Origin of the sequence: Thioclava sp. F1Mire-8, from assembly GCF_002213165.1 — a bacterium.
GTDB classification, from domain to species: domain Bacteria; phylum Pseudomonadota; class Alphaproteobacteria; order Rhodobacterales; family Rhodobacteraceae; genus Thioclava; species Thioclava nitratireducens.
Genome location: NZ_NBNY01000001.1, coordinates 113950 through 170522, shown reverse-complemented (window position 1 = coordinate 170522; position 56573 = coordinate 113950). Strand labels below are relative to the sequence as shown.

At 64.9% G+C, this 56573-nt stretch carries 49 protein-coding genes, 1 tRNA gene and 1 pseudogene (2 of these 51 only partly in view); 14 read left to right on the top strand and 37 right to left on the bottom strand.

Features of this window, described 5'->3' with window-relative positions:
- From B6V75_RS00800 to B6V75_RS00785, 4 genes and pseudogenes are all read right to left on the bottom strand, one after another.
- A protein-coding gene (locus tag B6V75_RS00800) for a multicopper oxidase family protein (RefSeq protein ID WP_088718423.1) crosses the window boundary here: on the bottom strand, positions 1 to 157 show its 5' portion. It extends 1214 nt beyond the left edge of the window; only the first 157 of its 1371 coding nucleotides appear in the window; its start codon is at positions 155 to 157; its stop codon lies off the left edge, out of view.
- 1 nt (position 158) lies between these two features.
- Positions 159 to 590, bottom strand: a complete 432-nt coding sequence (locus tag B6V75_RS00795; RefSeq protein WP_088719348.1) for a cytochrome c — start codon at positions 588 to 590, stop codon at positions 159 to 161.
- 81 nt (positions 591 to 671) lie between these two features.
- Positions 672 to 1013, bottom strand: a complete 342-nt coding sequence (locus B6V75_RS00790; RefSeq protein WP_088718422.1) for a hypothetical protein — start codon at positions 1011 to 1013, stop codon at positions 672 to 674.
- 120 nt (positions 1014 to 1133) lie between these two features.
- Positions 1134 to 1460: pseudogene (locus B6V75_RS00785) on the bottom strand (MerR family transcriptional regulator); the annotation flags it as partial.
- Between the two features lie 186 nt (positions 1461 to 1646).
- Here B6V75_RS00785 and B6V75_RS00780 point away from each other — a divergent pair.
- Together B6V75_RS00780 and B6V75_RS00775 are read left to right on the top strand one after the other, a co-directional pair.
- Positions 1647 to 4100, top strand: coding sequence for a heavy metal translocating P-type ATPase (locus tag B6V75_RS00780; protein WP_088718420.1), 2454 nt, complete (start codon positions 1647 to 1649; stop codon positions 4098 to 4100).
- A 47-nt stretch (positions 4101 to 4147) separates the two neighbouring features.
- The gene (locus B6V75_RS00775) at positions 4148 to 4861 is read left to right on the top strand and encodes a hypothetical protein (protein ID WP_088718419.1); all 714 of its coding nucleotides are present in this window, start codon (positions 4148 to 4150) and stop codon (positions 4859 to 4861) included.
- A gap of 75 nt (positions 4862 to 4936) precedes the next feature.
- On the opposite strand, the gene B6V75_RS00770 is transcribed toward B6V75_RS00775, so the two are convergent.
- The 3 genes from B6V75_RS00770 to B6V75_RS00760 are packed head-to-tail and all read right to left on the bottom strand — an operon-like array spanning position 4937 to position 8136.
- Positions 4937 to 6328: a peptidoglycan -binding protein gene (locus B6V75_RS00770; protein ID WP_088718418.1), complete on the bottom strand. Its 1392-nt coding sequence runs from the start codon at positions 6326 to 6328 to the stop codon at positions 4937 to 4939.
- Positions 6329 to 6331: 3 nt separating this feature from the next.
- Positions 6332 to 7528, bottom strand: a complete 1197-nt coding sequence (locus tag B6V75_RS00765) for a biopolymer transporter ExbB (RefSeq protein WP_088719347.1) — start codon at positions 7526 to 7528, stop codon at positions 6332 to 6334.
- Between the two features lie 59 nt (positions 7529 to 7587).
- On the bottom strand, positions 7588 to 8136 hold the full coding sequence (locus B6V75_RS00760; RefSeq protein ID WP_206198458.1) for a gamma-glutamylcyclotransferase: 549 nt from the start codon (positions 8134 to 8136) through the stop codon (positions 7588 to 7590).
- A gap of 47 nt (positions 8137 to 8183) precedes the next feature.
- Here B6V75_RS00760 and B6V75_RS00755 point away from each other — a divergent pair, with 47 nt between their 5' ends.
- On the top strand, positions 8184 to 9239 hold the full coding sequence (locus B6V75_RS00755) for a DUF2125 domain-containing protein (protein WP_088718417.1): 1056 nt from the start codon (positions 8184 to 8186) through the stop codon (positions 9237 to 9239).
- A gap of 46 nt (positions 9240 to 9285) precedes the next feature.
- Here B6V75_RS00755 and B6V75_RS00750 read toward each other — a convergent pair whose 3' ends face one another.
- The 3 genes from B6V75_RS00750 to rpsD all read right to left on the bottom strand — a co-directional run bounded on the left by B6V75_RS00750 (position 9286) and on the right by rpsD (position 12316).
- Positions 9286 to 10212 (bottom strand): prephenate/arogenate dehydrogenase family protein, encoded by a 927-nt coding sequence (locus B6V75_RS00750; RefSeq protein WP_088718416.1) that lies wholly within the window; start codon positions 10210 to 10212, stop codon positions 9286 to 9288.
- On the bottom strand, positions 10209 to 11309 hold the full coding sequence (hisC, locus tag B6V75_RS00745) for a histidinol-phosphate transaminase (RefSeq protein WP_075775098.1): 1101 nt from the start codon (positions 11307 to 11309) through the stop codon (positions 10209 to 10211). Before hisC ends, B6V75_RS00750 begins: the two co-directional genes overlap by 4 nt.
- A 386-nt stretch (positions 11310 to 11695) precedes the next feature.
- On the bottom strand, positions 11696 to 12316 hold the full coding sequence (gene rpsD, locus B6V75_RS00740) for a 30S ribosomal protein S4 (RefSeq protein ID WP_075775099.1): 621 nt from the start codon (positions 12314 to 12316) through the stop codon (positions 11696 to 11698).
- A 496-nt stretch (positions 12317 to 12812) separates the two neighbouring features.
- On the opposite strand from rpsD, the gene B6V75_RS00735 reads away from it, so the two are divergent.
- The 4 genes from B6V75_RS00735 to B6V75_RS00720 all read left to right on the top strand — a co-directional run bounded on the left by B6V75_RS00735 (position 12813) and on the right by B6V75_RS00720 (position 17815).
- Positions 12813 to 13994 (top strand): substrate-binding domain-containing protein, encoded by a 1182-nt coding sequence (locus B6V75_RS00735; protein WP_075775100.1) that lies wholly within the window; start codon positions 12813 to 12815, stop codon positions 13992 to 13994.
- A 6-nt stretch (positions 13995 to 14000) separates the two neighbouring features.
- Positions 14001 to 16106 (top strand): ATP-binding cassette domain-containing protein, encoded by a 2106-nt coding sequence (locus tag B6V75_RS00730; RefSeq protein WP_088718414.1) that lies wholly within the window; start codon positions 14001 to 14003, stop codon positions 16104 to 16106.
- Positions 16107 to 16307: 201 nt separating this feature from the next.
- Positions 16308 to 16397: transfer RNA gene (locus B6V75_RS00725), tRNA-Ser, on the top strand.
- Positions 16398 to 16540: 143 nt separating this feature from the next.
- Positions 16541 to 17815, top strand: a complete 1275-nt coding sequence (locus tag B6V75_RS00720) for a DUF6538 domain-containing protein (RefSeq protein ID WP_078540509.1) — start codon at positions 16541 to 16543, stop codon at positions 17813 to 17815.
- On the opposite strand, the gene B6V75_RS00715 is transcribed toward B6V75_RS00720, so the two are convergent.
- The 6 genes from B6V75_RS00715 to B6V75_RS00690 all read right to left on the bottom strand — a co-directional run bounded on the left by B6V75_RS00715 (position 17797) and on the right by B6V75_RS00690 (position 22387).
- Positions 17797 to 17976, bottom strand: coding sequence for a hypothetical protein (locus tag B6V75_RS00715; protein ID WP_088718413.1), 180 nt, complete (start codon positions 17974 to 17976; stop codon positions 17797 to 17799). The genes B6V75_RS00720 and B6V75_RS00715 overlap by 19 nt on opposite strands.
- Positions 17977 to 18091: 115 nt before the next feature.
- The gene (locus B6V75_RS00710; RefSeq protein WP_088718412.1) at positions 18092 to 18421 is read right to left on the bottom strand and encodes a DUF2190 family protein; all 330 of its coding nucleotides are present in this window, start codon (positions 18419 to 18421) and stop codon (positions 18092 to 18094) included.
- A 1-nt stretch (position 18422) separates the two neighbouring features.
- A complete protein-coding gene (locus B6V75_RS00705) occupies positions 18423 to 18644 on the bottom strand; it encodes a hypothetical protein (protein WP_088718411.1) in 222 nt (73 codons plus the stop codon).
- The gene (locus tag B6V75_RS00700; RefSeq protein WP_168174418.1) at positions 18644 to 20407 is read right to left on the bottom strand and encodes a prohead protease/major capsid protein fusion protein; all 1764 of its coding nucleotides are present in this window, start codon (positions 20405 to 20407) and stop codon (positions 18644 to 18646) included. Before B6V75_RS00700 ends, B6V75_RS00705 begins: the two co-directional genes overlap by 1 nt.
- Positions 20394 to 21776: a phage portal protein gene (locus B6V75_RS00695; RefSeq protein ID WP_088718409.1), complete on the bottom strand. Its 1383-nt coding sequence runs from the start codon at positions 21774 to 21776 to the stop codon at positions 20394 to 20396. Before B6V75_RS00695 ends, B6V75_RS00700 begins: the two co-directional genes overlap by 14 nt.
- A complete protein-coding gene (locus tag B6V75_RS00690; protein WP_088718408.1) occupies positions 21776 to 22387 on the bottom strand; it encodes a hypothetical protein in 612 nt (203 codons plus the stop codon). The genes B6V75_RS00695 and B6V75_RS00690 overlap by 1 nt, the downstream gene beginning before the upstream one ends.
- 252 nt (positions 22388 to 22639) lie before the next feature.
- On the opposite strand from B6V75_RS00690, the gene B6V75_RS00685 reads away from it, so the two are divergent.
- Together B6V75_RS00685 and B6V75_RS00680 are read left to right on the top strand one after the other, a co-directional pair.
- Positions 22640 to 22885: a hypothetical protein gene (locus B6V75_RS00685; RefSeq protein WP_088718407.1), complete on the top strand. Its 246-nt coding sequence runs from the start codon at positions 22640 to 22642 to the stop codon at positions 22883 to 22885.
- 31 nt (positions 22886 to 22916) lie between these two features.
- Positions 22917 to 23138 (top strand): hypothetical protein, encoded by a 222-nt coding sequence (locus B6V75_RS00680; RefSeq protein WP_088718406.1) that lies wholly within the window; start codon positions 22917 to 22919, stop codon positions 23136 to 23138.
- Positions 23139 to 23249: 111 nt separating this feature from the next.
- Here B6V75_RS00680 and B6V75_RS00675 read toward each other — a convergent pair whose 3' ends face one another.
- The 11 genes from B6V75_RS00675 to chvE all read right to left on the bottom strand — a co-directional run bounded on the left by B6V75_RS00675 (position 23250) and on the right by chvE (position 38432).
- A complete protein-coding gene (locus B6V75_RS00675) occupies positions 23250 to 24176 on the bottom strand; it encodes a DUF6236 family protein (RefSeq protein WP_146735093.1) in 927 nt (308 codons plus the stop codon).
- Between the two features lie 9 nt (positions 24177 to 24185).
- Positions 24186 to 25955, bottom strand: a complete 1770-nt coding sequence (locus B6V75_RS00670; protein WP_088718404.1) for a phage terminase large subunit family protein — start codon at positions 25953 to 25955, stop codon at positions 24186 to 24188.
- Positions 25948 to 26445 carry a hypothetical protein gene (locus tag B6V75_RS00665; protein ID WP_088718403.1) on the bottom strand — a complete coding sequence of 166 codons (498 nt, stop codon included), beginning with the start codon at positions 26443 to 26445 and terminating at the stop codon, positions 25948 to 25950. The genes B6V75_RS00670 and B6V75_RS00665 overlap by 8 nt, the downstream gene beginning before the upstream one ends.
- 369 nt (positions 26446 to 26814) lie before the next feature.
- Positions 26815 to 28833, bottom strand: coding sequence for an AAA family ATPase (locus B6V75_RS00660; protein ID WP_088718402.1), 2019 nt, complete (start codon positions 28831 to 28833; stop codon positions 26815 to 26817).
- Positions 28834 to 29386: 553 nt separating this feature from the next.
- Positions 29387 to 30904, bottom strand: coding sequence for an aldehyde dehydrogenase (NADP(+)) (locus B6V75_RS00655; RefSeq protein WP_088718401.1), 1518 nt, complete (start codon positions 30902 to 30904; stop codon positions 29387 to 29389).
- An 11-nt stretch (positions 30905 to 30915) separates the two neighbouring features.
- Positions 30916 to 31827, bottom strand: a complete 912-nt coding sequence (locus B6V75_RS00650; protein WP_088718400.1) for a Gfo/Idh/MocA family oxidoreductase — start codon at positions 31825 to 31827, stop codon at positions 30916 to 30918.
- The gene (gene araD / locus B6V75_RS00645; RefSeq protein ID WP_088718399.1) at positions 31827 to 33569 is read right to left on the bottom strand and encodes an L-arabinonate dehydratase; all 1743 of its coding nucleotides are present in this window, start codon (positions 33567 to 33569) and stop codon (positions 31827 to 31829) included. The genes B6V75_RS00650 and araD overlap by 1 nt, the downstream gene beginning before the upstream one ends.
- Before the next feature lie 8 nt (positions 33570 to 33577).
- A complete protein-coding gene (gene araD1, locus B6V75_RS00640) occupies positions 33578 to 34564 on the bottom strand; it encodes an AraD1 family protein (RefSeq protein ID WP_088718398.1) in 987 nt (328 codons plus the stop codon).
- 1 nt (position 34565) lies between these two features.
- Positions 34566 to 35768 carry a multiple monosaccharide ABC transporter permease gene (gene mmsB, locus B6V75_RS00635; RefSeq protein ID WP_075777069.1) on the bottom strand — a complete coding sequence of 401 codons (1203 nt, stop codon included), beginning with the start codon at positions 35766 to 35768 and terminating at the stop codon, positions 34566 to 34568.
- An 8-nt stretch (positions 35769 to 35776) separates the two neighbouring features.
- Entirely contained in the window at positions 35777 to 37297 is a 1521-nt protein-coding gene (gene mmsA, locus B6V75_RS00630; protein WP_088718397.1) for a multiple monosaccharide ABC transporter ATP-binding protein, read from the bottom strand.
- A gap of 79 nt (positions 37298 to 37376) precedes the next feature.
- Positions 37377 to 38432: a multiple monosaccharide ABC transporter substrate-binding protein gene (gene chvE, locus B6V75_RS00625; protein ID WP_075777067.1), complete on the bottom strand. Its 1056-nt coding sequence runs from the start codon at positions 38430 to 38432 to the stop codon at positions 37377 to 37379.
- Between the two features lie 134 nt (positions 38433 to 38566).
- Here chvE and B6V75_RS00620 point away from each other — a divergent pair, with 134 nt between their 5' ends.
- The 5 genes from B6V75_RS00620 to B6V75_RS00600 all read left to right on the top strand — a co-directional run bounded on the left by B6V75_RS00620 (position 38567) and on the right by B6V75_RS00600 (position 44697).
- Positions 38567 to 39493 (top strand): LysR family transcriptional regulator, encoded by a 927-nt coding sequence (locus B6V75_RS00620; RefSeq protein WP_075777066.1) that lies wholly within the window; start codon positions 38567 to 38569, stop codon positions 39491 to 39493.
- A 115-nt stretch (positions 39494 to 39608) separates the two neighbouring features.
- Positions 39609 to 40589 carry a tripartite tricarboxylate transporter substrate binding protein gene (locus B6V75_RS00615; RefSeq protein WP_158275097.1) on the top strand — a complete coding sequence of 327 codons (981 nt, stop codon included), beginning with the start codon at positions 39609 to 39611 and terminating at the stop codon, positions 40587 to 40589.
- A gap of 3 nt (positions 40590 to 40592) precedes the next feature.
- Positions 40593 to 41036: a tripartite tricarboxylate transporter TctB family protein gene (locus tag B6V75_RS00610; protein ID WP_088718395.1), complete on the top strand. Its 444-nt coding sequence runs from the start codon at positions 40593 to 40595 to the stop codon at positions 41034 to 41036.
- A gap of 13 nt (positions 41037 to 41049) precedes the next feature.
- A complete protein-coding gene (locus B6V75_RS00605) occupies positions 41050 to 42549 on the top strand; it encodes a tripartite tricarboxylate transporter permease (RefSeq protein ID WP_088718394.1) in 1500 nt (499 codons plus the stop codon).
- 102 nt (positions 42550 to 42651) lie between these two features.
- Positions 42652 to 44697 carry an ATP-dependent helicase gene (locus tag B6V75_RS00600; protein WP_088718393.1) on the top strand — a complete coding sequence of 682 codons (2046 nt, stop codon included), beginning with the start codon at positions 42652 to 42654 and terminating at the stop codon, positions 44695 to 44697.
- A 67-nt stretch (positions 44698 to 44764) separates the two neighbouring features.
- Here the strand turns inward: B6V75_RS00600 and B6V75_RS00595 are convergent, their stop codons facing one another.
- The 10 genes in view from B6V75_RS00595 to B6V75_RS00550 are tightly spaced (at most 32 nt apart) and all read right to left on the bottom strand, a layout consistent with a single transcriptional unit that may run on beyond the window.
- Positions 44765 to 45787, bottom strand: a complete 1023-nt coding sequence (locus B6V75_RS00595) for an alginate lyase family protein (protein WP_075777061.1) — start codon at positions 45785 to 45787, stop codon at positions 44765 to 44767.
- Between the two features lie 4 nt (positions 45788 to 45791).
- On the bottom strand, positions 45792 to 48503 hold the full coding sequence (locus B6V75_RS00590; RefSeq protein ID WP_088718391.1) for an SEL1-like repeat protein: 2712 nt from the start codon (positions 48501 to 48503) through the stop codon (positions 45792 to 45794).
- 32 nt (positions 48504 to 48535) lie between these two features.
- Positions 48536 to 49153, bottom strand: coding sequence for an alginate O-acetyltransferase AlgF (locus B6V75_RS00585; protein ID WP_168174417.1), 618 nt, complete (start codon positions 49151 to 49153; stop codon positions 48536 to 48538).
- Positions 49150 to 50469 (bottom strand): hypothetical protein, encoded by a 1320-nt coding sequence (locus B6V75_RS00580; RefSeq protein WP_075777058.1) that lies wholly within the window; start codon positions 50467 to 50469, stop codon positions 49150 to 49152. The genes B6V75_RS00585 and B6V75_RS00580 overlap by 4 nt, the downstream gene beginning before the upstream one ends.
- Positions 50466 to 51188 (bottom strand): hypothetical protein, encoded by a 723-nt coding sequence (locus tag B6V75_RS00575; RefSeq protein WP_075777057.1) that lies wholly within the window; start codon positions 51186 to 51188, stop codon positions 50466 to 50468. Before B6V75_RS00575 ends, B6V75_RS00580 begins: the two co-directional genes overlap by 4 nt.
- Positions 51181 to 52248, bottom strand: a complete 1068-nt coding sequence (locus tag B6V75_RS00570; RefSeq protein WP_088718389.1) for a hypothetical protein — start codon at positions 52246 to 52248, stop codon at positions 51181 to 51183. The genes B6V75_RS00575 and B6V75_RS00570 overlap by 8 nt, the downstream gene beginning before the upstream one ends.
- A gap of 12 nt (positions 52249 to 52260) precedes the next feature.
- Positions 52261 to 53682, bottom strand: coding sequence for an MBOAT family protein (locus tag B6V75_RS00565; RefSeq protein WP_088718388.1), 1422 nt, complete (start codon positions 53680 to 53682; stop codon positions 52261 to 52263).
- Positions 53682 to 55064, bottom strand: a complete 1383-nt coding sequence (locus tag B6V75_RS00560) for a right-handed parallel beta-helix repeat-containing protein (protein ID WP_088718387.1) — start codon at positions 55062 to 55064, stop codon at positions 53682 to 53684. Before B6V75_RS00560 ends, B6V75_RS00565 begins: the two co-directional genes overlap by 1 nt.
- Positions 55051 to 56454 (bottom strand): sugar phosphate nucleotidyltransferase, encoded by a 1404-nt coding sequence (locus B6V75_RS00555; protein ID WP_088718386.1) that lies wholly within the window; start codon positions 56452 to 56454, stop codon positions 55051 to 55053. Before B6V75_RS00555 ends, B6V75_RS00560 begins: the two co-directional genes overlap by 14 nt.
- Positions 56451 to 56573 carry the end of an HlyD family efflux transporter periplasmic adaptor subunit gene (locus B6V75_RS00550; protein ID WP_077701258.1) on the bottom strand. The gene runs 984 nt beyond the window's last position, so 123 of the gene's 1107 nt are visible here — the last part of the coding sequence; the start codon falls outside the window, past its right edge; its stop codon occupies positions 56451 to 56453. The genes B6V75_RS00555 and B6V75_RS00550 overlap by 4 nt, the downstream gene beginning before the upstream one ends.

The following is a 56573-nucleotide window of genomic DNA, read 5'->3' as shown; positions in this document are numbered from 1 at the left end:
CCTCGGTCTGCGGATAGCCCTCGGGGGCGATCTGGGCCTTGGCCACCTGTGCGGTGAGCAGCGTCGGGGCGGTGGCCGCCCCTCCTACACGCGCGGTCAGCGCAGACGCACCCATCCCTGCGAGAACCGCACGGCGGGTCAGTTGGAAGTTCCGCATCTCACTCGATCCCGTTGGCACGCTGCAATTCGCGTACGTAAGCGACGATATTCGCGACATCGCCGCGGGTCAGGCCCTCTTGCGGGGGCATGTTGCCGAAGCGCCAATGATGCGCCCGCACCCCGGCCTGAACGGCGGCCTGGAAGGCCATGTCGCCGTGATGGGAGGGTTCGTAGATCTTGTGTACGAGGGGCGGGCCGAAGCCCATCTTGCCCGTGGCATTCGCGCCATGACAGGCGGCGCATGTCGCATCAAATGCGCGTTTGCCCATCTGGGCCTGCTCGGAGAGCGTGTTCGGCAGGGAGACAGAGACAAGCGGTTCGCCCCGTGCGGGCGCAGCCTCCGCCTCGGTCGCGGTGTCGGGCTGCAGAACGAGCCAGCCGCCCGCAACGAGGGCCGCGACGACGACGGCAGAAAGTATGTAGCGTTTCATCAGGGTATCCTGTTCGATCATGCGTCCTTTGCACGGACGCGACAGACGAGCCCCCTCGGGGGCTAGCGACGGTGTGATCGATCAGATACGGGGCGGAGGAAGGTCGAGTTGCGGCTCATGCGCCACGGGTGCGGGCGTCTCCGCAGGACGGAGCGTCATCGACAGGTCGGCGCGGCTCAGAGAGAATTCCGGCGCATGATCGAGCCCGGCAGAGACCATCATCTGGGCATGGGGACAGGACTGGTCCTGCATCGGTCCCGCATCGTGATGGGTGTCGGGACAGGCCGCACAGTCGCTCATGGCGACCGTTTCCACCGCGTCCATCGCGCGTGCATGTGTCATCGCGGCAGCGGGCGCGCCCAACTGCGACAGACCGATCAAGCAGACCAGTGCGATCATCACGATATGCAGCGCTTTGCGCATGGCTCTCCCGGTTTCTCCCTGCCCTCTATCTGGTGGGCTCTGACGCAGCTGTCAATTCCCGCGCAGTCCCATCAGGTCGTCGAGGATCGCGCAATCGGGCGCATCGTCGCCGTGGCATTACGCGATCAAATGTTCGAGCCGCGCCTCCAACGCAGCGAGCGACGCGATCTTCTCGCGCACCGCTTCGAGGTTTTCCTGCGCCAGCGCGCGTACATCGCGGCTGGCCCGTCCCTCATCGGCGCTCAGCGCAAGAAGGCGGCGACATTCCTCGAGCGAGAACCCAAGGTGACGCGCCTGCGCCAGAAGCCGCAGCTGCTCCACGCAGCTTTCCGAGAAATCCCGGTAGCCATTGGCCCGCCGATCCGGCGAAATCAGGCCGATATCCTCGTAATAGCGGATCGTTTTGACCGGCAGCCCGGCCTGCGTCGCGGCGGTTCCGATATTCATGAGCACGTGCCTCCTGCGACACATATAAACCTTCCAGCGGCTGGAGGCAAAAGTCACGCTCGCGTGAGAAATACGGGAACGGCGCCACGCGATCGAAGGTTGGCGTGGAAAGATCAATCAGGCTCTTGACCCTCCAGCTACTGGAAGCCCTATCTGATGGGGCGAAGTTGCCGAAAGGATGAACGGATGACACCGCAGCACGCCCATCATACCAAGGAAACCACCGACGCAATCACGCGCGATCCGGTTTGCGGCATGACGGTCGACCCGAATGCCGACAAACCCAGCGCCGAGCATGACGGGCACCTTTACCATTTCTGCTCGCAGGGCTGCCACGACAAGTTCGTGGCCAAACCGAATGACTACATCAAGGCGACCGACCCTGTCTGCGGCATGTCGGTCGAGCGCGCGACGGCGAAGCACATGGCCAAGCTCGATGGCGAGCGATTTTATTTCTGCTCCGAAGGCTGTCAGCACAAGTTCGAGGCCCGGCCCGAGGATTATCTGGGCGCGCGCCCGGCGGCGAAGCCGATGCCCGAGGGCACGCAATATACCTGCCCGATGCATCCCGAGATCGTGCAGGATCATCCCGGAGATTGCCCGAAATGCGGCATGGCGCTGGAGCCGATGAGCCCCACGGCCGATAGCGGCCCGAACCCCGAGCTTGTCGATTTCCGCCGCAGGCTCTGGATCATGGGTCCGCTGGCGGCGGCGGTCTTCGTGCTGGAAATGGGCGCGCATATCGGGCTGCCCGTCGCGGACTGGATCGGGCCGAAAGCCTTCCTCTGGCTGCAATTCGCGCTGGCGACGCCGGTTCTGTGGTTCGCGCGTCCCTTCTTCGTGCGTGGCTGGAAATCGGTGGTGAACGTCTCGCCAAACATGTGGACGCTGATCGCGCTGGGTACGCTCGCGGCCTACCTGTTTTCGCTCGCGGGCCTTCTGCTGCCGGGAATCTTCCCGGCAGAGATGCTCAACGAACACGGGCTTCCCCCGGTCTATTTCGAAGCCTCGGCGGTGATCCTCGTGCTGGTGCTGATCGGCCAGATCATGGAGCTTTCCGCGCGTGAGAAGACCGGAGATGCGATCCGCGCGCTGATGGACCTCGCGCCGAAAACCGCGCGTCGCGTGGGCGAAAACGGTGACGAGGACGTGCCACTCGATCAGGTACAGACGGGCGACAAGCTGCGCGTGCGCCCGGGCGAGACCGTGCCGGTCGATGGGGTGGTCACGGAAGGCTCCTCCGCCATCGACGAGAGCATGATCACGGGCGAGCCGGTCCCGGTCGAGAAAGCCCAGGGCGATGCGGTCACCGGCGGCACGCTGAACAAGCAGGGCAGCTTCGTGATGGAGGCGCAGGCCGTGGGCTCGGAAACCACGCTCTCACGGATCGTCGAGATGGTCGGCAAGGCGCAACGCTCGCGCGCCCCGATCCAAGGCTTGGCCGATCGCGTGGCGCTTTACTTCGTGCCCGCCGTCGTGGCCTGCGCCATCCTCGCCTTCATCGCATGGCTCGCCTTAGGGCCGAACCCGGCCTTGGGCTATGCGACCGTGGCTGCGGTGTCGGTGCTGATCATCGCCTGCCCCTGCGCGCTGGGTCTCGCCACGCCGATGTCGGTGATGGTGGGCACCGGGCGCGGCGCGAGTGCAGGCGTGCTGATCCGCGATGCCGAGGCGCTGGAACGCTTCGCCAAGGTCGACACGCTCATCGTGGACAAGACCGGCACGCTGACCGAGGGCAAGCCCGCGCTGACCGATGTGATCGCGGACGGGGCCTCGGAGGAAGAGGTCAAATCGCTCGCCGCCGCGCTGGAACGCGGATCGGAGCACCCGCTTGCCGAGGCCATCGTGCAAGGCGCGGAAGGTGCGCCCAAACTCGAGGCCGAAGGGTTCGAGGCGGTGACCGGAAAGGGCGTCACGGGCCGCGTCGACGGCGCGCAGATCGCGCTCGGCAATGCGGCCCTGATGAAGCAGATCGGCGCGGATACCTCCGCCCAGTCCGACACGGTCGAGCGTCTGCAATCGGACGGCAAGACGGCGATGTATCTCGCCCGCGACGGTGCGGTGATCGGCGTGATCGCGGTGGCCGACCGGATCAAGGAGACCACCGCGGACGCCATTCGCGCGCTCCACGACGAGGGGCTGCGGATCGTCATGGCCACCGGCGACAGCGAGGGCACCGCGCGGGCCGTCGCACGCGAGCTGGGCATCGACGAGGTCCATGCCGGGGTCTCGCCCGAGGACAAGGCCGCGCTGGTCGACAAGTTGCGCAAGGACGGCGCCTCCATCGCGATGGCCGGTGACGGGGTAAACGACGCGCCTGCGCTGGCGGCCGCCGATGTCGGCATCGCCATGGGCACCGGCGCGGATGTCGCGGTGGAGAGCGCCGGGCTGACGCTGGTCAAGGGCGACCTGACCGGCATCGTCCGCGCGCGCCGTCTGGCCGAGGGCGTGATGCGCAACATCCGCCAGAACCTGTTCTTCGCCTTCGCCTACAACACCGCGGGTGTGCCGATCGCGGCGGGCGTGCTCTACCCGGTCTTCGGCCTGCTGCTCTCGCCGGTGATCGCGGCGCTCGCGATGAGCTTCTCCTCGGTCTCGGTGATCGGTAACGCGTTGCGGCTGCGGAGGCTGAAGCTGTGACATTCCCGAAGAAAGATGACAGGGTAACGCAAAACTCCGGAGGACTCATGACACGCTTTCTCAGCATTCTCGCCCTCGTGGCGCTGCCCACCGTCAGCTACGCGCACGGGGATGGCAGCGCGGATGGGGACACGCATGACATGATGTCGGGCGATCACATGATGATGGACGATGCGGAGATGGGCGACCACGCGCATATGGGCGCCGACCAGGACATGCCCGCCCATGACGACCACATGATGCCGGACGAGGCCCATGCCGACGGGCAGGTGCCCATGACCGCGCCCGAGCAGATGCCCGGGATGCAGGAAGCGGGCGCGATTACCGAGCCGGGTCAATCCGCTTTCGCGGCGATCCAGGAGATCGTGGCCCATCTGCTCGCCGATCCCGACACGGATTGGAACCGCGTCGATATCGAGGCGCTGCGCCAGCATCTGATCGACATGAACAATGTCACCCTGCACGCCAAGGTCAGCGAGAGCGACATCGAGGGTGGTGCGCGCTTCGAGGCGACCTCGGACGATCCTGCGGTTACCGCCTCCATACGCGCAATGGTGCCCGCCCATGTCGCGACGATGAACGGTATTCGGGGCTGGGAAATGAGAGCCGAGGAAATCCCCGGCGGCAGCGCGCTCACCGTGACCGGGGCGGATGCGCAGAAAATCCGCGCGCTCGGCTTCATCGGCATCCTGACGGTCGGCGCGCATCATCAGCCGCACCATCTGGCGATGGCGAAGGGCGAGATGACGCAGGGGCATTGAGCCCTCTCAGGTGACACGGAACGCGAAAGGCTGCCGAGGCATCGCCCGGCAGCCTTTTCTTTTGTCCCTCGCGCCTCAGCGCTCGGTCAGCTTCAACTCGATCCGGCGGTTCTGGGCGCGCGCCTCGGGCGTGTCGGCGGTGTTCACCGGGTCGAACTGCGCGAATCCGGCAGCGGCGAGCCGATCCGGCGGGAAGCCGAGGCTGTCCACCATGTATTTTACCACCGAAAGCGCGCGTGCCTGGCTCAGCTCCCAGTTATCCTTGAACTCGCCCTGCCCCGACAGCGGCGTGTCGTCGGTATGGCCATCGACACGGATGATCCACGGGATGTCGCTCGGGATTTCCCCGCGCAGCTGATCGAGCAGCGCCGTGACCTGCTTGATCTGCGCGCGGCCCGCATCCGACAGCGTGGCCGAAGCCGGCGCGAAGAGCACCTCGGAGGAGAAGACGAAGCGGTCGCCTTCCACCTTCACGCCCTGCTTGCCCTTCAGAAGCTGCGACAGCTTGCCGAAGAATTCCGAGCGGTAGTTCTGCAGATCCTTCGCCTTGGCCTCGGCCTCCTTGCGCAGTTTCTCCTGCAGATCGGCACGTTTCTTTTCCTCCGACGCCGCGCGGGCGAGCGCCGCGTTCAGCTGTTGTCCGAGGTTGTCGAGCTGCACCTTGGCCTCGGCATCCTTCTGCTGCGCCTCGTCGAGCACATTCTGAAGCTGCGCAAGCTGGCTTCGCAAAGCCGCGACCTGCTGATTGAGTAGCGCCACCTTCTTCTGCGCGCCCTCCGAGATCGCCTGCTGATCGGCCAGCGCCTTCTGCGCAGTGGCCTTCAGCGCGGCCTGCTTCTCGGCCTCCGAGAGCTGCTTGCCCAGCTGCTTTTCCAGATCGGCCTTCGCGGTCTGCGCGGCGGCGAGCTTGGTCAACGTGTCCTCGGCCTTCTTGCGTGCCTCTTCGAGTTGCAGCGTCATCGCCGCGACCTCGTCGCCCGATTTCGTCAGCTTGTCGCGCAGATCGGCGATGGTTTCCTTGCTCAGCCGGATCTCGTCGGCCTTGGCGCTCGCATCCTGCTGGGCGGCGTTGCGCTCGCCCACGAGTTGCGCGACGCGGGCCTCGAATTCTGTAATCTTCTGTTTCGCATCCGCCAGCGCGGCCTTCCGGTCATCGAGCTGCGAGGTCAGCGTGGCGATCAGCGAATCCTGCTGATCGGCCTTGTCCTTCGCGTTCTCCAGCTCGCCCGTCAGTTGCTGCGTCTTCGTCTGTTGCAGCGACAGCGCCTTGGCGAGGTTCGAGACCTGCTCGTTGAGCTGGATCAGCTCGCCTTCCTTGGTGCTCAGCGTGTCGCGCAGAACCGATTGCACGATCATGAAGATCGACAGCACGAACATCAGGACCAGAAGAAGCGCCGTCATCGCATCGACGAAACCCGGCCAGATGTTGGTCGAGAACCGATTGCCGCCGCGCCGTGCCAGAGCCATAAATTACTCCTCGCGATGCGGTTTGTAGCCGAGGATCGCCCGGGTGAGACCTGCGAAATCATGGCGCAGCTCGGCCATGCTTTCCTGCCGCCCGGCGCTGACTTCCTCTAGCATCCGCATCATCTGCTGATCGATCGAGCGCAGCCGCATCCGGGTCTCCATCAGCGCCTCTGCCTCGGGGGCCCCTTCGGCCGTGCGCTGCGCGAGATGATCGAGCGCGCCGATCAGCCGCTCCTGCCCCTCCGCCATCTGCTGCAGCGCGCCTTGCTGGCGGTTGCGCGCATCCATCTCCGCCGAGAGCCGTTCCGACAGGTCGTGGATCGCGTTCGACAGATGCGCGATGCGCGCCTCGGTCTGCACGCGTCCGGCATCGGAGCGCACGAACAGCGTCTGAATCTGGTCCATCTGCTCGGACATGTGATCGAGGACGCCCGCCACCATAGAGCTTTCGCCATCGCCCCCTTCAAGCGCGGTGAAGGACAGCCGCGTGATCGAAGAAATCCATTCCTCCAGCTCGCGGTAGAAGCGATTCTGACCGTGGCTCGCGAACAGTTCCAGCAAGCCGATCACCAGCGAGCCCGCAAGACCCAGAAGCGACGAGGAGAACGCCGTGCCCATGCCGCCCAGCTGCGCTTCGAGCCCCGTCATCAGATTGTCGAACACGCCGATCGCGCTCTCGCCTTCCTTCGGTGCGAGCGCGCGGATCGTCTCCACCACGGCAGGGACGGTGGTGGCGAGGCCGTAGAACGTCCCCAGAAGACCGAGGAAGATCAGCAGGCCCGCGATGTAACGGGTGATGTCGCGCGCCTCGTCGATCCGGGTCGCGACGGATTCGAGGATCGAGCGGCCGGAGGAGGACGACACCGCGCGGCGCGCCTCGCGCGAGCCCAGAAGGGCTGCGAGCGGCGCCAGCATCGACGGCGCGCGCACCTGCGGGCGGCCCGGACGATCGGCGGCGAAGCTCTCGATCCAGTTCACCGCCTTGACCAGCTGCACCACCTGCCAGAAGCAGGCGAGGATGCCGAAGACGAAGACCGCGAGGATCACCCCGTTCAGCCAGGGATTGGCGAGGAAAATCGGGAAGATGCGCGAATAGGCGAAGTAGCCTCCCGCAGCGACCAAGCCGAGCACCAGAAGCATCAGGATCACCTGACGCACGGGTTGTGAGAATTGCGGCTCCAGCCGGATCGGCTCTTGCATCATTGCCCCTCTTGCCTGTTTGCGCAGAGCCTAGCGACGGCGCAGCCCTTCGCCAAGGCCTATCGCGACAAGACACGCAGCCGTGCCACCAATGCATCAAGATGGGGGTCGGGAATGCCCAATTCGTGAAGATGCTGGGCAGTATTGAACAGATAATCGCGGTTCGGACCGCGCCCGCCGGTGGCAGAGGCGATGATCCGGGCCTGCTCGTCATCGCTGAGGCCACCGCAATATTGGTCGTGATGGCGGTCGATCACGTAGGTCACGGCGCGCACGCGCCGGCCGTCATCCAGATCGACATCAATTTCTCGTTCCAGATAGGCCGCGGTCACCAGCTCGCGCTCGCGCAGGTAGGTCATGACCTCGTCTTCCTGTCCGGACTTCACCGCGAAGGCGAGCCCCGCGCAGGCGCCCTGCCCCTCGTCGAGCGCCAGCACCAGTCCCGGCGCCTCGGGCGTGCCGCGATGCACCAGCGAGCGCATGCAGAAGCTGCGCTCCCAACCCGGCGCGCGGGCAAGCATCCGTTCGTCGAAATCGAAGCCGGGGTTCCAGATCAGCGAGCCGTAGCCGAAGACCCAGATCCTGTTGTCGTCGCTCTGGTCCTGCATGGGCTCAGGGCTTACATGGGGTTCACCCGATTTGCAAAGAGGCTACGATGCGCAAACTGATCATTCTGGTGCTGGTCGCGACGCTGGCCTATTGCGGCTACTGGTTCTACGGGGCGCACAAGATCGAGAACGGCGCGCGCGACATGCTCGCACAGGCCCGGCAGGAAGGCTGGGGCGATGCGCAATCGGTCTCGCTGGCGGGCTTCCCCTCGCGCTTCGATCTGACCTTCGACAAGCCGGAACTGAAGGATCGGGGCGGCCTGTGGCGCTGGAGCGCCCCCTTCGCGCAAATCTTCGCGCTGGGATATGAGCCCAACAAGGTGATCGCCTACCTGCCCTCGGGCCAGATGCTGCATCTGGGCGACAAGACCTACCGCCTGACGCAAGACGACATGCGCGCCTCGATGACGGTGGGCTATTCGACCGCGCTGCCGCTGGAAAACGCGGTCGCCGTGGTCGCGTCCCCCGTGCTGACGCCCCAGGGGGCCGCCAAGCCGGAGCTTTCGGCCGATCAGCTGCGCCTCGCCATCGCGCGCAAGGACAAGGCGCAGGGCGCGATCGGCGCCTCGGCCCAAGCCGCCGATCTGGTGATGCCCGCCGCCGCCTATCGTCTGGGCGCGGAAGCCAAGAAACTGAAACTGCCGGCCGATCTGCTCGAGCGGATCGACCCGAAGGGCACGCTGCCCGACACGATCACGCGCCTCCATTTCGACGCGCTCATGGGCACGCGGGAGCCGATCGACCAAAGCGCGCTGGAGGCAGGACTGCCGGGTCTGATGACATTCGCGATCTCGGACCTGTCGCTGAGCTGGGGCGATAACGACGTCTCGGTCGAGGGCAACCTGACCGTCGATCCCTCTGGCTATCCAGACGGCACGCTGACGATCCGCTCTGCCTCGTGGCGCAACTGGGTCGGCATCGCGCAGGGCATGGGGCTGATCGGAAAGGACGAGGTGAAACTCGTCACCGGGATAGGCGCAATGCTGGCCGCCAAGAACCCCGACGGCGCGCTGGAAGTGCCGTTGATTTTCAAGGACGGGCAGATGAGCCTCGGCCCGGTGCCGCTGGGCCCCGCACCGCAACTGGTCGCGCAACGGCAGTGAAACACGGGGCGGGCAGTAGGGCGCGGGCCGCCTGCCCGCGCGCGCCTTACGCGTCTTTCTTCGGCGCGCCGCGGCCGAAATCGGGCGCATCCGTATCCTGACCCGCCTCGATGATGCCGCGACGGATCGCGCGCGTGCGCGTGAAATAGTCGTGCAGCATGTCGCCATCGCCCATGCGGATCGCGCGTTGCAGCATGAACAGCTCCTCGGTGAAGCGGCCGAGGATGTCGAGCGTCGCTTCCTTGTTGGTCAGGAAGACGTCGCGCCACATCGTCGGGTCCGAGGCCGCGATCCGGGTGAAATCGCGAAAACCCGTGGCGGAATATTTGATGACTTCCTCGTGGGTTACACGACGAAGATGATCCGCCACGCCCACCATCGTGTAGGCGATCAGGTGCGGCGTGTGCGACACGACCGAGAGCACGAGATCATGGTGATCGGGCGCCATCTCGTCGGTATTGGCACCCATCGCCTCGACCAGCGTTTTCAACCGGGTCAGCGCCCCGGAGTCGGTGTCTTCGATCGGCGTGAACAGCCACCAGCGATTGGCGAACAGCGTGGCAAAGCCCGAGCGCGGGCCGGATTGCTCGGTCCCCGCCAGCGGGTGGCCGGGGATGAAATGCACACCGTCGGGCATATGCGGGCCGACCGCGTCGATCACCGCGCGCTTGACCGAGCCCACATCGGTGACGGTCGCGCCGGGGGCGAGATGCGTGGCGATCTCTTCGGCGATCTTGTCCATCGCACCGACCGGCACGCAGAGCACAACCAGATCGGCGCCCGCGACCGCCTCGGCGGCGGTCTCGTAGACGGCATCGACCAGCCCGATTTCCAGCGCGGTGTCACGCGTCTCGGCAGAGCGCGCGTGACCGACGATCTCGCCCGCCAGACCCTTTTCACGCATCGCATGGGCCATCGACGAGGCGATCAGGCCGAGCCCGATCAGCGCGACCCGCTGGTAGAGTTGGCTCATCTGGGCACCTCGATCCCGCCTGCCTTGAAGACGCCGATCAGATGGGCCACGCGGCGGCACGAGGGCTCGTCGCCCACCGTGATGCGCAGGCAGTTGGGCAGGTTATAGCCGGCGACCCGGCGCACGATGATGCCTTCGGATTTCAAGTAGGTATCACAATCGGCCGCTTCCTGCTCGGAAGCCAGACGCGCAAGGATGAAGTTCGCCGTTGAAGTATCTGACGGAACGCCTTTTTCCGCCAACGCCTCTGCGAGCCAAGCGCGCAGGCGGGTGTTGTCATCGCGGCATTTCGTGACCCAGTCCTGATCGCGCACGGCGGCCTCTGCCGTCTCCTGCTGCGCGGTCGAGAGGTTGAACGGACCACGGATACGGTTGAGCACGTCGATCACTTCGCGCGACCCGTAGCCCCAGCCGACGCGCAGCCCGCCGAGACCGTAAATCTTCGAGAAGGTCCGCGTCATGAAGACGTTGGGCAGGCGTGTCGCCAGCTCCGCCCCGCCGTCATAGCCTTCGACATATTCTGCATAAGCGCCGTCGATCACCAGCAGCGCGCCTTTCGGCAGGCCCGCCGCCAGCCGCTCCAGCTCCGCCAGCTGGATCATCGTGCCGGTCGGGTTGTTCGGATTGGCGAGGAAGACGAGCTTGGTCTTCTTGGTGCAGGCGCTCAGGATCGCATCGACATCGGTCGTGCGGTCGCGCTCTTTCACCTCGATCGGCGTGCCGCCCGCGGCCATGGTCGAGATACGATACATCAGGAATCCGTGCTCGGTGAAAATCACCTCGTCCCGCGCGCCGACATAGGCCTGGCACAGGAAGTGGATGATCTCGTCCGAGCCCACCCCGCAGATGATCCGGTCGGGATCGAGCTTGTGCACGTCACCGATGGCCGTGCGCAGCTTGCCGTGGTCGGTTGAGGGGTAACGATGCATCGAATGGGCGCATTTCGCGAACGCGTCCTTGGCCTTGTCCGAGGGGCCGAACGGGTTCTCGTTCGAGCTGAGCTTCACGGCATCGGTGCGCCCCGCCACATGGGAGGCGCCGCCCTGATAGAGCTCGATGTCCATAATACCGGGCTGGGGGCGAATATGCGTGGTCATTGTGCACTCCTGAATCGTGGCCCGAGTTCTATCCGCCATGGCGCGACAGGGCTAGTGAGAAGATCACCCGCATAGCAGACGCGGCAGGGATGCAACGGATGTCATAGCACGTCGATGAGAGATGTATTGCCCACGGGTGCCGGAGGGCAGCGCCCCACCGCCGGGTGGGCGCGCTTCATTCAGCGGTTGCCCCTTTATCTCACCACATCCGCACGACCTCGCCGCGCCGATGAGACCGAAGAGCGCCCGCCCGAGGGGGCGGCCGGGCGCTGCCCGGGCCGCTGCGCGGCTGTTCCGGACAAAAGCCCCCCTCGCCCATCGCCCAAAATAAAAAGGCCGCGCCCCGGGGGCACGGCCTTTCCAAATGATCGGCGAAGACTGAGGGATCAGTTCTTCGCGTAGAATTCGACCACGAGATTCGGTTCCATCTGAACCGCGAAGGGCACGTCGGACAGGGCCGGGGTGCGCACGAATTTGGCGGTCAGTTTGTTGTGGTCGGCTTCGATGTAATCCGGAACGTCACGCTCGGGCGACTGAACGGCTTCGAGAACCAGAGCCATCTGCTTGGACTTCTCGCGGACTTCCACCACGTCGCCTTCTTTCAGGCGGTACGAGGGGATGTTCACTTTCTTGCCGTTCACGAGCACGTGGCCGTGGTTCACGAACTGGCGCGCTGCGAAGACGGTCGGGACGAACTTGGCGCGGTAGACCAGCGCGTCGAGGCGACGCTCGAGCAGACCGATCAGGTTTTCACCGGTGTCGCCCTTCACACGCTCGGCTTCGGCGTAGATGCGGCGGAACTGCTTCTCGGTCAGGTCGCCGTAATGGCCCTTCAGCTTCTGCTTGGCGCGGAGCTGGATACCGAAGTCGGACAGTTTGCCCTTGCGGCGCTGACCGTGCTGGCCGGGGCCGTATTCACGACGGTTGACGGGCGACTTGGCGCGGCCCCAGATGTTCTCGCCCATGCGGCGGTCGATTTTGTACTTGGCAGACGTGCGTTTGGTCACGGCTGATCTCCTTCTTTAGCGTTTCGAAGGGCGTTGTCCTCCTCCGGGCCTTGCGGCGACCGGCGACAGGTTTCCTCTTGCGAGGTCCACCAACACCAATGAATAACCCCGGCAACTCGCGTTACCGGGATGGCGGGCTTATACATCGGCGCGCGCGGGTGTCAACCACTCCGGGCGAGACGTCCGGGGAACGCGAACGATCCGGCCCGCCAGACTGCCTCTCTGCCCACCTCTCCGCCCACGAGGCGGCCGCCTGCCCGCCCCAGCAAATTTCCCATCAGGCTCCCGACGCTGCGTTCCGTCACGGTTTCGTGAGTAAATTTTGGCTTTCGCCCCCTGTTCAGAGCAACAATTCGCTCCATGATGGCGCTAACGGGGCGCGTGCCGGATGCGCGTCCCGGCGTTGTCCTGCCGGAGGTCGGCACGGGCGGCGCGCGGGAGTGAGGCGTTGCCCGCTCCACCGGGAGGAACCCCATCCGGCCTTAGGAGGATTACAATGAAAAACATTCGTCGCTCGACGTGCGGAACCGCCGCGCGTCTCGCCGGAACCAGCGTTCTCGCGCTCGGCCTGATTGCAGGTGCCGCGCAGGCCCAGAACATCACCGCCGACAGCTTCGGCGCCGACTTCTCGGCCATGAGCCAACTCAAGGACATCGCGTCCAAGGGCAAAGGCAAGGTCGGCGTGCTGCTGCCCGACACCGCCAGCTCCGCCCGCTACACCTCTTTCGACGAGCCCTACCTGAAGAAAGCCTTCGAAGCGGCGGGCCTGTCCTCGGACGACCTGATCATCACCAACGCGCAAGGCTCGGAAGCCGACCAGCTCACCCAGGCGCAGACCGATATCAGCCAGGGCGCGACGGTTCTGCTGATCGACCCGATCTCCTCGGGCGGCGGTGCCGCTGTCGAGAAATACGCGAAAGAGCACGGCGTCGCGGTCATCGACTATGACCGGATCACGCTTGGCGGTTCGCGCGACTACTATATCAGCTTCGACAACGAATATGTCGGCGAGCTGATCGGCAAGGGCATGGAACAGTGCCTGAGCGATTGGAACATCGAGAAGCCGAATATCCTCGTGATGGCGGGCTCCCCCGATGACAACAACGCCACGCTGTTCAAGCAGGGCTACATGAAGGTGCTTCAGCCGAAATTCGACGACGGCAGCTACACCAATGCGGGCGAGCCCGCGGGCACCTGGGACCCGTCTGTCGCACGGACCACCTTCGAGCAGCAGTTCACCGCGCATCAGGACATGAACGCCGTCGTCACCCCGAATGACGACAACGCCAACGCGGTCATCTCCTATCTCAAGACGCTGAACGTGCCGGCGAAAGCCTTCCCGACCACCGGTCAGGATGCGACCGTCACCGGCCTGCAGAACGTGCTCACCGGCTACCAGTGCGGCACCGTCTACAAGCCGATCTATCTCGAAGCCCAGGCGGCCGCGGCACTCGCGCTCTATATGCGTGCCGGTGAAAACCCGCCCGACGGCCTCGTCAACGGCAAGGTCAATGACAGCCAGGGCGGCATGGACGTGCCCTCGATCCTGCTCAAGCCGATCTGGGTCACCCCGGAGAACATGGCCGACACCGTCGTGAAAGACGGCTTCGTCGACACCTCCAAGCTCTGTGCGGGCGACGCGGCTGACGCGTGCAAATCCGCTGGCATCGGGAACTGATAGCTGATGATGGACACGGGCAACGGCACCGGGTCCCAAGCGGAGGATCGCGACGCGATCCTCCGCATTCGGGGTCTGGAAAAGAGTTTCGGCGCAGTGCAGGCGCTCAGCGGGGTCGATTTCGACGTGCGCCCCGGCGAGGTGACGGCACTGGTCGGTGACAATGGCGCGGGCAAATCCGTGCTGACGAAAACCATCGCCGGCATCCATGAAGCCGATGGCGGCGTGATCGAATGGGAAGGCAACGAGGTCCGCGTCCGCTCGCCGCGCGACAGTGCGGAGCTGGGCATCGAGGTCGTCTATCAGGACCTCGCGCTGTGCGACAATCTCGACGTCGTGCAGAACATGTTCTTGGGGCGCGAGATCCTGACCAACGGGATGCTCGACGAGGACGCGATGGAGCGCGCCGCGGCAGAGACGCTGCAAGGCTTGCGCGTGACCACGCTGCGCTCGATCCGCGCGCCGGTCTCGGCGCTGTCGGGCGGTCAGCGGCAATCGATCGCGGTCGCCAAGGCCGTGATGTGGAATTCCAAACTGGTGATCCTCGACGAGCCCACGGCGGCGCTCGGCGTGGCCCAGACCGGTCAGGTGTTGCAACTCGTGCGTCGCCTCGCCGATCAGGGCCTCGCGGTGGTGATGATCTCGCACAACCTCAACGACGTCTTCGCAGTTTCCGACCGGATCGCGATCCTGCGTCTGGGCGAGATGGTCAGCCAGGGCCCGATCGAGGAATACGACACCCAACGCGTGGTCGAGCTGATGACCACGGGCAAATCCGACCATGTGGTCGAGCCGGGCGCGATGCGCGCCGCCGCCTCGATCGCGGCAGAGAACGCCAAGGACGTCGCGGCGCAACGCGAGGCATCGGGCGAAAGCGGCCCCTCTGCCGTGGTGGGCGCCACGACCGAGGATCAGAGCTTCTCGAGCTACCTCTCGCGCACCTGGGCGAAGATCAAGGCAGGCGAAAGCGGCGTGCTCCCGGTTCTTCTGGGCTTCGTGCTGATCTCTCTGATCTTCCAGCTGCAGAACCCGAAATTCCTCTCGCCGGGGAACATCGTGAACCTGCTCGTCCAGGGCTCGGTCTTCATGATGATCGGGATGGGACAGGTTTTTGTCCTCTTGCTGGGCGAGATCGACCTGTCGCTCGGCTTCGTGGCCGGGATCGGGGCGACAGTGGCGACACTGCTGGTGGCACCGGGCTCCGACTGGCCCTGGTGGGCGGCGGTTCTGGCAGGTCTGGCGGTACCGGCGGTTCTGGGTATTTTCCAGGGTTCGCTGATCACGCGCCTGAAACTGCCCTCTTTCGTCGTCACGCTGGCGGGCCTTCTGGGCTTCAACGGTCTGATGATCCAACTGCTGGGCGCCGGGGGGACGATCCCTGTGGCGAGTGACACGATCAACAACTTCGCCAATGGCACGCTGAGCCCGCTGATGGGCTGGCTGATGACCGGCGTCGTGGTTCTCGTCTTCGCGATCCTCACCTTCAGCAAGGATGCGAAACGTCGCAAGAGCGGCCTCGTCGCTCCGCCAATGGGCCTCACCATCGCGAAGATCGCCGCGGCCGTGATCGCGGGTATCGTGCTGGTGACGATCTCGAACATGAACCGCGGCGTCGCGCGCTTCCCGCTCTCGGGGATGCCGTGGGTGATCCCGATCGTCTTCGCGGTGCTGCTGGCATGGTCCTTCCTGCTGGGACGGCTGAAATTCGGCCGCTATGTCCTCGCGATTGGCGGCAATGCCGAGGCTGCGCGCCGGGCGGGTATCAACCTGCGCCTGATCCGGACCGCAGCTTTCACGCTGGCCGCGACGACGGCGGGTCTGGGCGGCATCATCTACGCCTCGCGCCTGCGCTCGATCTCCACCAGCTTCGACGGCGGCACGATCGTGCTCTATGTCGTCGCGACCGCGGTGATCGGGGGCACCTCGCTGTTCGGCGGGCGCGGCCATCCGATCCACGCGATCCTTGGTGGCGTCGTGATCGCGGCAATCGTCAACGGCATGGCGCTTCTGGGTCTGCCGGCGGCGGTGCAGCTGATGGCGACGGCGGCGGTGCTGCTCGCGTCGATCACGGTCGACGTGGTGGTGCGCCGGCGCGGCGAGACGACGCGCTAGAGCCAAGCAAAACCCCTTGAAAACGAAACGCGCGCGAGACATCTCGCGCGCGTTTTTCATGGCGACCGACGCTCCTGCCCTGCGCCGACCCGCGCCCCCGCCTGCGCCATCTCCGCCCCACGCGAGGGAAATCGCAAACCACCAGAAATTCCGTCGAAAAACCGCTTGTCTCCCCCCGAGACGATCCCTATACGGGTCCGCGGAGACGTGGCCGAGTGGTCGAAGGCGCTCCCCTGCTAAGGGAGTAGGCCCGGAAGGGTCTCGAGGGTTCGAATCCCTTCGTCTCCGCCACCAAAACCCGCCTTGTTTTGGAAATTTATCCAACAAAAACAATACGTTAGATCGAAGCGCCCTGCGCGTAGTCCGTCGTTCTGCCTTGTTTTGCAACACATTTCGCCGCACAATCCGCACACATCACCAGCGGGGGAACGGCCATGACCATCATGAAGCGGGGCAGCACTTACCACCTGCGCAAGCGCGTGCCGCGCCGCTATCAGGGCGTTGAAGAGCGCAAGAGCATCTGGGTCAGCCTGCACACGGACTCCCTTACCGTCGCGCAACAGAAAGCCCCTATCGCGTGGCAACACATCGTGGAAGGCTGGGAAGCCCGGCTTGCCGGAGACACAAGCGACGCGGAACAGCGTTTCGAGGCGGCCAAGAATCTCGCCGCCGTCCGGGGCTTCCGCTACCTGCCAGCACCCCAAGTTGCCAAGCTGCCGCAAGACCAGCTTCTTGCACGTGTCGAAGCCGTCAAAGAGCGTAAAGACGGTGAGCTGGATATGCGAGACACGGCTGCCCTTATGGGCGGCGTGAGTGAACCAGCGATCACGGTGACTCGGGCGCTGGAACTCTATTGGAGCTTGGTAGCGGACAAAACGCTTGGAAAGAGCCCGGACCAGCTCCGCCGTTGGGAGAACCCGCGCAAGAAAGCCGTGAAGAACTTCGTGGACGTGATTGGCGACAAGGCCATTGGCGACATAACCGGCGACGACATGCTGGACTTCCGCCATTGGTGGTTTGAGCGCATCCAGAACGAAGGGCTCACGCCCAACTCGGGCAACAAAGACCTTATCCACCTTGGCGACGTGCTGAAGACCGTGAACCGCATGAAGCGGCTCGGGCTGGTGCTGCCCCTCTCCGATCTCAGTTTCAAGGAAGGCGAGGCAAAGCAGCGTCCGCCTTTCTCCGAAAGCTGGATACGCGACAAGCTCTTGGCTCCGGGAGCGCTGGACGGGCTCAACAAGGAAGCCCGCTGCATCGTTCTGGCGATGGTCAACACCGGGGCGAGGCCGAGCGAGCTGGCGGCCCTCACACGAGACCAGATACGGCTTGGCGCGACCACGCCGCACATTTCGATTGAGCCCGTTGGACGCCAGCTCAAGACGCGCAACGCGCGCCGTGTCATCCCCCTGACCGGCGTGAGCCTGAAAGCTATGGCACAATGCCCTGACGGCTTCCCCAAGTATCGCGCCAGCTCCGCCAGCCTCTCGGCCACGATCAACAAGTATCTCCGGGCCAACAGGCTCTTGGAGACACCGGAGCACTCTCTTTACGGATTGAGACATAGCTTTGAAGACCGGATGTTGGCGGCGGGGATTGATGAACGGATCAGGCGCGACCTTTTCGGCCACGCCCTTGACCGTGAACGGTATGGCAAGGGTGCGTCCCTTGCCGACTTGCAGCGATTGATTCAGCGCGTCGCGCTTTGAACAAGGGCACGCGCCCGGGCCAGCACGTCATTGGCGGCGATGGCTTCCAGCTCGGCAATGTCGGATTCTATGCGCTCGAAAATCGGAGCATAGACAGGATCGGCCACCACCATGCGCGCGACTTTGGCGCGTGCAACTTTCAGGCGTTCAAGGTTCTCCATCTGTTGATACCAAGGGCAAGCGCATTGCGTGGAGAGTAGACGCGCCGCGCTGGGACAAACGGGGTGGTCAGTCCCGCGTTGAGAGGCCGAGCGGTCCCATCACTCGACCTCTAACTCAGAACGCCCCGTTGAGGCGGACGCGAACGGACCCGGACGGGTTGCCCGCTGCCGAGACGGCCACGCCGATCTTGGTATTGCCGCTGGCGGTGCTGGTCACGGCCCCGTCGGACGTGCGGAAATAGACCGCATCGCCCACGGCCAGTTCGTCGGTGGAGACTTTGGGCATCTCGAAGACGCCTTCCGTCACCAACACCAGCGGATCGCCAATGTCGGCGTCCCCCGATGCAATGCCGAAGATATTGCCGAGCTTGACGCCATCGCCAGAGCTAGCGGCGGCCACGGCGGTCAGGGTGAGGTTTTCACCGGGTTGCACGAAGTTGCGCATTTCAGGTTCCTTTCGAGGTTCGGAAATGAAGGGTGGTCGGCGTCCGACGCCCGGCCAGCTCGGCAATCTGCCGGTCCAGCGACGCCAGAGCGGCGGCCATCTGGGCGTCGGACTTGTATTCGACTTCCTCGCCATTCTGGTCGCGGAGGCGCCGCACGCCGCCCGCACGCGCCGTCAGAAGCGCGTCACGGGCTTGCGTGAGCTGGTCGAGCGTCAGAGCCATCAGGAAGTCGCCACGCGCTGCGCGCCGCGCCAGTCGAGCCAGCCCGCGCCGAAGTCGAGGAAGCCCCGGAAGGACAGCCCCAGCGTGTCCCAGCTTTCGCGGCGCTGGACTTGGACGCCCTCGGCCCCGCTCAGGTAGGCGTAGCGCAGGCAGGCCAGACGGGCCGGGTCCGCAAAGAGATACCACGTGCCCGACGGCAGGCGCGGTTCCACCAGCAGCTTCAGCTTGCCCGCGAAGGGGTTCACGTCCGCCGTGGTGCCGGGCTGGATCGCGGCAAGGATTTCCTCGGCCTCGGTTTCCAGATCGGCGGGCACCAGCAGATAGCGCGGCGGCGCGTCGATGATGGTCTTGCCATCGGTGCCGGTGCGCAGGCGCATGGCTTCGCGGTTCTCGGTCAAGGTCGCCTTGGAAGGCAGCCCAGCGGTTTCTCCGATATTGCCCCGGCTGGCGTCGAAGACGGGCGTGCCGTCGCGCATGTCCGGGTTGCTGGTCAGCATCGCCACCATGATCGCCGCTTCCGTCTGGGCAGCCGCCTCGCCAAAGGCGCGCACGGTGTCAGACAGCAGGTTCAGGTCATCGTTGATGATGAGATTCCGGGTCAGGTCGATCCGGCGACCGAAGGTCTTGAGGTTGATGGACTCGCCCTCTTCGGCCCGGCTGGTGGCGGTGAACTCGCCATTCTCGGCCATCTCTTCCAGCTCGCCCATTTCGCCAAGGCGAATTGCCGTGCTGGTCTTGAAGTCCCGGAGCGTCTGCTTGCGGCAAAGCGCCTTCAGGGGGCTTTCGGCGGCCCGGTAAGACGCCATCGCGGTCTTGCCGGTCGCGTCCATGACGGTCAGGGCGAAGTCGCTGGTGCCGTGCGCGGCGGCGCGGTGAAGCACTTCATCCCGGCTCATGCCGCGCGTGCTGGTGCCCATGCGCTCCACGGATTCTCGGGCCATGTCCATCAGGCTCACGTCGGCATAGGTGCGCGACGCCTCGGGCAGCTCTTCCAGCCCGCCCATGCGATAGGCAAGCGCCTCGGCTTGTCGGGTGCGGATCGTGGCCGGGTCTTCGTTCGAGCCATGCACGCGGACCACGGGGGCCGAGCGGCGGGTTTGCTGAGCGTCGAAGACGGCAGCCTTGGCGGCGGTCATGTCGGCTTCGTCGTCAATGAGCTGGTCGGCCAGCTCCGGGCCAAGCCCGGCAGCGCGGACAAGCCCCCGGATGTCGCTCCGGCGTTGCGCTTCCACCTCTTGCGGCGAAAGGGTTTCGGTGGTCTCGGGCATGGGTTCCTCTTTCTGCCGTAGACGGGCGGACGGGTCCGCCGGATTAGAGGTCAACGTGACCTCGGTGAGACGCCACCCGGTCGGGCTCTTCACCCTGCCCTGCGGCGTATTCCGTTCGGCCCAGCCCGAGACGCGGTAGCCGATACTTACTCCGCTCACGGTGCCGTCCGCGATCCGCTGGACCACGGGGGCCGCGTCCTCGGCGCTGGTGATTTCGAGCACGGCCACCACGGCGTCGCCTTCCACGGCGACGGACCGAACGCGACCAAGCTGGTCGCGGACAGAGGCGGTGCGATGCGAGTCCAGGACGGGCAGCCCGTTAGCGCCCGACAGGTCCAGCGTGTCGGCGGTCAGCACCTCCAGAAACGCCCCCCGGGCATCGCGCCGGGTCACGGGCGACGGCGTGGCGATCACGGCGGACACGGTGCGCGTCTCCGGGTCATAGCTGTTGGGGCGAGTCTGGGCGGCCCGCGTCAGGGCGTTATCGAGGGGCATTCGAGCCTCCATTACTGAAGGACAGGCCAAGCTCGGATTCCCGCGCCCGGTCGTCGGCAATCTCGCGGTCCAGCTCGGACACGTTCCAGCCGAGTTGTGCGACGGCTTGGCGGCGGCTGGTCAGCCCCATTTCGAGGGCAGAACGGGCCGCCTCCATGTCCTTTTGCGGGTCCACCTGCATCGGGCGCGGCGGCAGCCATTCAGCTTTCCGCGCGGCGGCAAGGTCGGACACGTCCAGACGCCCGGCCACGTATTCGTCGGTGACGAAGCGTTGGAAGATCGGGTTCAGGAATTGCGGGACAAGCGTGTGGTAAACGTATTGCTCCACCTTGGCCCGGAACGGCAGCAGCCCGGCCCGCAGGCTGGAATAGTTCGCTTGGCTCAGGTCGCCGTCAACAAGGTGCTGGGGCACGCCAAGCCCGGCGGCAATCTGGCCGAGCGTCAGCTTTGCGAAGGCGATGGACTCCTTGGCTTGTTCGGGCGCGGCGAACTTGATGTCAGTCCCGCCCGGCAGGACGCGCACCACGCCGGGTTCAAGGGAAATGTCGCCGCCGTCGGCTTCGGGGAAGGCTTCACCGGCTCCGCCCATGTTCGTGGTGTCAGTGACGAAGCCCGCGAACATGGAAGAGATTTTCAGCCCGACAAGCATGGCATCAAGGGCTTGGTCCAGCTCATTGACGGTCAGCAGGATCGGGGCGAGTTGGGAAATACCGCGTACTTGGCCCGGGCCGAGCTGGCGGAAAATGTGGATCACGTCTTCAGCCGGAACGCGGATGGACTCTTGCGCGGTCGGAAAAAGATCGGTCGGGCGTTGCGGGCGGAAGTGATAGGCGCGGCGCGTGCCATTGGCGGCAAACTCCACGCCCGCCACCACATAGCCCCCGTCGCCCAAGTCGCGGGTGTCGGACTCGTCCAGCGCCTCGGCAGGGTATTGCCGCCAGACGGTGCGCCCGTCGCGGTTCTCGGCCACGAAGAGGGCTTCCCCGTCCACGATTTCGGCCAGCACGGCGGCAGCGGTCATACCCCGGAAGTCGGTGCGGCCCTCGGCGTCCAGATCGGCGTCGGAAAACGCCTTGTCGATAAGCGCGGCCACATCCTTGTCGGGATAGGCCGAATTGCCTTCGATGCCTGCCCCCACAGCCTCGGCCACAATAGCGTCCACGGCGTTGCGGATATAGCCGTTGTTGGCGTAGGCGTGCCGAGCCCGGGCGCGCACCGGAATGGCGGCGGCCAGCGTCTCGGTGCCATGCGAACCGAAGTGCCGCCCGAAGCCCGCGCCACGGCGGCCACCCGCAGCCGCGTCAAAAGACCGGACGGCCACCGGGGCCGCGTCGCGCTTGAAGGGATTGAGGCGGGACAGCAGGGACATTAGTGAGTTGCCCCCCGACGGCGCATCAGGTGCGAAAGGACCGGATCGAGGGGGCACGTCCACGAAGACCGAACTTGGAGCGCGGCGGCTTCAGGCGGAAAGTTGGTGCCGCGCGTAACGCCGTCCTGCACTTGCCGATAGCGGGCCGCCACTAGCGGCTTGCGCGCGCCGGGCTGCCGGAAGAACACGATGTCCGCCGCGAAGTTGCGGAAGCCTTCGGCATAGGACGCCATGATAAGCGCTCCCGGGGAACGCGGGATCAGTTCGAGCGGGCCGGGTTCGTCGCCGGGCCGCCAGTTCTGGATTGCCTGCCCCAGAGCTTTCCGGGCGTCAGGGGACGAAAAGCCCGCTTCACTTGCACGAAGCAGCACGGCCAACGCCAGCGCCGCGTCCGGGCGATACAGGTGGGGTGTGCGCTTGTCGGTTCGGCCTCGGCCATAGGGCTTCACGTAGCCGGCCGCGCCCATATTGCGGATGAAGGCTTTTGCGTCGGCAATGGGCAGGCCAGGTTCGGCCAATGCCTCTGCAAGAACTTGGTGGGTCAGCCCGACGCGATCATGGGCGATATAGACCGCGCGCTCGGCTTCGTTTTGGGTCGTCTGAAGGGCCATCGGGCAAATCCTCACTAGCGGAGATTCGCCTTACGATGACCAGAATCGGGGCTCAGGTAAATTCGCAACCTGTAGTAGACAATGGCATTGGCTACCTGAAGTAGACAATAAAAACAATGACTTGCGAGCGATGCTCGGGATCGCTTATGGTTCGATTCGCCAGTTATGGGAGTGGCTGGCAGTCGAGTGCCCGAAGTGACCGGGCGGGGGCATCCTCGCCCGCCCGGTCACACCCGACAGAAGGAAATTCACATGCACGCACCGCACCAAAAGCGGCTCGGCTTGGCCGGGCTCGCCTCCATGAATGGTTCCCGAAAACGGGGCAGCAACGCAGTCCTGCGTTCGACCCGTCAGCGTCGGAAAGCCTACGTCAAAGCGGAAGACGCCTTGATTGACGAAGCGCGGAAGAGGTGGGGCAAGGTCGACAACATGCCGCCGGAAGCGCAGGCTAAGCTTGAAGCGAAAATCGCCCACCTGCATCAGACGTTTTTTGGCTAAACTCAGGCGGAATCAGTGAAGGGACAAGCCAATGAGTGATCCACTCGCAGAATTCCACGAGAATGGCCGCGCCGCTGGCGTGCGGATTATTGAAGACTTGGTGCGCAATGGTGACATGGACGAATGTGTAAACCAAATCAGAACAGCCGCAATCAACGACTCAAAATTCAACTGGCACCTGCTCGAAAGCATCGCAGCTCTCGCTGCATACGGCTTAGAGAATTCCGAGGACCAAGACGAGACGAGCAAATAATCGCTTAGCTAACCAGAAAACACCGCAAAAAGCAGGTATGAGCCTACCGCGGCTTAGAGCAAGCAAGAGACCGATCGACTCTAAAGAAGCGAAAGACCTCTACCCCCGACGTTAGATCGGCTCATTGATCAATCGACTGACGACTCTGTAGGGCGAGAAAGCTAACTCCCGCGCTTTCTTGCTTCGTTCCAATTTTCCTCCGAGTCCCACGTTAAATTTGATGAAGGAAGAAGCCGCGCCAATGGTCGCCCCAACTACAGGCAATCCAACAGTTGTGCCCATAATTGCTCCGGCGGCACCGCTCATGAGCAAATTGGTTGAGCTTAACTCCAAGGAGACGCCATAGGTGAAATCGCTAAGAGAAAATCTTATCTTCGACTCTCTGCCCGCTGCGACAACGTCTGAGCATCGCTGGTCAATTTCCCCTATCGCCCGTTTCAGCTCAAAGTCAGAGTCCTCTGCGTTCATTACCCGAGAAAAGAGACCATCGATTTCCAAAGTTAGGCTGAGCAATTCATCCCGTCGTTTTTCCTTAAAATTTAGGAGATCTTCCAAGGGAACATCAGCCGTTGGCAGAGGGATGGCTCGGTGCAGCTCGACCAAAGCTCCACGACCTTGAGTGAAAATTCCTTTGGCTTGAAGATTAAAAGAGTTCTCACCTTCAGACATAGACCAGAGACCCGGTTCTCTTTCTTCAAGCTCCTTAAAAGCTGCCAAGTGCAGGTGCGAGTATATTAGCCCGGCACGACCAGACACTTGGCCAACGCTGACCTCCATCTCGCTTAGTAATTTGCACTCCTTGAGATATCTCTCGTCGTCAGACATCCCGAAACTGATAAGCCTATTTTTCGGTTTATTGATGCGATCCCAAAATAGTACGGCGCGGCGAAGCTCAACGGGGTCGACACCGCCGCCTCGCGCGGAAAGCGATCCGTCTTCAGTTATGGTGATCGGTGGTGAAACAACGATGCCTTTGCCAGCTTTAGGAAACTTCCCATAAAAGCGGTCATTTTCCTTTCTGCGTTTCGCCTCACCCATTTTGATAAATCACCTTCCAAGCCAAATACTTTTCACCACGATAGCTTGGCGTTTGGGCATTGTCACCGCCTGAACCTCTTCGGCGCGACGGTCCACGTTCGCGTTGACCAGATTACGCACGGCCATTGCGTAGATCACGCAATCGAGTGACTCCGCCCGGCGGCCCGGGGTGCGTTCCCATTGCCGGATCGGTGCGCCCTTACGGTAGCGCACCACCAGCCGTTCGGACGCTAGCTCTTCATAGAAGCGCCCTTCCAGCGTGTCAGAGAAGCGGACAGACCGGCCACGGGTCAGCCGGTTGATAAGCTGCCCCTTGAGCCCGTCCACGCCCACGATGAAGAGCCGCGCGCCACGGGTGTCGCTCGCCTTGATCGCCTGCCGGTCGCCCGATGCCCCCTTCACGGCGTAGATGCGGCGGCCCATGCGGGGGCGGCAGAAGCCAAGGACTCGGTCCATCGTCACGCCGTCGCCCGCGTCAATCCCCGTTGCGTCCACCCGCAGGAAGCCGCCTTTGGGGTGCTTCCAGACGGTGCGAAGGGCGTCGTCCAGCTCGGCCCACACGTCGTCCCCCATCGGGTCGCCATAGATTACGTCTTGCGCCAAGATGAAGACTTCATCCCTGCCCCAGCCCACGAAGACCATTTCGAGCCGGTCGCGCTGCACGTCCACGCCACAGGTGACAAAGAGCACATCCCCCGGGATCGCGTCGGGCAGTCCGAAAGGCTCGGCCCGGGCGGCCAGTGCGGCGTCGTCGATCTCTTCAGCGGCCTCACGCCAGCCTTGGCCCATAAGGGTGTTGGTCCAGACTTGCAGCTTGTCGGGGTGCGCCTTCGATTCAAGGAACTCTTGGGCGATCTTGCCCCAAGAGGCGTTCGCCAGCGTGGACACAAGCGCGTTGAGCCGGAATCCGGCGTGACCCTCCACCTCGGGCCGAGTGATCCGCCAGCGCCCGGCGGCCACCATCGCAGGCTTGTGTCGCTCTTCGGTCACGGCCCCGCAGCTCGGGCAGACATAGGCGGCTTTCAGGGGCTCGCCGTCGGGCCATTGTATGTCCGCCCATGTGATTTCATGGAAGTCGCCACAGTGCGGGCACGGGCACTCATAGACGCGGGAGTCGCTGTTGGCGTAGCTCCGCAGCACGTTAGACGTGGCCTCAAGCGTCGGGGTGCTGCCCAAAACGATCTTGCGGTTGGGGAAACTCAGGGTGCGGCGTTCGGCCAGCGTGAGGGGTGAGCCCTCGGCCCCCGGCTCCATCGCGTCGGCTTCGTCGATCAGCAGGACGCGGACGTTGTGGCGGCGCAGGTTGCGGGGGCTCTTGGCGGCCACCACCTTGAGGCTGCCACCGGGGAAGCGGCGGGACAGCAGCGTGTTGCGCCCGGCTTCGTCGGTCTCGGCAGACATAAGCCCCTTCAGCTCCGGCGTGGCCGAGAAGATCGGTTCCAGATCGCTCACCACGTAGTCGCGGGCGTCCGCCTCGGTCGGCTGCAAGACCATGATCGGCGCGGGCTCATTGGCGATGTATGCCGCCACGGTGCCCGAAAGCAGCGTGGTCAGCCCGACGCGCACCGGCTTCACCACAGTCACGCGCTCAATCAGCGGGTCCGAAATGGCTTCAGCGATGCCCCGTTGATAAGGCCAGAGCGTGACGCGCCCCGGGGTGGCCGAGACGCCTTCCGGCAGCCGCATGGTGCCTTCGATCCAATCGGGCAGGCTCAGGCGCGGCGGTGGCTTCAGAGCGGCCATAGCGTTGCGGCGGGTGCGGGTCAGGGTGTCACTCATGTTCGGCCAGCTCCATCAGCACGTCGCGGACTTCGGCGTCCAGCGCGGCAAGGTCATGCGGGGTCAGGTGGCCGAGCTTGCCAGCGGCCCGGCTCGGCAGAGCGAGGAAGGCGGCGCGCACGTCCCGCAAGACGCCAGCCCATTCGCGTTCCACCTCGGCGGCGGCGATCAGCTCGCCACGGGCTCGGGCGTTCTGGAAGGCGAGCTTGTCCGCGTTCTCTTTCGCCAGCCGGAGCTTTTCGGCGGCCAGCTCGGCGTCGGCCCGGCGGCCAGTAGCTCCGGCGCGGGCGTGGTCGCAATAGGCTTTGACGGCGGCCCGGAGCGGAAACCGCTTGTCGGCGTTCCGGGGGATCACGCCTTCCCGGGCGAGGGTCGAGACGCGGTTGGCGGTCAGGCCGAGCCATTCCGCCAGCTCACCAGCGGTCACGCCCTCGGGTTCCGGGCCACCCACCAGCGCGTCTATTTCTGCCATTTCAGTCTTGGGGATCATGCGGGCCTCTCGGGAAAGTTGGGAACGGCGGTAAACTCGGGAAAACCGGGTTTCCCATTTGAAATTTTTTCTGAAGCGGGAAATGCCGGGGCTCCGCGTTCCCCCCGACGCGTCCAGAGGGGGAAGGACCCACACGGGAACGGCGGGAAGCTCGGGAACGCTGGGAATGCCCGGCCAAGGTTGGTGGCCGCACGCCCAAAGGGCGGCCTTCCAACCCTATGGGGGTATGGGGGTTGGAAGGAACATAGGTTGGCATAGGGTTGGAACAGGGGTTGGCATGGGGGTTGGTAGTAGGCTGGAAGCCTCCAAAGTAGGGGTTGGAAGAGGGTTGGAAGGCCCACATGGGAACGCCGGTAAAGAGAACACCCATCAGGAATCCCCCACGAGAAAAGCCCGCCTCTTGGAAGGCGGCCCCTCTTCCTCCACTCGGATTGCGCCATTGCTCAGAAGCTGTTCCATTGCTGCTTGGAAAGCGCGCTTGCTCACGCCCTCGCTGCCGGGCAGCCCTGCGAAGACCTTAGGGGCGTAGGCCGACGAAGCCTTGGGCGATACCTTCCTGCCCTGCTTGGTGTGCTCGGCCAGCAGGGAAAGGAAAACCCGCTCGGCCTTACTGTTCCGCTCTTCGCGTGTGGGGGCGTCGGGAACGAAGACGCCCCCCATCCACGTCAGACCAATTTCCTCGCCCGTGCGCCCGTAGTTGGCTTTCATGGTTTCAAGAATCCGGGCATCGGGGTCAGCCTCATACCCATCATCCTTCACCCTGCGCAGATAAAGCCGGGAACGGACGGAATTGCTCCACGCGGTCGAACCGGACGCGCCGGTGCCGCTGTTGAGCCCGGTCAGCGAAGGGTGCGCCAGCAGGACAACTGCGCACTCATATTCAATCGCCAAGTGCCGCAGCATCCCGATAAACTGGCGGCCATGCGCACGGTCGTTTTCGTTCCCCGCGTGCAAGTCCGCCAGCGTGTCGAGAATGATCAGCTTGGGGCGTTCGCGCTCCATCGTTCTACAGATTTCAGCATAAAGTGCCGTGGGCTTCAGTGCGTTCGTCTTGCGGTCCAGCACCGCCAGCAAGGCGTCCTCCCCCGCCAAAGATCGCATTAGCAACTTGTTGAGAGCTGCCAACGGAACGTCGTTGCTGTCGCAGATGTCAGACAGGCGGCGGTGCAGTTCGTTGTTGTCGTCTTCTGCAGATAGCACCAATGCCTTGCCCGGCTGGTCGATTCCTCGGTTGACCCACCGCCTGCCGGTCACGGTAGAGACGGCAAGCTGAAGCGCCAAAAGGCTCTTCCCGGTGCCGCCATCGCCACCCAACAGGGTGACGGTATTGCCGGGGATGAGGCCGTCCACATGCCACTTGCGCGGCGGGATAGGCAGCCCGGCCCACTCCGATGCGGGAAGGAAAAGCGGCTCGGTCTGTTGCTCCGGCAGGACGCCGACCAGCTCGGCAATCTCCGCCTCTTCCTCGGGCAGCAGCCATCCCATTTCGTCCCAAAGGTCGTCGAAGTCTTCCAGCAGCTCCATGTGGCGAAGGTCGGTTACGGTGTCGTCGTACCAGCCGTGCCGCTCGGCTTCATGAATAACGTGCCAGCCGGTCAGGCCACGGTCAGCTTTACACGAGTCCCAAAGCGCGTCCGTGTGGTCCGCGTCATAGTCGTGGTGTTGCTTGCTCCATTCATGGACCAGTTCGCGGCCCTCTTCGCTGCCCCCGGTCTCGCAATGCACGGCCATAACCATGTGCAGCCACGCGTCCCGGCTGGCGTAGGCGTCGCCATCGTTGGGGCACTTCATGAGCGCATCTCGGATCACGCGGAAGGGAAGGCCCGTGGGCTCGCCCTGCCCCGGCTCCACGACCTTGCGGCGGATTGTCAGAGCCTCGGGCCACTCCGGCAACTCGCGCGTCAGACGGCCCGTATAGACGCCTTTGCCGTTTGTCGCGCCGGGGGCCACCACGAAGCCCCCTTCGCCGCGCACGTCCAACCCAGCGGGCAGCCCGGCGGCGCTATTACCTTCTCCTTGGTATTTGAAATGGAGGTGTCGCCCTCCGGTCGGGGTGAAAGTCTGGCCGGGCGACAAGGTATCCACGTCCAACCCCAAAGCACTGAGTCCAGCGAAACCGTCTTTGCCGTTTTTCAGGTCTACGTCCAAGGCCACGAAGCCGTTGAGCTTGCCAGTTGGCAGCCCGGGCATGGCATCGGGCCACTTCGCCCACCAACGCTCAATCTGCCGGGCGTCACTAGTTGCCTTGTCTTGCCAGCCCTTGACCAGAGGGCGCTTGTTCGCTCCCAACGGGATCACGAAGTAGCCTTCAGCAGCCAAATCATGGGCAGCTTGGCGGTTGTCGGAGACTTGGCCTTTGGGGGCTTTCGAGTTATGTTTTGTTTGCATCTTTCAGCCTTTCTTAGATGCCACGGCGCGGGGGCTTGCAGGCCCGGCACGCCAAATTTCAGGTAGCCCGTCCCTTTCGCAGAGGGGACGGGTTACTCATTTCAGGATAGCGGGGAAGCGGGCTTCGTGTCATCGTGGCCCGGAAGGTGACAATCAGATTTTGCAACACAAACTGCAACACATTTTGCGTCGCGAATATTTTGCAAGTATCTGTTTTACCTATATTAAATGTGAAAACGCCGAGCATGTAGCGGACTTCGTCTCCGCCATCACACATTCCAGTTATGCCTGCCGGGTTTCGGCCAGGCGATTGGTCGGCCCAAATTCCGCGAGAGCGGCAGAGCCACGCGGTCCCGCTTCGTCTCCCTCACCTTTGCATTTCAATGGCATAGCTCCCCCGGCGCGTCTGATCGCGGTCCTTTACGAACGCCGGCCTTGAAGACCCGAGCCCAAGCAAAGAACTACCTGCGCATCCGAACGACATTCGGCCCGGCGATCTGCTCGCCGGGCCGAATGCCATTTCGCGAAGCCCTGCCCGAACCGGCGGGCCTCCTCAGCCCCGAAGGTCTTCGGGCAACAGCGCCTTGGGAATGTTCTGATAGCAGACCGGGCGCAGGAAGCGTCTGATCGAGAGCGTGCCGACGCTGGTCGCGCCGAAATTGGTCGATGCGGGATACGGCCCGCCATGCACCATCGCGTCGCAGACTTCGACACCGGTGGGGAAGCCGTTCGCCAGCACCCGGCCCGCCTTGCGCTCGAGCACCGGCAGCAGGCGGCGGGCGAGATCGGCGTCGGCGTCATCCATCTGCAAGGTCGCGGTCAGCTGGCCCTCGAAGCTGCGTGCGACCTTCACCATTTCGTCGGCATCCTTGACGGTCACGATCAGGCCGAGCGGGCCGAACACCTCCTCGGAGAGAGCCGCGTTCTCCAGCCAGTCGGCGGCGGAGACGCGGAACAGGTAGGGCTTCGCCTCGCGCCGGTCGCAGACCTGGGTCAGCAGCTCCTGCACGCCGCCGGATTCCTGCATCCGCGCCGCGCCCTTGCGATAGGCTTCGGCGATGCCGTCGGTCAGCATGACCTGCGCGCCGCTCGCCTCGAGGGCGGCCAGCGCGGATTTGACGAAGGCTTCACCCGCGTCGCCCTCCATCACCACCGCGATGCCGGGATTGGTGCAGAACTGGCCCGCGCCCATGGTGAGCGAGGCTGCCCAGCCGACGCCCAGATCCTCGCCGCGCGCCGAAGTCGCTTCGGGCAGCAGGAACATCGGGTTGACCGAGCCCAGCTCGCCGAAGAACGGGATCGGCTCGGGACGCTGGGCGCACAAATCGTAGAGCGCCTTGCCGCCCGCCAGCGATCCGGTGAAGCCCACGGCCTTGATCCGCGGGTGCTGCACCAGCGCCTGCCCCACATCATGCGAGCCACCCTGGACGAGGCTGAACACGCCCTTGGGCATGTTGCATTTCTCGGCCGCGGCCTTGATCGCTTCGGCCACGATCTCGCCGGTGCCGGGATGCGCCGGATGGCCCTTCACGACGACCGGGCAGCCCGCCGCGAGCGCCGCGGCTGTGTCGCCGCCCGCGGTCGAGAAGGCCAGCGGGAAGTTCGACGCGCCGAAGACCGCGACGGGGCCGATCGGACGCTGGATCATCCGCAGATCGGGGCGCGGCAGCGGCTGGCGGTCGGGGAGTGCTTCATCGTGACGCCGGTCGAGGTAATCGCCCTTTCGGATATGATCGGCAAAGAGGCGCAACTGGCCAACGGTCCGGCCGCGCTCGCCGTTCAGGCGCGCCTCGGGCAGACCGCTTTCCTGCGTCCCGATCTCGGTGATCGCCTCGCCGCGGGCGTCAATCTCGTCGGCGATGGTGTCGAGGAATGTCGCCCGGGTCTCGCGGCTCGAATAGCCATAGTCCCAGAACGCCTCCTCCGCCGCCTCGCAGGCAGCATTCACCATCTCGACCGTACCCATGCAGAACTCATGCGACGGCCCTTCGACAGGCTCCGATGTGAATTTCGGCTCGGTCTCGATCCAGTCGCCTGCGATCAGATGCTTGCCATGCGGGGTATAGGTCATTTCGGTATCCTTCAGAATTCGAAGTCTTCAACAGCGGTGCGGCGGCCCAGCAGGAACGCGTCGGCCACATGCACCATCGGCGCAAGATCCACATCGGATGCGCCTTGCCGCACCAGCCCCGCCATGCGGGCGTAGAGCGCGGGGTATTCTTCCATGATGCTCTCGGCACCCTCGGCTTTCGTACCGCCGATCTCAAGCACATTGCCGCCCAAACGCAGCGCCATCGCCCCGGCATCGGTGTCGATCTCGATATCCCAGGTCTGCGGGCCTTCCTGACGCCAGTCGAAATCCGCCTCGATGGAGCCGGTGAAGCTCAGCCGCGCGGCGATGGGGGCCTGCCGGTTGGCGGGAAATTCCAGCTCTGCCGCCGTAAGGTGAACCGGCGCGGGAAGAATTTCGGTCAGGATCGAGAGTGCGTTGATGCCCGGATCGAAGACGCCCATGCCACCGGGCTCGAACACCCATTCCTGCCCGGGATGCCATTTGCGCACGTCCTCGCGCCAGATGATCCGGCCCGAGTGAACCTTGCGATCCGCGAGCCATGATTTGGCGGCCGCCACCGCATGGGCCATGCGCGAATGCCATGTCGCGAACAGCGTGAGGCCCCGCGCGGCGGCCATCGCCTCGAGCGTATGCACCTCGGCCAGGGTCGCGCCGGGCGGCTTTTCGAGCATGACGTGCCGCCCGGCCTCAAGAGCTGCACGCGCCGCGAGGAAGCGCGGCACGGGCGGCAGGCAGAGGCTCACAACTTCGATTTCGGGATGGGAGGAGAGCATCTCCTCGATCCGGGTGTAGGCTGGCACCCCCTCGACCGTGCCATGCCGCGAAACCGTCGCTGCCAGTTCCCAATCCGGGCTGGCGGAGATGGCGGGCACGTGTTGATCCAAGGCGATCTTGCCGATGCCGACGAGCGCGAGTTTCATCAGTGACTGTCCTTTCCGACCGGGTTGCCGCGGCAGCCGACGAGGAAATCGAGGTCCGCCCCGGTATCCGCGCCCATCACATGCGCCTGATGCAGCCACGCATAGCCACCTTCCGGCCGCTCATGGCTCGGCTGCCACTTGGCAAGCCGCTCGGCCAGTTCCGCGTCCGAGATTTCGAGCGTCAGGCTGCGGTTCGGCACGTCGAGCGCGATCATGTCGCCGTTCTGCACGACCGCCAGTGGACCACCGGCGGCGGCCTCGGGCGAGGTGTGCAGCACGACCGTGCCGTAAGCCGTCCCTGACATCCGCGCATCCGAGATCCGCACCATGTCGGTGATGCCCTTCTTCAGCACTTTCGGCGGCAGGCCCATATTGCCCACCTCCGACATGCCGGGATAGCCCTTGGGGCCGCAATTCTTCAGCACCATCACGCAGGTCTCGTCGATATCGAGCGCGTCGTCGTTGATCTTCGCCTTGTAGTCGTCGATATCCTCGAAGACGACGGCGCGCCCACGGTGGGTCAGAAGATGCGGGCTCGCGGCGGAGGGTTTGAGCACCGCCCCTTTCGGCGCGAGATTGCCGCGCAGCACCGCGATGCCGCCCTGATCGGTCAGCGGCTTGTCGGCGGGCAGGATCACGTCCTCGTTCCAGTTCACGACGTCCTTGACCTCGTCCCAGATCGCCCCGCCCGACACGGTCAGCGCGTCCTTGTGCAGCTGCCCCGCCTCGCCGAGACGCTTCAGTACGACCGGCAGACCGCCCGCGTAGAAGAATTCCTCCATCAGGTATTTGCCCGATGGCATCAGGTTCACGATGGTCTTCACATCGCGCCCGCAGCGGTCCCAGTCGTCGAGCGTGACATCCACGCCGACCCGGCCCGCCAGCGCCAGCAGATGCACCACCGCATTGGTCGAGCCGCCGATCGCGCCATTGGTGCGGATCGCGTTCTCGAAGGCCTGCTTGGTCATGATGTCAGAGGGCTTCAGATCGTCCTTCACCATCTGCACGATGCGCCGCCCCGAAAGCTGCGCCATCACGCGGCGGCGGCTATCCACCGCCGGGATCGCGGCATTGCCCGACAGCGCCATGCCGAGCGCTTCGGCCATGCTCGCCATCGTGCTTGCCGTGCCCATCGTGTTGCAGGTGCCCGAGGAGCGCGACATCGAGGCTTCGGCTTCGAGGAACTCTTCCTGCGTCATCTCGCCCGCCTTCACGGCTTCGGAGAATTTCCACAGATGCGTGCCCGAGCCCACGCGCTCGCCCCGGAAATAACCGTTCAGCATCGGACCGCCAGTGACGACGATGGACGGGATATCGCAGCTCGCCGCCGCCATCATCAGCGATGGCGTGGTCTTGTCGCAGCCCACCAGCAGCACCGCCCCGTCCATCGGCTGGCCACGGATGGTCTCTTCGATCGCGAGGGCCGCGAGGTTGCGAAACATCATCGCGGTCGGGCGGAAGGTGTTCTCGGAGGCCGAGAAGACCGGCACTTCGACCGGGAAGCCACCGGCCTCCCAGATGCCCGCCTTTACCTTCTCGGCCAGCTCGCGCAGGTGGCCGTTACAGGGCGTCAGATCGGACCATGTGTTCAGGATGCCGATGATCGGGCGACCGTCGAACAGGTCATGCGGATAGCCTTGGTTCTTCATCCAGCCGCGGTGGTAGATCGTGTCGCGCGTATTGCCGCCATACCATTCCTGCGAGCGCAGTTTGCGGGGCCAGGGGGCAGGTTTGAAAGCCATGTCGGACCTCAGAGGCTGGCGACGGCCACGGGGGCCGACGCGTCGGAATTGCGGGCGAGCGGATTACGGAGCGCGAGACCGAACTGTGGGCATTCGATCTCGAAGACGTCCCCCGGCTCGGCGCTGATCCCGTCGGCGAAGCTGAGCGTGGCGGTGCCGAAGAAATGCACATGCACATCGCCCGGATCGCGGAAGGGCGCGTATTTGAAGTGGTGATGCTCGAGATTGGCTATCGTGTGGGACATGTTCGCCTCGCCCGAGAGGAATGGCTTTTCCCAGACCGTCTTTCCATCGCGCAGGATGCGGCTGGTGCCCTCGACGCTGTCCGGCAGATCGCCCACCAGCATCTCGGGACCGAAGCTCGCCGGGCGCAGCTTGGAATGGGCGAGCCACAGGTAGTTCCCGCGCTCGGTGACGTGGTCGGAGAACTCGTTGCCCAGCGCGAAGCCCACGCGGACCGGCTGCCCGTCGGGCGCGATAACGTAGAGCCCCGCGACCTCCGGTTCCTCGCCACCATCGAGCGCGAAGTTCGGCGAGGTCAGCGCAGCGCCCGGCGCGACAGCGGCCAGACCGTTGCCCTTGTAGAACCACTCGGGCTGCACACCCACGGAGCCAGCGGCGGGCTTGCCGCCCTCCAGCCCCATGCGGAACATCTTCATGCTGTCGGTCATCTCGTCGGTGACCTTGGTGTGCATCGCGTCGCGGGTGGAGGCGGAGCCCAGATGGGTCAGCCCCGTCCCCGTCAGATGCAGATGCGCGGCATCGGGATGATCGAGCGGCACCAGCATGCGCCCCTCGGCATAGGCGGCCTCCAGGTCCACCTCGTCCCCCTGCCCGCGCGCGGCGATCTCGGCAGCCAGATCGTGCCCGGCGGCGATGGCGGCCAGCGCCAGATCGCGCGTGGTGGAGACACCCGGCACCAGATGCGCGGGGCCGTCTTCACGCACGGCCACGGCGCGCGATCCGTCGGCAAGGGTCAATTGCGAGAGCAACATCTCAGGCTTCCTTGTTCTTGTTGTAAACATCGAAGAAGACGGCGGCGAGCAGCACGAGCCCCTTGATGACCTGTTGGTAATCGATGCCAATCCCGAGGATCGACATGCCGTTATTCATCACGCCCATGATGAAGGCGCCGACGACCGCGCCGATGATCTTGCCCGAGCCGCCCGACATCGAAGCACCGCCGATGAAGACCGCCGCGATCACGTCCAGCTCCACCGCGAAGCCCGCTTTCGGCGTGGCGGTGTTCAGGCGTGCGGCAAAGACGAGACCGGCGAGCGCGGCCAGCAGGCCCATGTTCACGAAGGTCAGGAAGGTCAGCCGCTCTGTGCGGATGCCCGACAGCTTGGCCGCCTTCGCATTGCCGCCCACCGCGTAGACCCGGCGGCCCAGCGTGGTGCGTTCGGTGACGAAGACATAGATGATCGTCAGGATCACCATCGACAGCAGCACGTTGGGCAGGCCGCGGAACCATGCGAGCTTCCATGTCACGAAGAGAAGGGCTGCGGCGACGATGGCGTTGCGCAGCACGAAGAGGCCAAGGGGTTCGCCCTCGATCCCGTAGCGCGCATCGCGGGAGCGCGCACGGACGCCCAGCCACACCAGCAGTACCACCGCGGCGACACCCACCGCCAGCGCCAGCGAATTGGGGCGGCCCACGCCGAACGGGTCAGCGATGAACCCGGTCGAGAGCGCCTGGAACGATTTCGGGAACGGGCCGATGGACTGTCCTTCGAGCAGCCAGAGCGACAGCCCGCGGAACACCAGCATCCCCGCCAGCGTCACGATGAAGGACGGGATCTTCCAATAGGCCACGAAATAACCCTGCACCGCGCCGATCGCCATGCCCATGACGAGGCACGCCGGGATCGCCACCGCGACCGGCAGGTCCATCGATACGATCAGCACGGCGGCGAAGGCCCCGATGAAGCCCATGACAGAGCCGACCGAGAGGTCGATATTGCCCCCCACGATCACCAGCAGCATGCCCAGCGCCATGATGATGATGTAGCTGTTCTGCAGGAACAGGTTGGTGATGTTGACCGGTTTGAGCAGCGTGCCGCCCGTCACGATCTGGAAGAACAGCATGATCGCGATCAACGCAAACAGCAGTCCGTATTCGCGGATGTGGCGCGCGATATAGGCGCCGATCCCAAGGCCACCGGAGGGCTCGGAATTCGCTTGTTCGATCTGGTCCATGACTTTTCCTATTCCCTAACGATCAAGGACATGATGCACTCCTGGCTGGCCTCGTCGGCGTTCAACTCGCCCACGAAACTGCCCTCGTTCATCACATAGATCCGGTCGGACATGCCCAGGAGTTCCGGCATCTCCGAAGAGATCATGATGACGGCCTTCCCGGCCGCGCTCAGTTCGTTGATGATCCCGTAGATTTCGTATTTCGCACCGACATCGATGCCGCGCGTCGGCTCGTCGAGGATCAACACCTCCGGCTCGGTAAAGAGCCATTTCGCGAGCACGACTTTCTGCTGGTTGCCGCCCGAGAGGTTCATCACCTTCTGGAACACCGAGGGCGTGCGGATATTGAGGTCGCGGCGGTATTTCTCGGCCACCTCGGTTTCGCGATAATCCTCGACAACGCCGTTCTTCGCCACCGCGCCGAGATTGGCCAGCGTGGTGTTGCGCTGAATGGTCTCCTCGAGGATCAGCCCGAGGCTCTTGCGGTCCTCTGTGACATAGGCGAGCCCAGCCGCGATGGCGCGGTCGACGGTCGAGACATCGGCGGGCTTGCCGTGGATCAGCACCTCGCCCGAGATGTCGCGCCCGTAGCTGCGCCCGAAGACGCTCATGGCAAGTTCCGTGCGGCCCGAGCCCATCAGCCCCGCGATGCCCACTACCTCGCCGGCACGGACATGCATCGACAGGTCGCGGATCATCTGGCGGTCGCGGTGTTCGGGGTGGCGCACGTTCCAGTTCTTCAGCTCGAACAGCACCTCGCCCGCGCGACGGGTCCGGTCGGGGAAGCGATGCGCCATGTCGCGGCCCACCATGTCGCGCACGATGCGGTCCTCGGTAAGATCGCCGCCGCGCGCGTCAATGGTGGAGATCGTGGCCCCGTCGCGGATCACGGTCACGCTGTCGGCCACGCGCTTCACCTCGTTCAGCTTGTGGCTGATGATGATCGAGGTCACGCCCTGCGCCTTCAGCTCCAGCAGCAGATCGAGGAGCGCCTGGCTGTCGGATTCCGACAGAGCCGCAGTCGGCTCGTCGAGGATCAGCAGGCGCACGTTCTTCGACAGAGCCTTCGCGATCTCGACAAGCTGCTGCTTGCCCACGCCGAGGCTGTCGACCAGCGTTCCGGGCGCCTCTCGCAGCCCGACCTTCTTCAGCAGGCCCTCGGTTTGCTGGAAGGTTTCCTGCCAGTTGATCACGCCGCTCTGGGCGCGTTCATTGCCGAGGTAGATGTTCTCGGCAATCGACAGAAGCGGCACGAGCGCCAGCTCCTGGTGAATGATGATGATGCCGCGATCCTCGCTGTCGCGGATGTCGCGGAATTCGGCAGCGGTGCCGTCATAGACGATCTCGCCGTCGTAGCTGCCTGCGGGATAGACGCCTGAGAGCACTTTCATCAGGGTCGATTTTCCCGCGCCGTTCTCGCCGCAGATCGCGTGGATTTCGCCCTCGCGGACCGCGATCGAGACGTCGTCGAGCGCTTTCACACCAGGAAAAGTCTTGGTGATGTTGCGCATTTCAAGAAGGGTGGTCATCCGACCTCTCCGGCGTCAAATCGGGGGGAATTGGCCGCCCCGAAGGGCGGCCAGCGTGGCAAGTCGGGGCAGGCCCGGCTTACTCGATCTGATCCTTGGTGTAGTAACCGGAGTCGATCAGAACCTTTTCCCAGTTCGATTTGTCCACCGGCACCGGCTGGAGCAGGAAGGACGGGATCACCTTGACGCCATTGTCATAGGTCTCGGTGTCGTTGATCTCGGGCTCGCCGCCCTTGAGCATCGCGTTGACCATACCGACGGTGACTTTCGCCAGTTCGCGGGTGTCCTTGAAGATGGTCGAATACTGCTCGCCCGCGAGGATCGATTTCACCGAGGGGATTTCGGCGTCCTGACCGGTGACGATCGGCATCTTCATGTCGCCGGACCCGTAGCCCACGCCCTTGAGCGAGGACAGAATGCCGATCGACAGCCCGTCATAGGGAGACAGAACCCCTTGCACCTTCTTGTCGGTGTAGTTGGCCGAGAGCAGATTATCCATGCGCGCCTGTGCGACCGCACCGTCCCAGCGCAGCGTGCCGACCGTGTCCATGCCCATCTGGCCCGAGGGGATGACAATATCACCCGAGTCGATGAGCGGCTGCAGCACCGACATCGCGCCGTTGTAGAAGAAATAGGCGTTGTTGTCGTCCGGCGAGCCGCCGAACAGCTCGACATTCCACGGCTTCTGATCGGGGAAACGCTCTTCGAGGCCCTGCACCAGCGAATTGGCCTGCTCGACGCCGACCTTGAAGTTGTCGAAGGTCGCGTAATAGTCGACATCCGGGGTGTCGCGGATCAGGCGGTCGTACGCGATGACCTTGATATCGGCGGCCTTCGCGTTGGCCAGCGCGTTCGACAGTGTGGTGCCGTCGATCGCGGCGATCACCAGAACGTCCACGCCCTTGGTGATCATGTTCTCGACCTGGGCGAGCTGGTTGGGAATGTCGTCTTCGGCGTATTGCAGATCGGTGTCGTAGCCTGCGGCCTGGAACTGCTCGACCATCGAGTTGCCGTCGGAAATCCAGCGGGCCGACGATTTGGTGGGCATCGAGATGCCGACAGTTTCGGCCCAGGCGCCGGTCCCGAGCAATGCGGTGCCGATCGCCAGCGCTGCGGCGGCGGTTTTGATTTTCATGGTGTCCTCCCTATGACGGTGCGCGGTCCGTCGATCTCCTCGCGCAGCCCGATACCGGGCGTGGAAGAGACACTAGCAATGTCGGTGCATGATGATAAAATTACATTCTACGCGATCTGCATACCAATATTGATATGTCACTTTCCCACCTGATGTTGAAACCGGCGCAGCTGCGCCTGATTCGCGCCGTCGCTGAATCCGGCCAGTTGCAACTCGCCGCCGAAAGCTGCGCGATGACCCAGCCGGCCGCGTCGCGGATGCTGGCCGAGGTGGAGCGCCGCGTCGGCGCCCCCCTCTTCAACCGTCTGCCCACCGGGATGGAGCCGACCGAGATCGGGCTCACCGTCCTGCGCCGCGCCCGCGCGGTTCTGCGCGAACTGGAGAGCATGAGCTCCGACATCGAGGCGCTGCGCCACGGCCACGCCGGGCGGGTGCGGATCGGCGCGGTGACCGGCCCGGCGGTGGGCTATCTCGTGCCCGCGATCCGCGCGATCAAGCGCGCCTCGCCCGAGACCGACATCTCCGTGGAGGTTCTGCCTTCGCGCGATCTTCTGGGCTATCTCGCGGCGGGGGAGATGGATTTCATCCTCGCCCGGGTTCTGCCCGAATTCGACAGCGCGCTGTTCGACATCACGCCGATGCGCGACGAGAAGGTCGTCTTCCTCGTGCGCTCCGATCACCCGCTGGCCCGCGCGCCCATCGTGACGATGACCGAGCTGGGCGAGTATGAATGGATCATGCAGCAGCGCGGCGCGCCGATCCGGGAGGCCACCTTCGAGGCTTTCGCCGCGCTCGGCCTGTCCGAGCCGCGCGACTGCGTGAACAGCCCCTCGCTTCTGTTCACCATCGCCTATCTCGCGCAGAGCGACGCGGTCGCCTCGGTCTCGGAAGAGGTCGCGCAACTGCTGATCCGCGCGCCGGTGAATGCGAGCTTCAAGATCCTGCGGATGCACCATCAGCTAAGCGTGTCGCCCTATTACCTGCTCTGCCTCAAGCGGCGCCCGCTGTCGCCACTCGCGCTCAGACTGCGCGACGAACTGTTGCGGCTGGCGGCGGAATAGCAGGTGCGCCGATGCCGACCAATTTCCGGTAACGCCTTGCCAAGCCCAGAACATTCCGCAATCTTGCGCGCGATTACGGGCATTTTTGCCAAATATGACTCCGGGAGGCTCTACCATGATCATTTCGCGTCGCGCGGCCCTTTTGGGCGCTGCCGCTGTTTCGCTTTGCAAGCCCGCTCTGGCACAGAATGCCAACTGGCCGAGCCAGCCGCAGCACGTATTCGTGGGCTTCCCCGCGGGCTCTTCGCCCGACCTGCTGGCACGGATCGTGACCGAGCCACTGGCCGACAAGCTGGGCCAGCCCATCGTGATCGAGAACAAGCCCGGCGCGGGCGGCGTGATCGGCATCCAGCAGATGCTGAACGCGCAGGATCAGAAGAACACCTTCGCCACCACGATCAACGGCCCGCTGACCACCGCACCGCGCCTGACGCCGAATCTCGGCTATGACGTCGCCAAGGATATCGCGCCGGTCACGCTGATCGCGACCTCGCCGCTGGTGCTTGTCGTGGCTGCCGATTTCCCCGCCGACGATCTCGCGGGCTTCGTGAAAGCCGCCGGGAAAGAGCCCGAGGCGCTGGCCTACGGCTCGGTCGGCAAGGGCTCGGGCGCGCATCTGACAGCAGAGCTGTTCTCGGACCGCGCCGGCGTCGAGATGCTGCATATCCCCTTCACCTCCTATGCCGAGGTCACCACCGCGATCATCGCGCACGAGATCGATTGCGGCTTCATGGCGCCCTCGGCTGCGATGCAATATGTCGAGGCGGGCAAGCTGAAGATCCTCGGCATCACCTCCGAGAAGCCGTTCGCGCAGGCCCCGGGCGTCCCGGTCATGGCGGGTCAGGCCGGTCTGCCCGACGATTTCCGCGCCGAGCTGTGGAACGCCTTCATCGCCCCCGCAGGGACGGATCCTGCGATCATCGACACGCTCAACACCGATATCAACGCGATCCTCGCGGATGACGCCGTGCAGAAGCGGCTGCTGGACATGGGCTGGCAGGCGGCGGGCGGCTCGCCCGAGGATCTGAAACAGCGCATCGCCGAGGACACCAAGGTCTGGGGCGCGGTGCTCGACCGGATCGACGCGAAGAACTGATCGATGAAGCGGGACATTCCTGATTTGGCGGGTGGCGTCCTTCTGGTCGCCATCGGCCTCTTCGTCACCCTCTACGCGGTGGATCACTACGAGATCGGCTCGCTGCGCCGGATGGGGCCGGGGTTCTTCCCGGCGCTTCTCGGCGGCGTGCTGGCGGTCTTGGGGGTGATGATCGCCCTACCCGCCCTCGCCCGGCGTGGTGAGGCGATCCGCATCGCGTGGAAGGAATGTCTCGCGGTGCTGGCGGCGATCCTCGTCTTTGCCGCGGGCCTCGACCGCGTGGGGCTGGTGCCGGTGACGTTGGCCAGCGTACTGATCGCGACGCTGGCCGCTCCCGATCGCCGGATCGGCTGGCGCATCGCGCTCGCGCTCGTCGTCACGCTCCTGTCGGTCGCGGTGTTCTCCTTCGGATTGAAAATGATCGTCCCGCTCTGGCCGGGACGATGAGAGGCATCTGGCTATGAGCGGTTGGGACGGGTTCCTTCACGGGCTGAGCGTCGCGGCGCAACCCGACGTGCTGATCTATTGCGTGTTCGGCGTGCTCCTCGGAACCTTCGTGGGCGTCCTGCCCGGGATCGGCGCGATGGCGACGATCTCGCTGCTGCTGCCGATCACCTATTACCTGTCGCCCGAGGCGGCGCTGGTGATGCTGGCCGGGGTCTATTACGGCTCGCAATATGGCGGCGCGGTGGCCTCGATCCTGCTACGCCTGCCCGGGACTCCACAATCGGCGGTGACAACTCTCGACGGCTATCCGCTGGCCCAGAGCGGCCGCGCGGGCGTGGCGCTTTTCACCTCGATGATCTCCAGCTTCTCCGGCTCGATAATCGGGATCGTCGTGTTGATCCTGCTGTCGGGCGCGCTGGCGCGGGCAGCGATCGCCTTCGGTGCGGCGGAATATGCCGCGATGATGATCCTCGGCCTCGTCGCCGCCTCGACGGTGGGGGCGAAATACCCCGCCAAGGGGCTGGCGATGGTGGTGCTGGGGCTGATCCTCGGCTGCATCGGCACCGATGTGAATTCCGGCGTTCAACGTTTCACCTTCGGCCAGACCGAGCTGATGGACGGCGTCAACCTCGTGGCGCTCGCAATGGGCCTGTTCGGGGTGGCCGAGGTGATCGCCAATATCCACGTCGCCGAGCGTACCGGCGTGCCGCCCCGCGTCGCGCTGCGCGAGCTGTTGCCCAGCCGGGCAGAGCTGCGCCGCATCCCCTTCCCCGCCCTGCGCGGCGCCAGCCTCGGCAGCTTCTTCGGCGCGCTGCCCGGCACCGGTTCGACGATCTCCTCCTTCCTCGCCTATGCTGCGGAACGTCGGATTTCACGCCGACCCGAGCAGTTCGGCACCGGCGCGATCGAGGGCATCGCGGGGCCCGAGGCCGCCAACAACGCCGCCGCGATCAGCGCCTTCGTCCCCACGCTCGCGCTTGGCATCCCGGGCGATCCGATCATGGCGCTGATGCTGGGCGCGCTGGTCATTCACGGCGTGCAGCCCGGCCCACTGATGCTCGATGCAAGGCCCGACATGTTCTGGGGCCTGATCGCGAGCTTCGGCATCGGCAACCTGCTGCTCCTGATCCTGAACCTGCCGCTGATCGGCATCTGGGTGTCGATGCTGCGTATCCCGTTCCGCTGGCTCTATCCGGCGATCCTGATTTTCGTCTGCCTCGGCGTCTATTCGGTGCGGGGATCCAGCTTCGACATGTTCGCCGTCGCCGCGATCGGGTTGGTGGGCTACGCGCTCTCGCTGGCCCGGTTCAACCCGGCGCTTCTGCTGTTGGGCTTCGTGCTGGGCCCGCTGATCGAGACCAACCTGCGCCGCGCCCTGCTCATCGCCCGCGGCGACCCGATGGTCTTTCTCGAACGTCCGCTCGCCGCGGCTTTCATGATCGCAGCTGCGGGGCTGATCGTGATGTCGCTGGTGCAGGTGATCGGGCGCCGCGCGCGTTCAGTCGGCGGCTGATAGCCCACCGTGCAAGCTCGGCACGAAAGGCGAACATTTCAAGTTCTCATTTCGTTCCCATTCCGTTAACTTTCCTCCACGGACCGGAACGGGGGACAGGGAATGCCAGAGGCAGGCTATCTCGACAAGCTGAACGACAACCAGCGGGCCGCGGTGGAATTCGGCGTCGGCGGCGAGGCGCTCTCGCCGCCGCTTCTGGTGATCGCGGGAGCCGGGTCGGGCAAGACCAATACGCTCGCCCACCGGGTCGCGCATCTGCTGGTCAACGGCGCCAATCCGCGACGCATCCTGCTGATGACCTTCTCGCGCCGCGCCGCGACCGAGCTGACGCGTCGGGTGGAACGGATCACCGCGCAGGCCATGGGCACAGCTGTCGCCGCCGAGGCCCTGACATGGGCCGGGACGTTCCACGGCATCGGCGCGCGGATCCTGCGCGAGCATGCGCTGTCGATCGGGCTTCACCCGGAGTTCTCGATCCATGACCGCGAAGACAGCGCCGATCTGATGAATCTCTGCCGTCACGGGCTGGGCTTTTCGAAAACCGAAAGCCGCTTTCCCGCCAAGGGCACCTGCCTTGCGATCTATTCCCGCACGGTGAATGCCGAAACGCCGCTGGGCGAGGTGCTGCGCGACAGCTTTCCGTGGTGCGCGCAGTGGCAGGAGGAGCTGAAGCAACTCTTCGGCGCTTACGTGCAGGCAAAGCAGGCGCAGAACGTGCTCGATTACGACGACCTGTTGCTGGCCTGGGCGCAGGTCATGGCGGATCCGGGGTTTGCCGCGCATATCGGCGGGGCCTGGGACCACGTTCTGATCGACGAGTATCAGGACACCAACCGTCTGCAGGCGCGTATCCTGAAGGCGCTGAAACCGGACGGGCGCGGCTTGACCGTGGTCGGAGATGACGCCCAGTCGATCTATGCCTTCCGGGCCGCCACCGTGCGCAACATCCTCGATTTTCCCGACAGTTTCGACCAGCGCGCCGATGTCATCACGCTCGACCGCAACTACCGCTCGACCCAGCCGATCCTCGCCGCAGCCAACGCGGTCATCGGCCTCGCGAAAGAGCGGTTCACCAAGGATCTCTGGACCGAGCGCGCTTCGGGGCCGAAACCTCAGCTGGTGACCGTCCAGACGGAGACCGAGCAGGCGCGTTTCATGGTCGATCGTATTCTCGAGAACCGCGAGACCGGCATGAAGCTCAAGGAGCAGGCGGTGCTGTTCCGCACTTCCAGCCACTCGGTACAGATCGAGGCCGAACTCACGCGGCGCAATGTGCCTTACGTGAAATTCGGCGGGCTCAAGTTCCTCGACAGCGCGCATGTGAAAGACCTGCTGTCGTTCCTGCGGCTGGCACGCAATCCGCGCGACCGTGTGGCGGGGTTCCGGGTGCTGCAACTGATGCCGGGCATCGGGCCCAAGGCGGCGGGGCGCATTCTGGACGCGCTCGACCTCGCCCCCGATCCCCGCGCAGCGCTTGCCGATGTCGCGCCGCCAGCCCGCGCCGGAGCGGACTGGGAAGGCTTTGTCGAGGCCATGAGCACGCAGGCCGCATGGCCCGTAGCACTTGGCCTTGCCCGCGCATGGTACGACCCGCATCTCGACCGGCTGCACGAGGATGCCGAGGCCCGGCGCGCCGATCTGCTGCAACTCGAACAGATCGCGACCGGCTACCCGTCGGCCGAGGCGTTCCTGACCGACCTCACGCTCGATCCGCCCGACGCCACCAGCGATCAGGCGGGCGTGCCACTCAAGGACGAGGATTACCTGATCCTGTCGACCATCCACTCGGCCAAGGGGCAGGAATGGAAATCGGTCCATCTGCTGAACGCCGTCGACGGCTGCATGCCGTCAGACCTCGGGACCGGTTCGAGCCACGAATTGGAGGAGGAGCGGCGGCTGCTCTACGTCGCGATGACGCGGGCGAAGGATCAGTTGACCCTGGGGCTACCGCTGCGGTTCTACGTCACGCAACAGACCCGCAACGGCGACCGGCATGTCTATGCGATGCGGACGCGGTTCATCCCGCGGGAAATCCTGCACCATTTCGAGTCCGTTCACTGGTCGCCGGTGCAACATGGCGGGGCGGCCCAACGCCCTACCCCCGCCCCCATCGACGTCGCAGCGTCCATGCGACAGATGTGGAGCTAAGCTCCGGTGAGGTCCGCCCTGCCCGTCCGGACATCAGGGCGGACCCTTCGCTTCGGCTTCGCCTCGCTTACCACAGGGCGGATTGTTCACCGCCGAGCTTGGAATTGCTGAGGGGGCGATACTCCTCGACGAAGGAAGCGATTTCCGGCGCGTCAAAGAGCGACAGATACGCATCGGCCCAAGCCAGTTCGAAGCTTTTCAGCTTTTCGTCGCCGGTGGCGAAGGTCTGCTCCTCGCCGGCCTTCTCGGCGACCATGTCGAGGTTGTCGAAGGCAGCCGGGATGAATTTGACCGCGCGATGGATCGCGCCGTCGCACATGTCGAAGGTCGGATAGCCATCACCTTGCAGAAGCGCCGCGCCGACTACGAGCGGGGCGACGGCGTGAAGCTGATAGTGCAGCGCGCGGGGACCGCGCTCCATCTCCCATTTCAGCGCGCCGTCCTCGTCGGCCTGACAGGCGACGAGCGCGAAGCTCGTATTGGCCCAGGCCTTGAGGTAATCGTCGCCCGCAGCATTGCCGACGGCCGCCGCGGCGAGCCCTGCCCAGGCGCGCAGGTTGTTCTGACTCGCCATGTCCGGCGCCTCGGTGTCGAACCACTTGGCAGTGTGACGCGCCCGCGCCTTCAGCCAGTCCTCGATCGTTTTCGCCTTGTCGGGATCGACCTCCGTCGCGGATTCGGCCTGAAGATAGGCCAGCGCCATCGCGCCGAAGCGCGACGGGGAGGAGAGATTGGCGTTCATGCTCTGAAGATCGCTGAGCGCATCAGCTTTCGCCCAGACGTTAAGCGCGTCCACCACGCAGGCGGCGGCGTCCTCGGCGCCGTCCCCGCCCTTTGCGGCCTTGTTGGCCTTGCCGGTGAGATCCACGATGAAATCGTCGATCGGGCCCAGCGCCTCGTTCACCGCCGCGTTCGAGGCTTTGTCGATGTCCGAACGGTCCTTGCTGTCGTCCGTGTAGCGGCTGCCATAGTCGAGAGAGACGACGGGCTCTGGCACGTTCATGCAGGTGACGTCGCTTGCGTCCTGCGCCCAGAGGGCGGGCGCCGGCAAGGCAGCGACGAGCGCCCCGATGATGAGAAATCGTTTCATGACTCTACTTTCGTGTCTCGCGTTGCTGAATGAGGCGCGCCGTGGCGGCGGCCGTTTCGTTGCCCGCACGGGCGGCGGCGAGAAGCAGTTTCCGCGACCGCTCCATGGATTGGTCGACGCCAACCCCGTAGGCATAGGCCTGCGACAACAGATACATCGCGTCGGCGTTGCCCCCGTCTGCCGCGCTTTGCAGCAGCGAGGCGTAGCGCTCTGCCGTGTCGTCGGGTGCGTCGCTTTCGCGCACGATCCGGGCCAGTTCGAGCTGTGCCGCGGCATTCCCCTTCTTTGCGGCCTCGGCGTAAAGGGCACGGCGATCTACCTTCGCGTTAACGATCTCGCGCACTTTCGGGTCCGAATATTCGAGGAAATTGAAGATATCGGCGATGTCCTTGGGCGCCGCGATCTTCAGCAGGCGGACCGTCATCGCGGCCGTCTTCTCGGTGCTCATCTCGATCTTGCCGTCCTGGCGCAGCGACAGAAGCCGGCGCAGCGCAAGGGGATAGCCACGGTCTGCGGCAGCGCGGTAAAGCTTCATCGCGCGCGCCTTGTCGTCCTCGGACGACCCCATTTCGCGCAGGGCGTCGGCAACGGCCACGTCTTCCCACCCGTCGCCTTCGGAAACCGCGCTCGCGATCTTGAGCCAATGATGCGCCCCATCCTTGGCGTCGATCTTGCGCAGGACATGTGCATAGTCGAGCGCCATGGACGTCGTGCAGTCGATGGTGCTGCGAATGCGGGCCCGGTAGGTCGCGACATCGCCGGCCTTCTTGAGATAGGGCAGCGCGAAGAGCATGGCCTTCACGTCCCCGTTTCGCGCGATGGCGTCGCGATAGGTTCGCCATGCCGTGTCGGAATCCATGATACCGTGATCGATCAGAACCCCGATCGCGGTGCCGTTGCCGTTCTTCGCAAGGTCGCGGGCGAGCGAGATCATCCGTTCACGCTGGCTCTTGTCGAGTTCGGTGCGGCTTCCCAGCACAGAGAGGTAGAGCGTCTTCGCCCCCGTCTCTCCCGCGTCGATGGCCTGCGCCAGAAAATCCTCGGCGGCGCCGACATGGCCGCGATTGAGCGCGAGTTTCGCTTCCGCCGTGTAGAGCGCGCCACCCGAGGCCTCTGTCATCCGGCGCATCTTGTCGCCCGCGCCTTCGGGGTTCACGTCATGGAAATTGGCCAGCGACCGCGCGCGCATGTTGATCGCCTGCGATTGCAGCCGGGCCACCGTCAGCGGATCGTCTTGGGGGTTCACCGCGTCGAGCTGGCTCGGAGTGAGTTCGACCGTCGAGTCGCCGGCGAATTCTTCCATCTTCGTCCAGTATTTCGACTCCGAGAGGATCGGGGCATCCCGTGACCGGCACTGGAAAATGGCCTGGAGATCCTGCATCGGTTCGGTCTTGCCGTCGATATAGACCGCGTCACGCAGCTCCGAGACGATGTTGAGCAGGTCCTGCTCGCCGTCGGCATCGCGGATCTTGATCTCCGCAAGGTGCATCCGGGCCGCCGAGAGCGTCGGATCGATCTTCAGCGCCTCGGCGTAGAGCTTGGCGGCACGGTCCTCGCCGGCCCACCGCCCCTGCTGTTCGAGGACGAGATTGCCGCGCTGTGCATAGGCCCAGGCGGGGGTACCCGGCGCGTCGATCATCCGGTCCAGCGCATCCGCAAGACGCGCCCGCCCGCCGGGCTCGTTCTTATGGGCGCGGGCGATGTTCACGAGACGGATCCGCGCGGTTGGGTCGCCGTAACCGGCGGCCTCCTCGTAAAGCGCGCGGGCTTCTTCGGGATCACGCTCGGTCAGGGCACCGCGTTCGAGGATGCCCCCGAGGCGCAGCATCGCGTAGGGCAGATCGAAATCCGCCGCCTGACGCAGGCTCTTCATCATCAGGTCGTTGTCCCGGTCGACTTCGGTCGCCTCGCGGTTCATTTCGGCAAGGTTCCAGGCGGCGTTGGCCCCGCCCAGCCTGGCCGCGAAACGGTACCAGTCCTCGGCCAGCTTCGGATCTGGTGCGACGACCTCGCCGTCGCGGAAGATCGCGGCAATGCGGTTCACGCGGTCGCACAGAAGCGGATCGAGATCGCCCAGCAGGTTCCCGAGCGCCATGGTCACGGCCACGTTGGGCGCGATGTTCCAGTCGTCGATCTTCTGCTTGTAGGACAGCTCGACCATGCGCAGCAGCGAGGTACTGTCGCCCGCATAGGCGGCCTGACGCCAGAGTGCGATGGCCCGCTTGCGATCGCGCGCGACACCGGTGCCGTTATAGAGCAGTTCCGCCGCCGTGCGTTTGACCGAAGCCGATCCGGCCGGCGCCATGTCGAGCAGGCGCTTGACCAGACCTTCATCCGCGAGATCCTGCATCCGGCCCGCAGCGACGAGAAGGTCGATGCGGTCCAGAAGAAGGTTGGTCTTGTCGTAGCCGTCCCCGGACTTTAGCAGGCGCTGGTCCGCCGCCTCGATGACGTCGAACCAGCGTTTCGCGTCGTTCTGGCGCAGCAGCCGCAGGTCGCGGCGGATGAGCCTCACGTCGCGGTCGCCCAGTGGCCCGCCGTCATAGTCCTTCCACCTTTCGGTCAGGACGTGCTGCGGAGGCCGGGGGCTGCAGGTATCGCTGCCAGCCTCGACCTGGGGAGGATCGAACGGCACCGAGACCGGTTTTGCATGGACCGATCCGGTCTGGGCAATCAGGCCCAATGCTATGGCGGAAAGGATGCGTGTCAGAGACATGGTGATCTTCTCCAGGACGAGGCGTGTCAGTTTCAGTTCGCGTAGGTGCTGTCGGTGGCGGTCAGCGCGCCGTCGGCGCCGACGATCACCGTGGTCGCGGTACCGCGACGCAGCTCCAGCGGATCGAGGCTCGAGAGCGTCTCACCGTCCTGACGCAGCTCGAAGGTCAGGGTCAGCGGCGCCTTCAGGCCGACTGCCCCTTCAGTGCCGGGCGCTACATCGGACAGTGCCGCCGTTTTCGCCTCGGTTGCATAGAGATCGAAAGTCTTCATGTCGCTCAGGTTGTAGAGCAGCAGATCCGCCTGCGCGGGGCTTTCGGTTATGTCGTCCTTGATCATCGGTTCGTCCTTGACCGAAGACAGGATGGTGTAATGGGTGCTGGCGCCCACCTCGACGGAGCGTTCCTCGTCGCCGACGGTGAGGTCCACGTCGCCGGGGGCAACCTCGACATAGGGGGTCAGGCCCGCATCCGAGGTCTCGAGCCGCGTACCGTCGATCGACACCGAATCCGCATCGGGCGCGATCACGCGCAGGAAGGAGGCATCCGGCGAGGACGGCTCGGGGTAGAGCCCTTCATCCTGCGCGGCCGCGGGCAGCGCGGTCAGCAGCGCGACAGGGAGGGAAAGCAGAAGCGTTCGCTTGTTCATCATGTCTGGGATCCTTTCAAGGTACATGTGGAGAGCGTGGCGTCCTTCTCGGCCGGCTGGTCGAGTTCGACGCGCACATGGGTGTAGTCCTTGCGCCAAAGCGGGCGCGCATACTCGTAAAACCAACGGGTCGGCCCCACACGCTCGGAGCGCTGGATCGTCGTGGAGCCGGTGAGACCATCGTCGTTCGAGAACTTGAGCGTGGCGCGCACACCGTTCGCCCGGCCGGTATCGACACCGAGATAGCTCTCGGGCGTCCAGCTGTTGGCGGGCAGGTCCGCGGTCAGCACGTTCGGGTCGGGATTGGCGGTCTTGAGCGGCGTGCAGTCGGCGCCGGCCGCCGCGATCAACTCGCGCAGGGGGCGTTCGCCGAACCCGCCGAGATTGTTGTAGATCGGGTTTTCCCAGATCAGTACGCGCGGCTTGTTCTCGCGGAAATCCTCCGACAACAGGTAGGAGGTGATCGCGCCGAACTGGTTGCCGCCGGTCACCGAGTAGTTCGCGACCTGTGCCTGGGTCTCGTAGGACAGGGCATCTTCGAAGCTGAACATCTTCTCGGCGGACATCGAGGTGCCGACCAGCGCGATCGGCGGACCGGCGCTGTCGGCCGCGAAGATATCGCCCGCGTCGCCGCTGCCGCCGCCTTTTTCGGTGGCCTTGAACCGTTCGGTCCGCGGCACCGGCAAGCCGTCGCGGCAAAATTTCTGAATATGGCGCCGCAGCGCGGATTCGACCGGCTTGGTGCCCGTCGAGGTCAGCTCGATCTTGGTCGTTTTCATGTCGTCGAGCGATGGCGTCTGGTGAATCGTGTCGGCGATCGCCTTCGCCACGGAATGCGCGCCGTCCGGCGACCAGTGGAAATCGAGGCCGATGAAAGGCTGGCGATCGTCCGGCAAGGTATTCATCGCCGCGACGGTGTCGATGGCGGTGACATTCGCGTCGGCCAGCCGCGACAGGAACGCCTTGTACCCGGCCTGGGCGAGCGCCTTGTCATAGCCGTAATCCGCCGCTTCGGGCGGCAGGTGCTCCGGCATCGCGAGGCTCTTGGTCGGAATCGGCACGTAGATCAGCTTGGTGCCCCTCTCGGCCAGCACCCGCGACAGCGTGCCCACGGTTTTCGCGGCCGCCGCAGAGAGCGGGTGATAGGTCCGCATGTTGAGGTTGAGGCGGTAGAAAAAGCCGTCGCTGCCTTCGAGAACCGGCAGGTTATCCGCCGTGGCGAGCCCGTGGCAGTCATAGGCCGACTTCTGCTGTGCCAAGGCCGATCCGGTCCCGGCGGCCAGCAGCCCGGCGGCAAGTGCGAGTGAACGGAGTATCATTGCGTTTCCTTCTCGGTATCGTCGGAACGGGCGTCGAGCTGCGCGAGGATCGACTTTGCGGCCGTGCGCGTGCCCAGTTCATCCGCGTCCGAAGCGGCATGGGTGAGGATGGAATGCAGACGTTCGGGCGCGACGAGGTCCGGGTTCTGCAGGGCCTTGGAGCCGATCTGGATCGCGGCGGCGCCGTCGCCGGACTCGGCCAGCTCTAGCAGCAGGTCGCGGGCACGCTCGGGATGGTAGCCGAAGGGCTTGCCGGACTCGTAAAAGCCCGTCAGCGCCTCGCGCGCCTTGGTGTAGCCCTGCACCGCCAACGTCCGGATCGCGTTCTCGAGATGGTGGAGCCGCTTGTCCGAGACGTCGAGATCGGGCCGCTCGAGGATGCGGATCAGCGGCCCCAACGCGTAGTCGCGCCCGGTGAACACCGCAGAGGCGTAATAGAGCGCCGCGTCTCCGACGACGCTCGGATCGTCGAGCGCCATCAGCCGGTTGGCATAGCGGAACGCGGCCAGCCCGTCGCCCGCATCCGCGAGCGCGCGCATCTCGGCAAAGCTGAGATGCTGGTCGTGCAGCATCCGCTTGCGGTCGTGCTGCAGCTTCCAGGTCGGCAGGTCGGCGGTCTCGGTGACGCGGTCGTCGATCACCGCCTGCCCGAACACCGGTCCGGCCAATACGACCGCGAGCAGGCCCGCCATGGTCGTCGCAAGACGCGGATCACGCATTTCCGGCCTCCTTTCCGTCGATGTATTTCGGCTCGCCGAGATAGCGGATCGGGAATTCCCAGATCACCCGCGCGGGCGGCGCATCGTCCAGTTTCGGCTCGGACAGGAACGCGTTCATCGGTTCGATCGGGCCGCGGCCTTCCTCGGCGAGGTTAAGGATGTCGCGCCCCAGCGCGATCTTGAGGGCGGGCACGAAGCTCCAGGACTTGTTGGCGCTGTAGCTCGTGCCGACCAGAACCGTGTCGATCGGCGCATCGTCGGAGGCGAAGATGCCCTTCTTTTCCGCGCCTTTCTCTTCGGCGACATAGGGCGTCACCCGCTCGGGGCCGAGCCCCACGCTCGGCGCGAAATCGTCGGTGGTGACGAAGGACACCAGGTCCCCCATGAATTCCTTGGGCCGCGCCGGGACCTTCTTGAACACCGTGTCGCCATGGGAAATCTTGCCCGATTGCGCCACGACCTTGGCCACCCTCGCAGCCCCCTGCGGGGTCCAGTGCGTGTCGCGCGTCAGGAAGACCGGATCGGGCCCGGCATCGGCCAGCGCGGGCCGGGTATCGACGGTCGTGACGCCCTCATCGGTCAGCGCCGCGCGGAAGGCGCGATACTGGTCCTCCATCGCCTGCCCCGCCTGTTCGCCGCCGTGGTCGCGGTAGATGTCGATCTTCGCGGGCACCGGCACGACGACGAGCTTGGTCCCCAGCGCGTTGAGCTGCGCCTTGACGTCGGCGACGACCCCGGCGGCGGTCTTGATCTCGGACGGCGTGGCGCGATCGAATTCCTCATCGGTGAAGAGCCAACCGTCATCGCCCGCCGTCACGCCGTCACGGCCTTCGCCGATCAGCTCGTAGCGCGCAGCCCCGATCAGGCCGACCGCGGTCTTGCGGTGCGGCTGCGCCTTTCCGTAGAGCGCGCCGAGCGACGTCGCAGCCTTGCCGCTCACGAAGTCGCCCTTGACCGTTCCGGGCAGCCCCTTCTCGAAGATATCCACGTTCACGAACAGCGCGTAGCCGAGGAACAGGATCGGCACGCTGGTGCGTATGGCTTTCAGCATCATCTGCATGGGTCCGGTCCTTCAGAATTGGAAATAGAGGAAGGGCGAGAAGCTTTGCTCGGCCAGCTTCAGGATGGTCAGCGTCGCCAGCACGGTGACGGCCATCGGCGGCACGATGGCGCTCGTGGCGGTCAGCGTGCCGTCAGGGCGCGGCGAGAGCGGGCCCTCGACCATACGGGCCAGCCAGGGCTCGAGGATGGCGACGCCGATCGCGATGACGAGCACCGCGACACTTTCGCCGGTGATCTCGAAGGCGGCATCCGGCGACAGCCCGATCCCGTTGGCCCCCAGCATGCCGGCGAAGACCTGTCCCGCCTCGACGATCGAGGTGGCGCGGAAGATCACCCAGCCGATGAGCACGACCAGAAGCGTGCGCAGCAGCGCCGCGGTGGAGCGCGACTTGACCCAGCCGGAATAGCGTTCCCACATCAGCCAGCCGCCGTGCCAGGTGCCCCAGATCACGAAGGTCCAGGCCGCGCCGTGCCACAAGCCACCCAGCACCATCACCGTCATCAGGTTGACGTAAGTGCGTGCCGGGCCGATGCGGTTGCCGCCGAGCGGAATGTAGAGATAGTCGCGCAGCCAGACCGACAGCGAGATGTGCCAGCGCCGCCAAAACTCGGTGATCGAGCGCGAAATATAGGGCGTGTCGAAATTCTCGATGAAGCGGAAGCCCAGCATCATGCCCAGCCCGATCGCCATGTCGGAATAGCCCGAGAAGTCGAAGTAGAGCTGCATCATGTAGGCGATCGCCCCGCCCCATGACAGCGTCAGCGACGGATCGGGCGTCGAGAAGGCGAGATCGGCCAGAGGCGCCACCGCATCGGCCAGCAGCACCTTCTTCGCCAGACCGACGAAGAAGCGCATCATGCCGTCCGAGAACATCTCGACCGAGTGGGTGCGGTGCCGGAACTGATGCGCGAGATCCTTGTAGCGCAGGATCGGCCCGGCAATGAGCTGCGGGAAAAGCGCGATGAAGGCCGCAAAGTCGAGCGGGTGCACGTCATCGGGCGCATCGCCGCGATAGGTATCGACGATATAGCTCACCGACTGGAACACGTAGAACGAGACGCCGATCGGCAGAAGGATCTGCCAATGCACGCCGATGGCATCGGGCGTGGTCCCGAACAGCGCGGTCAGGCTGTCGATGAAGAAATTGAAATACTTGAAGAAACCCAGAACGGCGAGGCAGCCGGCGACGCCGATGCCGGTCCATATCTTCGCCATCCGCACATTCGCGGCATGGCGGATCGCCCGGCCGGTGAGCCAGGTCCAGGCGGTGGTGCCGACGAGCAGCAGCAGGAAATCCACCCGCCACCACGCGTAGAACACGTAGGAGACCGCGAGCAGCGTCAGCGACTTCCAGCGGCTCGGCGTCAGATAATAGAGCGCGAGCGCCAGAGGCAGGAAGAGAAACAAAAAGGTTTCGGATGAAAAGACCATCAGGTAGCGCCCTCTCCGGAACAGGTGTCAAAAGCTGCGCGCGCGGCATCGCGGCGCAGAGGTGCGGGATCGAGCGCGCGCACGCCGGTGACGCTGAGATCCCCCGCGCCGCCATCAGCGCTCGCGCGCAGGAAATCGGGCGTCAGCGCGTCGAGATCGCCCGACAGAAGCCGGGGGCGCTGATCCGTGAAATCGTTGTCATGCAGACGCAGGTCGGCAAGGCCGGTCGCGCGGATGCCCATCCGGTTGCCCGCAAAGCGGCTGTCGGTGATCAGCACCCGCGTTTCGGGGCGCTGGCGGTCGATCATCAGTCCGGGGCCTCTATTGTCGGCAAACCGGCTCTCGTTGAAGATCGTCGTGCCCGCCCCGCGCTCGGCGAAGCCGGCGCCTTTATTTCCCGAGACCTCGATCCGGTCGAAGAGAACGCAGGTCGCGCCTTGCGCCATCGTCGCGCCGGAACCGTCGAAGCCGCGCACGGCGACATCGCGAAGCTGAAGCGCGCGGCTGTTGTCATCCACGCGCATGCCCTTGCCCTGCCCGCCATCGAGCGCGACATTGACGAGCCGCATGTCGGAGACGCCCGAAAGGTGCAGCGCCTGCTCGCCCCCGGTATCGCGGACGGTCAGATCGGTGATCGTGCCCCCGTCGATATCGCGCAGCATCAGGCCGCTGCCCCGCGCGTCGGCGATCTCGGTATCGGTGAGGTTCACCCCGTCGAGATCCTGCAGGACGACGCCGCGCAGATCAGTGAAACTGTCCCCGGTCATCGCGGCCGGGCTGCCGAAACTGAGCAACCCGCGCCCGCCGAGAAACAGCCCGGCGCTATAGGCCCGGTCGCCATAGCCGAGGCCGGTCAGCGTGGCATCTTTCAGCGACAGGCTCTGCGGTCCGAGTGCTGCGACAAAGGGGCGGAACCCCGCAATATCGGGATGCACGTCGGAGCCCGCGGCGATGGTGGCGTGATCGACGTCGAGCGCGCCGAAAGAGATCAGGTAGCTGCCCTCGCGACGCGATAGGTCCAGCCGATCGCCCTCGGACAGCGAAAGCGACGCGCCTTTCAGCACCACGATGGGCATCGAGGCCACAAACCGGTCATCCTTGCGGATCAGCGCATCGGGATGGCCGGAATCCGCCAGCAGGTCGTCGAGCATGGCCAAGGTCACATCGCCCTGGTTGAGGTAGATCGCCGAGCCGCCGCCCGGCGTATCGCCCAGAAGCTCCGTGTCGATTTCGACCCCGGCCCCGGCGGCAAGCTGGGTCAGCGCCAGGCGCACGTTGGACACCGACGCGCTGACCGCCTGCTGAGCAGCCGCCGGCGCGGTGAGCGCCAGCGCCAGCCCGCAGGACAGGCCAAGGCAACGCAGGTGTTCACTCACGTGCATCGCGCGTTCCCTTCGATGTCTCTTCGGCCTCGTCTTCCGAGAGGTCGATTTCGTAAAGGCTCAGCGCCCCGTCGCTGGTGTTCCAGACCTCGACCGACGAGCCGGGGCTTACGTTGATGCTATGACCCTGGCTGCAGGCATGGGTCGGCCCGCCGTTCTTCCAGTGGCCGCGTCCGCTCGACACAGCGAGCAGCTTTCCACCCGGGGTCGGCCCGCGGAAGGTCGCGGTCTCGCCCGCGTCGAGGGTGAGACGCGACACGGCGGGGAAGGCCTCGCCGCCCTGCCCGATATCTTCGGTTGCGACCTCGGGATGGCGCGCCACTTCGCTGCGGTTCTGGGCCTTGAGCTCGGCGACGGCGTCTTTCACCTTCTGGGCGTTGCTGTGATTGGTCACGAGGAGCGCGTCGGGCGTGTCGACGACGATCACGTCCTCCATGCCGATCACGGTGACCAGCTTGTCGCCCGCGCGGATCAGCGAGTTGCGACAGTCGAGGGTCAGGGCCTGTCCGGTCGAAACGTTGCCGTCTTCGCCCTTGGGGCTGATCGAATGGATCGCGGTCCAGGCCCCCACGTCGTCCCAGTCGACCTCGACGGGGGCGACGGCGACGCGGTCGGAGCGTTCGAAGATCAGCCGTTCGGTCGGCTCGTTCGCGGCCTCGGCGAAATGCGCGCCGTCGAGGCACAGGCCGGTTTCGGTCTTTTTCGCGCCGTCGAGCGCGGCCAGAACGGCGGCCAGCGTCGCCGGGTCGTATTTCTCGAATTCCTCGATCAGGACGTCAGCGCGCATCAGGCTGATGCCCGACGCCCAGAACGTGTCGCCCGATGCGACGAGCCGTTGGGCTTTCTCCAATTCGGGCTTCTCGATGAAACTGGTGACCTCGTGGAGGCCTTCCTGGCCATCGACCAGCGCGCCGCCGGAGATATAGCCGAACCCGGTCTCGGCATATTTCGGCACCACGCCGAACAGCACGATCCGGCCCTGCTGCGCGCCCTCGCGCATCTGCTTTACCACCGTGTTCATGTCGCCTTCGATCTTGTGATCGGACGGCAGGACCAGAAGCAGCGCCTCGGGATCCTCTTCCGCCAGCGTCAGGGCAGCGGCGAGAACCGCGGGACCGGTATTGCGGCCCATCGGCTCCCCCAGAAAGCGCCCGGTGACGCCGATCTCGGCCAGCTGATCGCGCACCAGACCCTCCTCGGAGGCGGCGGCGACCAGCAACGGGTCAGCGAAATCGTCATCGAGATGGCGCGCCACGGTGCTTTGCAGGAACGTCGGACCGCCATTGCCGTCGATGGACTGGAATTGCTTGGGCTGGGCGACGCGGGACATCGGCCACAAGCGGGTCCCCATCCCTCCAGACAGAACTACGGGATTAACGACACTATTCATGACTGGTCTCCAATTGCTTTGATACTACGGGTAAAGGCGCGCGCTTCTCCGAGCGCGTCGCGGGAAAGGCTGCCCCAATCGACCCCGAAGGCATCGCGGCTGACGCTGAGCGCGGCGAC

Excerpts from the sequence above, each read along its gene's own strand:
- B6V75_RS00595 (WP_075777061.1), bottom strand. The coding sequence starts at position 45,787 with ATGAAACGATTTCTCATCATCGGGGCGCTCGTCGCTGCCTTGCCGGCG.
- B6V75_RS00655 (WP_088718401.1), bottom strand. The coding sequence starts at position 30,904 with ATGACCTATACCCCGCATGGCAAGCATCTGATCGCAGGCGACTGGATC.
- B6V75_RS00660 (WP_088718402.1), bottom strand. The coding sequence starts at position 28,833 with ATGCAAACAAAACATAACTCGAAAGCCCCCAAAGGCCAAGTCTCCGAC.
- araD (WP_088718399.1), bottom strand. The coding sequence starts at position 33,569 with ATGGCTTTCAAACCTGCCCCCTGGCCCCGCAAACTGCGCTCGCAGGAA.
- B6V75_RS00715 (WP_088718413.1), bottom strand. The coding sequence starts at position 17,976 with ATGGAGAACCTTGAACGCCTGAAAGTTGCACGCGCCAAAGTCGCGCGC.
- B6V75_RS00685 (WP_088718407.1), top strand. The coding sequence starts at position 22,640 with ATGCACGCACCGCACCAAAAGCGGCTCGGCTTGGCCGGGCTCGCCTCC.
- B6V75_RS00710 (WP_088718412.1), bottom strand. The coding sequence starts at position 18,421 with ATGCGCAACTTCGTGCAACCCGGTGAAAACCTCACCCTGACCGCCGTG.
- B6V75_RS00590 (WP_088718391.1), bottom strand. The coding sequence starts at position 48,503 with ATGTCTCTGACACGCATCCTTTCCGCCATAGCATTGGGCCTGATTGCC.
- B6V75_RS00705 (WP_088718411.1), bottom strand. The coding sequence starts at position 18,644 with ATGGCTCTGACGCTCGACCAGCTCACGCAAGCCCGTGACGCGCTTCTG.
- B6V75_RS00665 (WP_088718403.1), bottom strand. The coding sequence starts at position 26,445 with ATGATCCCCAAGACTGAAATGGCAGAAATAGACGCGCTGGTGGGTGGC.
- B6V75_RS00555 (WP_088718386.1), bottom strand. The coding sequence starts at position 56,454 with ATGAATAGTGTCGTTAATCCCGTAGTTCTGTCTGGAGGGATGGGGACC.
- B6V75_RS00675 (WP_146735093.1), bottom strand. The coding sequence starts at position 24,176 with ATGGGTGAGGCGAAACGCAGAAAGGAAAATGACCGCTTTTATGGGAAG.
- B6V75_RS00600 (WP_088718393.1), top strand. The coding sequence starts at position 42,652 with ATGCCAGAGGCAGGCTATCTCGACAAGCTGAACGACAACCAGCGGGCC.
- B6V75_RS00700 (WP_168174418.1), bottom strand. The coding sequence starts at position 20,407 with ATGCCCCTCGATAACGCCCTGACGCGGGCCGCCCAGACTCGCCCCAAC.
- B6V75_RS00735 (WP_075775100.1), top strand. The coding sequence starts at position 12,813 with ATGAAAAACATTCGTCGCTCGACGTGCGGAACCGCCGCGCGTCTCGCC.
- B6V75_RS00760 (WP_206198458.1), bottom strand. The coding sequence starts at position 8,136 with ATGCAGGACCAGAGCGACGACAACAGGATCTGGGTCTTCGGCTACGGC.
- B6V75_RS00610 (WP_088718395.1), top strand. The coding sequence starts at position 40,593 with ATGAAGCGGGACATTCCTGATTTGGCGGGTGGCGTCCTTCTGGTCGCC.
- B6V75_RS00575 (WP_075777057.1), bottom strand. The coding sequence starts at position 51,188 with ATGCGTGATCCGCGTCTTGCGACGACCATGGCGGGCCTGCTCGCGGTC.
- chvE (WP_075777067.1), bottom strand. The coding sequence starts at position 38,432 with ATGAAAATCAAAACCGCCGCCGCAGCGCTGGCGATCGGCACCGCATTG.
- B6V75_RS00695 (WP_088718409.1), bottom strand. The coding sequence starts at position 21,776 with ATGTCCCTGCTGTCCCGCCTCAATCCCTTCAAGCGCGACGCGGCCCCG.
- B6V75_RS00670 (WP_088718404.1), bottom strand. The coding sequence starts at position 25,955 with ATGAGTGACACCCTGACCCGCACCCGCCGCAACGCTATGGCCGCTCTG.
- B6V75_RS00620 (WP_075777066.1), top strand. The coding sequence starts at position 38,567 with ATGTCACTTTCCCACCTGATGTTGAAACCGGCGCAGCTGCGCCTGATT.
- hisC (WP_075775098.1), bottom strand. The coding sequence starts at position 11,309 with ATGACCACGCATATTCGCCCCCAGCCCGGTATTATGGACATCGAGCTC.
- B6V75_RS00720 (WP_078540509.1), top strand. The coding sequence starts at position 16,541 with ATGACCATCATGAAGCGGGGCAGCACTTACCACCTGCGCAAGCGCGTG.
- B6V75_RS00775 (WP_088718419.1), top strand. The coding sequence starts at position 4,148 with ATGACACGCTTTCTCAGCATTCTCGCCCTCGTGGCGCTGCCCACCGTC.
- B6V75_RS00580 (WP_075777058.1), bottom strand. The coding sequence starts at position 50,469 with ATGATACTCCGTTCACTCGCACTTGCCGCCGGGCTGCTGGCCGCCGGG.
- B6V75_RS00790 (WP_088718422.1), bottom strand. The coding sequence starts at position 1,013 with ATGCGCAAAGCGCTGCATATCGTGATGATCGCACTGGTCTGCTTGATC.
- B6V75_RS00680 (WP_088718406.1), top strand. The coding sequence starts at position 22,917 with ATGAGTGATCCACTCGCAGAATTCCACGAGAATGGCCGCGCCGCTGGC.
- B6V75_RS00780 (WP_088718420.1), top strand. The coding sequence starts at position 1,647 with ATGACACCGCAGCACGCCCATCATACCAAGGAAACCACCGACGCAATC.
- B6V75_RS00795 (WP_088719348.1), bottom strand. The coding sequence starts at position 590 with ATGAAACGCTACATACTTTCTGCCGTCGTCGTCGCGGCCCTCGTTGCG.
- B6V75_RS00690 (WP_088718408.1), bottom strand. The coding sequence starts at position 22,387 with ATGGCCCTTCAGACGACCCAAAACGAAGCCGAGCGCGCGGTCTATATC.
- mmsA (WP_088718397.1), bottom strand. The coding sequence starts at position 37,297 with ATGACCACCCTTCTTGAAATGCGCAACATCACCAAGACTTTTCCTGGT.
- B6V75_RS00560 (WP_088718387.1), bottom strand. The coding sequence starts at position 55,064 with ATGCACGTGAGTGAACACCTGCGTTGCCTTGGCCTGTCCTGCGGGCTG.
- B6V75_RS00570 (WP_088718389.1), bottom strand. The coding sequence starts at position 52,248 with ATGCAGATGATGCTGAAAGCCATACGCACCAGCGTGCCGATCCTGTTC.
- B6V75_RS00650 (WP_088718400.1), bottom strand. The coding sequence starts at position 31,827 with ATGAAACTCGCGCTCGTCGGCATCGGCAAGATCGCCTTGGATCAACAC.
- araD1 (WP_088718398.1), bottom strand. The coding sequence starts at position 34,564 with ATGTTGCTCTCGCAATTGACCCTTGCCGACGGATCGCGCGCCGTGGCC.
- B6V75_RS00585 (WP_168174417.1), bottom strand. The coding sequence starts at position 49,153 with ATGATGAACAAGCGAACGCTTCTGCTTTCCCTCCCTGTCGCGCTGCTG.
- B6V75_RS00605 (WP_088718394.1), top strand. The coding sequence starts at position 41,050 with ATGAGCGGTTGGGACGGGTTCCTTCACGGGCTGAGCGTCGCGGCGCAA.
- B6V75_RS00765 (WP_088719347.1), bottom strand. The coding sequence starts at position 7,528 with ATGCAAGAGCCGATCCGGCTGGAGCCGCAATTCTCACAACCCGTGCGT.
- mmsB (WP_075777069.1), bottom strand. The coding sequence starts at position 35,768 with ATGGACCAGATCGAACAAGCGAATTCCGAGCCCTCCGGTGGCCTTGGG.
- B6V75_RS00750 (WP_088718416.1), bottom strand. The coding sequence starts at position 10,212 with ATGAGCCAACTCTACCAGCGGGTCGCGCTGATCGGGCTCGGCCTGATC.
- B6V75_RS00730 (WP_088718414.1), top strand. The coding sequence starts at position 14,001 with ATGATGGACACGGGCAACGGCACCGGGTCCCAAGCGGAGGATCGCGAC.
- B6V75_RS00770 (WP_088718418.1), bottom strand. The coding sequence starts at position 6,328 with ATGGCTCTGGCACGGCGCGGCGGCAATCGGTTCTCGACCAACATCTGG.
- B6V75_RS00615 (WP_158275097.1), top strand. The coding sequence starts at position 39,609 with ATGATCATTTCGCGTCGCGCGGCCCTTTTGGGCGCTGCCGCTGTTTCG.
- B6V75_RS00565 (WP_088718388.1), bottom strand. The coding sequence starts at position 53,682 with ATGGTCTTTTCATCCGAAACCTTTTTGTTTCTCTTCCTGCCTCTGGCG.
- B6V75_RS00755 (WP_088718417.1), top strand. The coding sequence starts at position 8,184 with ATGCGCAAACTGATCATTCTGGTGCTGGTCGCGACGCTGGCCTATTGC.